The organism is Sulfitobacter sp. KMM 9851 (assembly GCF_057178245.1).
In genome coordinates, this window is the sequence record NZ_CM169991.1 from 736,144 (window position 1) to 793,814 (window position 57,671).

54 protein-coding genes, 2 pseudogenes and 1 other annotated feature (2 of these 57 only partly in view) are annotated in these 57,671 nt (G+C 58.1%); of the genes and pseudogenes, 29 read left to right on the top strand and 27 right to left on the bottom strand.

The annotated features are described in order from the left end of the window. The 6 genes from AC1965_RS03610 to AC1965_RS03635 all read right to left on the bottom strand — a co-directional run. A protein-coding gene (locus AC1965_RS03610) for an ABC transporter ATP-binding protein (RefSeq protein ID WP_483885929.1) crosses the window boundary here: on the bottom strand, positions 1-831 show its start. It extends 1,017 nt beyond the left edge of the window; only the first 831 of its 1,848 coding nucleotides appear in the window; the start codon lies at positions 829-831; the stop codon falls past the left edge of the window. Then, a complete protein-coding gene (locus tag AC1965_RS03615; RefSeq protein WP_483885930.1) occupies positions 750-2,006 on the bottom strand; it encodes a nucleotidyltransferase family protein in 1,257 nt (418 codons plus the stop codon). The genes AC1965_RS03610 and AC1965_RS03615 overlap by 82 nt, the downstream gene beginning before the upstream one ends. Then, entirely contained in the window at positions 1,991-3,100 is a 1,110-nt protein-coding gene (locus AC1965_RS03620; protein ID WP_483885931.1) for a glycosyltransferase family 4 protein, read from the bottom strand. The genes AC1965_RS03615 and AC1965_RS03620 overlap by 16 nt, the downstream gene beginning before the upstream one ends. Before the next feature lies 1 nt (position 3,101). Further along, positions 3,102-3,416: a VanZ family protein gene (locus AC1965_RS03625; RefSeq protein WP_483885932.1), complete on the bottom strand. Its 315-nt coding sequence runs from the start codon at positions 3,414-3,416 to the stop codon at positions 3,102-3,104. A 34-nt stretch (positions 3,417-3,450) separates the two neighbouring features. Beyond that, a complete protein-coding gene (locus tag AC1965_RS03630) occupies positions 3,451-5,757 on the bottom strand; it encodes a GumC family protein (RefSeq protein ID WP_483885933.1) in 2,307 nt (768 codons plus the stop codon). A 117-nt stretch (positions 5,758-5,874) separates the two neighbouring features. Continuing rightward, on the bottom strand, positions 5,875-6,615 hold the full coding sequence (locus AC1965_RS03635; RefSeq protein ID WP_483885934.1) for a metallophosphoesterase family protein: 741 nt from the start codon (positions 6,613-6,615) through the stop codon (positions 5,875-5,877). A 188-nt stretch (positions 6,616-6,803) separates the two neighbouring features. On the opposite strand from AC1965_RS03635, the gene AC1965_RS03640 reads away from it, so the two are divergent. From AC1965_RS03640 to AC1965_RS03650, 3 genes are all read left to right on the top strand, one after another. Beyond that, positions 6,804-7,955, top strand: a complete 1,152-nt coding sequence (locus tag AC1965_RS03640) for a polysaccharide biosynthesis/export family protein (RefSeq protein ID WP_483885935.1) — start codon at positions 6,804-6,806, stop codon at positions 7,953-7,955. 160 nt (positions 7,956-8,115) lie between these two features. After that, the gene (locus AC1965_RS03645) at positions 8,116-8,811 is read left to right on the top strand and encodes a sugar transferase (protein WP_483885936.1); all 696 of its coding nucleotides are present in this window, start codon (positions 8,116-8,118) and stop codon (positions 8,809-8,811) included. Positions 8,812-8,875: 64 nt separating this feature from the next. Beyond that, on the top strand, positions 8,876-9,214 hold the full coding sequence (locus AC1965_RS03650) for a hypothetical protein (protein WP_483885937.1): 339 nt from the start codon (positions 8,876-8,878) through the stop codon (positions 9,212-9,214). 55 nt (positions 9,215-9,269) lie between these two features. Here the strand turns inward: AC1965_RS03650 and AC1965_RS03655 are convergent, their stop codons facing one another. The 13 genes from AC1965_RS03655 to AC1965_RS03715 form a co-directional block, all read right to left on the bottom strand. Next, positions 9,270-9,887, bottom strand: a complete 618-nt coding sequence (locus AC1965_RS03655) for a hypothetical protein (RefSeq protein WP_483885938.1) — start codon at positions 9,885-9,887, stop codon at positions 9,270-9,272. Positions 9,888-9,941: 54 nt separating this feature from the next. Further along, the gene (locus AC1965_RS03660) at positions 9,942-11,279 is read right to left on the bottom strand and encodes an O-antigen ligase family protein (RefSeq protein WP_483885939.1); all 1,338 of its coding nucleotides are present in this window, start codon (positions 11,277-11,279) and stop codon (positions 9,942-9,944) included. A 144-nt stretch (positions 11,280-11,423) separates the two neighbouring features. Continuing rightward, positions 11,424-12,227 (bottom strand): hypothetical protein, encoded by an 804-nt coding sequence (locus tag AC1965_RS03665; RefSeq protein ID WP_483885940.1) that lies wholly within the window; start codon positions 12,225-12,227, stop codon positions 11,424-11,426. Further along, on the bottom strand, positions 12,205-12,885 hold the full coding sequence (locus AC1965_RS03670) for a haloacid dehalogenase-like hydrolase (RefSeq protein WP_483885941.1): 681 nt from the start codon (positions 12,883-12,885) through the stop codon (positions 12,205-12,207). Before AC1965_RS03670 ends, AC1965_RS03665 begins: the two co-directional genes overlap by 23 nt. Further along, entirely contained in the window at positions 12,878-14,140 is a 1,263-nt protein-coding gene (locus AC1965_RS03675; RefSeq protein WP_483885942.1) for a glycosyltransferase, read from the bottom strand. The genes AC1965_RS03670 and AC1965_RS03675 overlap by 8 nt, the downstream gene beginning before the upstream one ends. Before the next feature lie 126 nt (positions 14,141-14,266). Further along, positions 14,267-15,166 carry a sulfotransferase gene (locus AC1965_RS03680; protein WP_483885943.1) on the bottom strand — a complete coding sequence of 300 codons (900 nt, stop codon included), beginning with the start codon at positions 15,164-15,166 and terminating at the stop codon, positions 14,267-14,269. Next, positions 15,163-16,470, bottom strand: a complete 1,308-nt coding sequence (locus AC1965_RS03685; protein ID WP_483885944.1) for an oligosaccharide flippase family protein — start codon at positions 16,468-16,470, stop codon at positions 15,163-15,165. The genes AC1965_RS03680 and AC1965_RS03685 overlap by 4 nt, the downstream gene beginning before the upstream one ends. A gap of 72 nt (positions 16,471-16,542) precedes the next feature. Beyond that, positions 16,543-17,817 (bottom strand): Vi polysaccharide biosynthesis UDP-N-acetylglucosamine C-6 dehydrogenase TviB, encoded by a 1,275-nt coding sequence (gene tviB / locus AC1965_RS03690; protein WP_483885945.1) that lies wholly within the window; start codon positions 17,815-17,817, stop codon positions 16,543-16,545. Between the two features lie 49 nt (positions 17,818-17,866). Next, positions 17,867-18,604 (bottom strand): sulfotransferase family 2 domain-containing protein, encoded by a 738-nt coding sequence (locus AC1965_RS03695; protein WP_483885946.1) that lies wholly within the window; start codon positions 18,602-18,604, stop codon positions 17,867-17,869. A 4-nt stretch (positions 18,605-18,608) separates the two neighbouring features. Further along, the gene (locus AC1965_RS03700) at positions 18,609-19,049 is read right to left on the bottom strand and encodes an acyltransferase (protein WP_483885947.1); all 441 of its coding nucleotides are present in this window, start codon (positions 19,047-19,049) and stop codon (positions 18,609-18,611) included. 152 nt (positions 19,050-19,201) lie between these two features. Next, a complete protein-coding gene (locus AC1965_RS03705) occupies positions 19,202-19,966 on the bottom strand; it encodes an FkbM family methyltransferase (RefSeq protein WP_483885948.1) in 765 nt (254 codons plus the stop codon). After that, on the bottom strand, positions 19,956-20,969 hold the full coding sequence (locus AC1965_RS03710; protein ID WP_483885949.1) for an NAD-dependent epimerase/dehydratase family protein: 1,014 nt from the start codon (positions 20,967-20,969) through the stop codon (positions 19,956-19,958). Before AC1965_RS03710 ends, AC1965_RS03705 begins: the two co-directional genes overlap by 11 nt. Before the next feature lie 120 nt (positions 20,970-21,089). Continuing rightward, complete coding sequence (locus tag AC1965_RS03715; RefSeq protein WP_483885950.1) at positions 21,090-22,136, bottom strand: glycosyltransferase; 1,047 nt, start codon at positions 22,134-22,136, stop codon at positions 21,090-21,092. 368 nt (positions 22,137-22,504) lie between these two features. Here AC1965_RS03715 and AC1965_RS03720 point away from each other — a divergent pair, with 368 nt between their 5' ends. Genes AC1965_RS03720 through AC1965_RS03735 form a run of 4 tightly spaced genes read left to right on the top strand, consistent with a single transcriptional unit; the run spans position 22,505 to position 25,971 of the window. Next, positions 22,505-22,765, top strand: coding sequence for a hypothetical protein (locus AC1965_RS03720; RefSeq protein WP_483885951.1), 261 nt, complete (start codon positions 22,505-22,507; stop codon positions 22,763-22,765). Then, positions 22,755-23,942, top strand: coding sequence for a carboxylate--amine ligase (locus AC1965_RS03725; RefSeq protein ID WP_483885952.1), 1,188 nt, complete (start codon positions 22,755-22,757; stop codon positions 23,940-23,942). Before AC1965_RS03720 ends, AC1965_RS03725 begins: the two co-directional genes overlap by 11 nt. Next, the gene (locus AC1965_RS03730; protein WP_483885953.1) at positions 23,939-24,931 is read left to right on the top strand and encodes a polysaccharide deacetylase family protein; all 993 of its coding nucleotides are present in this window, start codon (positions 23,939-23,941) and stop codon (positions 24,929-24,931) included. The genes AC1965_RS03725 and AC1965_RS03730 overlap by 4 nt, the downstream gene beginning before the upstream one ends. Next, positions 24,916-25,971 carry an EpsG family protein gene (locus AC1965_RS03735; RefSeq protein WP_483885954.1) on the top strand — a complete coding sequence of 352 codons (1,056 nt, stop codon included), beginning with the start codon at positions 24,916-24,918 and terminating at the stop codon, positions 25,969-25,971. The genes AC1965_RS03730 and AC1965_RS03735 overlap by 16 nt, the downstream gene beginning before the upstream one ends. A gap of 48 nt (positions 25,972-26,019) precedes the next feature. Here the strand turns inward: AC1965_RS03735 and AC1965_RS03740 are convergent, their stop codons facing one another. Continuing rightward, a complete protein-coding gene (locus AC1965_RS03740) occupies positions 26,020-27,984 on the bottom strand; it encodes an asparagine synthetase B family protein (protein ID WP_483885955.1) in 1,965 nt (654 codons plus the stop codon). Continuing rightward, positions 27,981-28,892 carry a hypothetical protein gene (locus tag AC1965_RS03745; protein ID WP_483885956.1) on the bottom strand — a complete coding sequence of 304 codons (912 nt, stop codon included), beginning with the start codon at positions 28,890-28,892 and terminating at the stop codon, positions 27,981-27,983. Before AC1965_RS03745 ends, AC1965_RS03740 begins: the two co-directional genes overlap by 4 nt. A gap of 317 nt (positions 28,893-29,209) precedes the next feature. On the opposite strand from AC1965_RS03745, the gene AC1965_RS03750 reads away from it, so the two are divergent. Together AC1965_RS03750 and AC1965_RS03755 are read left to right on the top strand one after the other, a co-directional pair. Next, positions 29,210-29,485: a PqqD family protein gene (locus AC1965_RS03750; protein ID WP_483885957.1), complete on the top strand. Its 276-nt coding sequence runs from the start codon at positions 29,210-29,212 to the stop codon at positions 29,483-29,485. Positions 29,486-29,500: 15 nt separating this feature from the next. Further along, entirely contained in the window at positions 29,501-29,944 is a 444-nt protein-coding gene (locus AC1965_RS03755; RefSeq protein ID WP_483885958.1) for a lasso peptide biosynthesis B2 protein, read from the top strand. A gap of 172 nt (positions 29,945-30,116) precedes the next feature. Here the strand turns inward: AC1965_RS03755 and AC1965_RS03760 are convergent. Next, positions 30,117-31,204 (bottom strand): annotated as a pseudogene (locus tag AC1965_RS03760) (transposase). Continuing rightward, positions 30,860-30,975 (bottom strand) — a sequence feature (AL1L pseudoknot). It overlaps the preceding pseudogene by 116 nt. Positions 31,205-31,337: 133 nt before the next feature. Here AC1965_RS03760 and AC1965_RS03765 point away from each other — a divergent pair. Continuing rightward, positions 31,338-31,835: a hypothetical protein gene (locus AC1965_RS03765; protein WP_483885959.1), complete on the top strand. Its 498-nt coding sequence runs from the start codon at positions 31,338-31,340 to the stop codon at positions 31,833-31,835. A gap of 222 nt (positions 31,836-32,057) precedes the next feature. Here AC1965_RS03765 and AC1965_RS03770 read toward each other — a convergent pair whose 3' ends face one another. Both AC1965_RS03770 and AC1965_RS03775 read right to left on the bottom strand, forming a co-directional pair. Further along, positions 32,058-32,735, bottom strand: coding sequence for a sugar transferase (locus AC1965_RS03770; protein WP_483885960.1), 678 nt, complete (start codon positions 32,733-32,735; stop codon positions 32,058-32,060). Between the two features lie 577 nt (positions 32,736-33,312). Continuing rightward, positions 33,313-33,689 (bottom strand): annotated as a pseudogene (locus tag AC1965_RS03775) (efflux RND transporter permease subunit). 472 nt (positions 33,690-34,161) lie between these two features. Between AC1965_RS03775 and AC1965_RS03780 the strand changes: the two are divergent. From AC1965_RS03780 to AC1965_RS03790, 3 genes are all read left to right on the top strand, one after another. Continuing rightward, a complete protein-coding gene (locus tag AC1965_RS03780; protein WP_483885961.1) occupies positions 34,162-35,499 on the top strand; it encodes an HWE histidine kinase domain-containing protein in 1,338 nt (445 codons plus the stop codon). 315 nt (positions 35,500-35,814) lie between these two features. After that, on the top strand, positions 35,815-35,937 hold the full coding sequence (locus tag AC1965_RS03785; RefSeq protein ID WP_483885962.1) for a hypothetical protein: 123 nt from the start codon (positions 35,815-35,817) through the stop codon (positions 35,935-35,937). A 394-nt stretch (positions 35,938-36,331) separates the two neighbouring features. Continuing rightward, positions 36,332-37,840: a PAS domain S-box protein gene (locus tag AC1965_RS03790; protein WP_483885963.1), complete on the top strand. Its 1,509-nt coding sequence runs from the start codon at positions 36,332-36,334 to the stop codon at positions 37,838-37,840. A 119-nt stretch (positions 37,841-37,959) separates the two neighbouring features. On the opposite strand, the gene AC1965_RS03795 is transcribed toward AC1965_RS03790, so the two are convergent. Then, positions 37,960-38,853 carry a LysR substrate-binding domain-containing protein gene (locus AC1965_RS03795; protein ID WP_483885964.1) on the bottom strand — a complete coding sequence of 298 codons (894 nt, stop codon included), beginning with the start codon at positions 38,851-38,853 and terminating at the stop codon, positions 37,960-37,962. A 99-nt stretch (positions 38,854-38,952) separates the two neighbouring features. On the opposite strand from AC1965_RS03795, the gene AC1965_RS03800 reads away from it, so the two are divergent. Genes AC1965_RS03800 through AC1965_RS03830 form a run of 7 tightly spaced genes read left to right on the top strand, consistent with a single transcriptional unit; the run spans position 38,953 to position 44,939 of the window. Then, a complete protein-coding gene (locus AC1965_RS03800; protein ID WP_483886976.1) occupies positions 38,953-39,423 on the top strand; it encodes a TRAP transporter small permease in 471 nt (156 codons plus the stop codon). Next, positions 39,420-40,718 (top strand): TRAP transporter large permease, encoded by a 1,299-nt coding sequence (locus tag AC1965_RS03805; RefSeq protein WP_483885965.1) that lies wholly within the window; start codon positions 39,420-39,422, stop codon positions 40,716-40,718. The genes AC1965_RS03800 and AC1965_RS03805 overlap by 4 nt, the downstream gene beginning before the upstream one ends. 49 nt (positions 40,719-40,767) lie before the next feature. Then, positions 40,768-41,763, top strand: coding sequence for a TRAP transporter substrate-binding protein DctP (gene dctP / locus AC1965_RS03810; RefSeq protein ID WP_483885966.1), 996 nt, complete (start codon positions 40,768-40,770; stop codon positions 41,761-41,763). 55 nt (positions 41,764-41,818) lie between these two features. Next, a complete protein-coding gene (locus tag AC1965_RS03815; protein WP_483885967.1) occupies positions 41,819-42,910 on the top strand; it encodes an NAD(P)/FAD-dependent oxidoreductase in 1,092 nt (363 codons plus the stop codon). Further along, positions 42,894-43,205 carry a 2Fe-2S iron-sulfur cluster-binding protein gene (locus AC1965_RS03820; RefSeq protein WP_483885968.1) on the top strand — a complete coding sequence of 104 codons (312 nt, stop codon included), beginning with the start codon at positions 42,894-42,896 and terminating at the stop codon, positions 43,203-43,205. Before AC1965_RS03815 ends, AC1965_RS03820 begins: the two co-directional genes overlap by 17 nt. Further along, positions 43,198-44,598 (top strand): FAD-dependent oxidoreductase, encoded by a 1,401-nt coding sequence (locus AC1965_RS03825; RefSeq protein ID WP_483885969.1) that lies wholly within the window; start codon positions 43,198-43,200, stop codon positions 44,596-44,598. The genes AC1965_RS03820 and AC1965_RS03825 overlap by 8 nt, the downstream gene beginning before the upstream one ends. Next, on the top strand, positions 44,595-44,939 hold the full coding sequence (locus AC1965_RS03830; protein WP_483885970.1) for a RidA family protein: 345 nt from the start codon (positions 44,595-44,597) through the stop codon (positions 44,937-44,939). The genes AC1965_RS03825 and AC1965_RS03830 overlap by 4 nt, the downstream gene beginning before the upstream one ends. A 36-nt stretch (positions 44,940-44,975) precedes the next feature. On the opposite strand, the gene AC1965_RS03835 is transcribed toward AC1965_RS03830, so the two are convergent. Next, the gene (locus AC1965_RS03835; protein WP_483885971.1) at positions 44,976-46,310 is read right to left on the bottom strand and encodes an aspartate aminotransferase family protein; all 1,335 of its coding nucleotides are present in this window, start codon (positions 46,308-46,310) and stop codon (positions 44,976-44,978) included. A 180-nt stretch (positions 46,311-46,490) separates the two neighbouring features. On the opposite strand from AC1965_RS03835, the gene AC1965_RS03840 reads away from it, so the two are divergent. From AC1965_RS03840 to eda, 8 genes are all read left to right on the top strand, one after another. Next, positions 46,491-47,498: a BMP family protein gene (locus AC1965_RS03840; RefSeq protein WP_483885972.1), complete on the top strand. Its 1,008-nt coding sequence runs from the start codon at positions 46,491-46,493 to the stop codon at positions 47,496-47,498. Next, positions 47,499-49,049, top strand: a complete 1,551-nt coding sequence (locus AC1965_RS03845) for an ABC transporter ATP-binding protein (RefSeq protein ID WP_483885973.1) — start codon at positions 47,499-47,501, stop codon at positions 49,047-49,049. Then, complete coding sequence (locus AC1965_RS03850) at positions 49,039-50,088, top strand: ABC transporter permease (RefSeq protein ID WP_483885974.1); 1,050 nt, start codon at positions 49,039-49,041, stop codon at positions 50,086-50,088. The genes AC1965_RS03845 and AC1965_RS03850 overlap by 11 nt, the downstream gene beginning before the upstream one ends. After that, the gene (locus tag AC1965_RS03855; protein ID WP_483885975.1) at positions 50,088-51,032 is read left to right on the top strand and encodes an ABC transporter permease; all 945 of its coding nucleotides are present in this window, start codon (positions 50,088-50,090) and stop codon (positions 51,030-51,032) included. Before AC1965_RS03850 ends, AC1965_RS03855 begins: the two co-directional genes overlap by 1 nt. Then, entirely contained in the window at positions 51,032-52,312 is a 1,281-nt protein-coding gene (locus AC1965_RS03860) for an amidohydrolase family protein (RefSeq protein WP_483885976.1), read from the top strand. Before AC1965_RS03855 ends, AC1965_RS03860 begins: the two co-directional genes overlap by 1 nt. A gap of 185 nt (positions 52,313-52,497) precedes the next feature. Then, the gene (gene gap, locus AC1965_RS03865) at positions 52,498-53,505 is read left to right on the top strand and encodes a type I glyceraldehyde-3-phosphate dehydrogenase (protein ID WP_483885977.1); all 1,008 of its coding nucleotides are present in this window, start codon (positions 52,498-52,500) and stop codon (positions 53,503-53,505) included. Between the two features lie 38 nt (positions 53,506-53,543). After that, positions 53,544-55,343, top strand: a complete 1,800-nt coding sequence (edd, locus tag AC1965_RS03870) for a phosphogluconate dehydratase (RefSeq protein WP_483886977.1) — start codon at positions 53,544-53,546, stop codon at positions 55,341-55,343. A 22-nt stretch (positions 55,344-55,365) separates the two neighbouring features. Next, positions 55,366-56,007: a bifunctional 4-hydroxy-2-oxoglutarate aldolase/2-dehydro-3-deoxy-phosphogluconate aldolase gene (gene eda, locus AC1965_RS03875; protein WP_483885978.1), complete on the top strand. Its 642-nt coding sequence runs from the start codon at positions 55,366-55,368 to the stop codon at positions 56,005-56,007. 156 nt (positions 56,008-56,163) lie between these two features. On the opposite strand, the gene AC1965_RS03880 is transcribed toward eda, so the two are convergent. Further along, positions 56,164-56,691, bottom strand: coding sequence for a winged helix DNA-binding protein (locus tag AC1965_RS03880; RefSeq protein WP_483885979.1), 528 nt, complete (start codon positions 56,689-56,691; stop codon positions 56,164-56,166). 168 nt (positions 56,692-56,859) lie between these two features. On the opposite strand from AC1965_RS03880, the gene AC1965_RS03885 reads away from it, so the two are divergent. Further along, positions 56,860-57,671, top strand: partial view of a lipid A-modifier LpxR family protein gene (locus tag AC1965_RS03885; RefSeq protein ID WP_483885980.1) — the 5' portion only. It continues 106 nt past the right edge of the window; only the first 812 of its 918 coding nucleotides appear in the window; it begins with the start codon at positions 56,860-56,862; its stop codon lies off the right edge, out of view.

Below are 57,671 nucleotides of genomic sequence, written 5' to 3' on the forward strand. Positions count from 1 at the left end.
CAGTTCCGCCCAAGCCTTGCGTTTCTCAACCACAAGTTGCTCGGAATTAATGTAATCCCGTGTGTCTCTGTATTGGCCCACCAGTCCGGTGCCCATGTTTCCTAGGCGCAGTTCCTTGGCGTGCCAATCGCTGGTGATTAACTGATCCGTATAGCTTGCCCGTCTTTCCATTTCGGCCCGGCGTGCCTTGAGGTTAAAGAGCACACGCGTGAATTTCAGCCGCACCACTAGAATCGCAGAGACCGACAGCAGCAGCACCGGAATAATCCGCCAATCGATGGAAGCCAGTATGGCCACGGTACCGACCACAAATGCACCACTCTTGAGCAGCAGCAACACGCTGTTAATCATCTGCGTCGGGCGCTGCGATCCCGCTTGGCGGGCGCGCTCCAGCGAGTTGAAGTAGGCCGGACTTTCGTAAAAGCCGTAGTCGATCGCTACAGCTTTCAATTGGATATGCTGATCGACCACCTGGGCCACCCGCAGCCCCTGTTTAATTCGCAGGTAAGTCGCCCAGACGCTGATCAAACCCAACAACGCAATCGCGGTGACGATTAGGAACAATTGCTGGTTGATTGGCCCGGTAAAGCCATCGGCGCTGAGTGTCTGAACCAGTGATTTGATGAACCACAGAACGGACAGCCCGAGCATTGCCTCCGCGAGGGTGAGTATGCTGACGAGGATCGCTAGGGCTTTTCCGGCTTCTGCAACAATCCCCAGAGCGTCGCGCCAGAAGCCAAACTGGCCCTTCAAGAAAGACCCTTCCGCAGCAGCCGGCGTGTTGAACCGGCCAGCCAGTAAATCCACTGCCAGCGGTCGGGCAGCGGCCAAGTATGATAATCGGATATATGTGGTTTCAAACGTCCCCACAGCCGCCGTGCCCTGACTTTCTTGCGCAGCCAAGGGGACAGCATGTCGGGGAAGGGAAGCGCGGTCGACGCCTGATTGTTTGCAAACTGGGCGGCTCTGCGTTCGCCATGCCGAGCGACATCCAGAGCCCGGGCGAGGATGCGAGCGCCGGGCGCATCCGGGGCAGGCTCTGCCAGGCTCGCCGAAAGCGCGACATAACCGAGTGTCTCCTTCATCAAGACGTCCAGCCCCATCTGGGTGGCACGGTTCATCAGTTCTTGATGCTGGATTAAGGGACTGCAGGCCATCGCCGCGAGATCGGCAGACCAGTGCAATTTCGACCAGTTGTGGCGCGCGCAATGATAGGCAACGAAGATGAAATGATCCACTGGACTGAGTGTCAGGAAGCTTCCGGTATCGAATTGGACCGATTGGACCCCGAACAGCAACTGCCGCTCGTCGAATATGCCCTGTTCCTTATCCACTTCGCGGTGCAACTCAATATGCGCACCTTTCGAAGAAATTAGACTGAACACTTGCTGATACCGGAGTGCGGCGCGGATATCTTGTGGGTCCTTGAGTATGTGATCATGGTCCGCGTTGTCGAGAAGCGTATAGTCTAGTGCGAGTGCCCGGTTCACGATGTCCTCAACGGCGTGACGGTGGACAAGGATATCGATGTCACGGGCGAACCGCATCCCGGGTGCGTCATAGAACTGATCCGCCAGCGCAAAGCCCTTCATTAAGGCGTAACCGGAACCGCTGGGCAGAAGACAACGTTCGAGAAAGGTGCGCTGCTCGGCCCTTAGCACCAGCTGGTGGAGCATGAACTGTTTTTCCAGGGGCTTCGTACTAGCGGGATTGAACCAGTCAACCGCCAATTCTTTCAGGTGCTTGGCAACCAGCGGCAGGCTGTACATTCCGGCCGCCAGAGCGAGCAATTCATCACCGTCCGGCAGCCGCGCAATCGCCGAGTGCGCCGCATCGACATTGACCAGATGCTCTCTTGACAACAGCAACGCAGCTCGGGCGGCATCCTCGGAAAACTGGTCTCTTTCAATCATGGTCCATACCAGTACTGCCAAGAACCTCATCGGTTCGACGCATGCTTGTAAAATATTAAACAAATCTTTGAGGCAGTCTAAGCGGGGCGCCATGACTGTTCAATGACTTTAAGGTAGGCGTCTACCACAAGCGTTTTATCGAACTCATCTTCCATCTTCCTGCGGCCCGCTTCGCCCATCCTGCTTTGGGCCTCGGGAGGCAGTCGGGCAAAGTCGGCCATGGCCGCTGCAAGGGCAGGGGCGTCTCTGACCGGCACCAGATACCCATTTTGACCTGGATCGACCACTTCGCGGCAGCCGGGCACGTCCGTCGCGATCAGCGGTCGGCCCATCGCGGCGCCTTCGATCAAAGTTCTCGGGGCGCCTTCGCGGTAAGACGGCAGGACGATGCACGTCGCCGCAGCGATCGCGGGGCGCACGTCATCTGTGACGCCAAGGTGTTCGATGATGCCTTCCCGCACCCAACCATCGACGGTGGCCTGATCTATTGCAGTTCGGTTTTCCGTGTCTGCAGCTCCCAGAAGCTGAAAGCGCAGACTGGTATCCCTAGCCTTCAGGATTTGTGCCGCCTCTTTATACTCCAGAACGCCCTTGTCGCGCAAAATCCGCCCTATCATCAGAAAAGTTGGCGGATCGCCGGGAAGTGCTGCCTTGGCGAAATGGTCCAGATCGATGCCCGATCCTGGGATCACACGCACCTGCGCATGAGTGACAAGGCCACGTTGCGTGAAAAGGGCCGCGTCCTCGCTGTTCTGAAAGAAAACCGTATCTAGCGGCCGGAACGCCTGACGATATAGGCCTTCGGCGACCCGCTGGACGACACTCCCGGACAAGAACGCCGTTCCCAGGCCGGACACGTTCGGAATGAACGGAACACCTGTCGCTCGCGCGGCAAATGCACCAAATACGTTGTTCTTTATGGTGTAGGAGAGAATGCAGTCGGGTGCGAGGCGCATGAAATGGCCGCGGAGCCGCGCGATCAGGGCCAGATCGTGCAAGGGATTGAGGCCCTTTGCGTTCATCTTAAGGTCCACAAACGACACGCCGCGGGCCTCGAGCCCCGGCACAGAGTCGTCCCGCGGCGCCAGGACTGTGATCCGATGGCCTCTTTCGATCAGCGCATCCACGATCGGCATTCTGAAGTTGGCGATGTTCCACGCCGCATTTACGTTCATGAGGACGTGCACGCTACCGCACCTTCTGTGCGGCGATGTAAAGGAGCACGCAGAGAAGCCATCCGGCGCCCCCACTCAGTAAATCTTCCACGCTGGCCTGCCGTCCCGGTATCAGGATCTGGACGGCTTCCAACAAGACGATAAGCGTCAAGACAGCAACGCTGCCCAAGCGCGCACCCAACAGGAGGCAGAACGGGATGGTCAATGTGGCAAAGGCGAGGAAATGCAGGACAAGATCGTTGTTACCGCGGACCAGCGGGTGATCCGGCAGGGCCGCCCCGGTGATTAGGCCGAAATATGCAATCGCCGCGATGCAGAGTGCAATCATGCCGATGGAGATAATGGACCTAAACGGCATCATATCACTCTGTATAGTAGCCGCGATATTGGCCGCGATAGTAATTGTACCCGTCATAGGCATATTTCGATGCGCGTCCCTCGTTTACCATGGTCAACACGGTTCCGATTACCGGCGCACCAATGGCCTGCAACTCCTTGAGCCCCTCGACGACGGCATTGCACGGAGTATCGTCCCAGCGTACCGTATAGACGACGGCATCCGCATGTCGTGAAATCACCCTCGCATCTGTTACGATCAGGACCGGTGGGGTGTCCAGGATGATCAGATCATACCATTCGCCAAGTTCTTTCAGTAGCTCGCTGAACTTGGTAGACGACAGGATATCCGCCGCACTGACTCCATGATGTGAATCCCAATATCCGGAGAGGAGAGCATGCAACCCGGTTTCAGGTTCTTCGTAGATGGCATCCTTGAGCGTCGCCGACCCATTGAGTACGTCCATCAGGTCCGGTTGACCTTCGGGTGGGTCGAACACCGCGGCCAGACTTGGCCGACGCAGGTCGCAATCAATCAGGATGGCGGATTTTCCCATCTGCTTGCTAGTCAGCGCCGTCAGCATCGCGGTCGCGGATTTTGCTTCGTTGGGAACGGAAGAAGTGAACATGACAACTTTAGGTTGGTTGTCAATGTCCGAAAACAGGATGCTGGTGCGCAGATTCCGAATCGCTTCGGATAGGGAGGATGCTGGATGGCCCAGAAAGGCATAGATCAGATCCCGGCGCGTCTTACTTTGGCTGTCGGCGGGAATGACTCCAAGCACGCGCCGCCCCGTTTGCCTTTCAAGCTGATCGGGAGAACGAAACGTATTGTTAAGATATTCCAGTAAGTAAACAAGCCCCGTACCCAGCAGGACGAAAAAGCTCACGACGGCCATCATTGCCCGGCGCCGAGATTGGGTCTCGGGAGCCAACGGCGGTTCGGCGGGCGACAGGATGCGCGCGTCCGCCTCCTGCAAGTCGATCTGTTCTGTGGTTTCCTGCAATCTCCCGAAGAAAGTCTGATAGAGCGCCCGACTGGATTCGACTTCCCTTTCTAGTTGACGCAGCAGGACTTCGCTCTTGGACAGACCCTGCTTGCGTAGCTCCAGTCCGCGCACCTGCGCAATCAGTGATTGTTCCTGTGCGATTGCGGCGTTCAGGTCGATCTCGGCGGCCTGCACGATTCGCGCGGCCTCTTCGCCAACCTCGGTTTCGGCACGTTTAAGCTGCTCGTTCAGACCCAAGCGCGCGGGATGCTGCGCCGGAAGGTTATCCGGCAAGGCGGCAATTTCGCTGCGGATACTGGAAATCTGCGACCGGAGGTTTTGCACCACGGAGGACGTGCGAAATTCGGATATCGCCCCAAGGTCGCTTCCGTTTTCGAGTGCAAGCGCCAGTCGGTCGTAAAGGGACTTGAGACGCGTCACGTCGCTGCGCTGGTTGGCTAGGGTCGCGTTAAGCGCGGAAAGCTGTTGCTGCACGATATCCAGCGACTGGCCCGCTTCTTCAGCGATAGCGGACCGGGCTGATTGAAGAGCCTGCTCATCCGTCTGAAGCTGAACGCGCAGTTCCTCGACGCGCGTGCTCAGCCAGTCCGTGGCCGAGCGGGTCGCCTGTAATTTTGCCTCCAGTTGATCGACAATATACTGTTCCGCGACAGTATTGGCGATGTCCGCCGAAAGATGTGGGTCGACCGACACATAAGAAATCTGGATCACGCGACTTTTCCCGATGGGCGTCAGCCTCAGGCCGGACCGGACCGACTCGACCACGACGAGGCGCAAACGCTGCGCATCTCGAGACGATAATTCCTCAATTTGCTCAACTATCGTCGGCTCGGATACCCCGGAGTATTTTTCCAGTTCTGGTGGCAAAGTGATGAATTCCGAGATACGGTCCCTCCAGGTCCGCTCGGGGGGGCGAAGTGTTGGATTGAACTGGGGGGTCTTGTCAAGTTCGAGATGATCGATGACCCGTGCGATAAGCGATGCGGATGAAAGTATCTGAATCTGATCCTCCAGCCGACCGCTGTCCGCCCCTTGCTCGGTCAGCACGTCGGTCAGGTTGATAACGTTAGCTTGTTGCACCCCGAACATGACCTTTACGGTCGCGACGTAAATCGGCGTCTGCTGGGACACGAGCAGGAGAGCACAGACCACGCCAATAAGAGCGGAAGTCGCCACTATCCATTTTCCCCGCCAGAACGTCGAAAAAATCTTGCGTAGGTCGAAATCGACGTTCTGGCGGTCTTTCTCTGAGGGGTCAATTACGCGCAGGGAGGCCTGCGAGGACCCGGTGCGACTGGAACTGAAACCTGTAAACTCAGTCAATGTAACCTCAAAACGAATTTTCGCCTGTTTGGCAATTGTTAGCAATCGATAACATGCCTGTAACGACAGAGTATGCAGTTTATCACTAGAAGTTCGTAATATTCTGCGTGACTGAGGCTATGGCGTACTTGCGATGATGGTCAACTCCCTGTTCGAGATACTCAAAGCCGACAACGTATTGGAAAAATAAGCCCCGGTGTCAACTCCGATGCGAGAACGTGTAACCTGCACTTCGGGTGTGACATAATGCCCGTGTACAACGCAAACTCCGTCGTCGCACAGATGAGTGCAGAACTCCGGATGGCCCCAGAGCAGCGTGTGTGGCTCCTGCCTGTTGAGCGGCAACCGGGGATTTATGCCCGCGTGACAGAAAAAGAAATTTCCCCATCGCCATGACAGTTCGAGCGTACCTAGAAACACAAGCAGGTCTCCGAGCTGTTCCTTCAGTTTGCTGCGTATGGCGGCAACTTCAGGCGCGGTCGAGCCTGGCCTTATGGGCTGGAGGCCGAAGCTGGCGAGCGTCTGTTGGCCGCCATTCGCCATCCAGAGTTGGCCATCGGTGGTGCCATCGAGGAAAGAGCACAACATCGCCTCATGATTTCCCTTAAGGCATTTGATGCGACTCCCGCCGCTTGCTTTAATCTCGGCCAGAAGTTCCAGCACACGTCGGGAGTCGTCGCCGCGGTCGATGTAGTCCCCCAGAAAGACGATGGCTTCTGGCGTGTCGTCTTCTGTGTTCAGGACGTTGATCTTTGCAAGTAACGTCTCCAGCAGATCCAGACGCCCATGGATATCCCCGACCGCAATGACCACCCGACCGCTACCGCCGACCGCGCTGACATCGGAAAAATCTGGCAATCGAGAATGCATCCTGTTTATGTACCCTGCGGAACTTAGGTGTAGGTATCCTGAACTCGCCCGATTCGGACAACATACCTTAGGTTACCCATCGTTGCGTGATATCCACAATTCAAGGAAAAACACCAGTGCTTGTTGAGGATTCGTGTCGAAGGTGGTTGTGTTCCGAGCAAACAAACAGGTGGCAAATGAAAAACATAACAATCTCGCTCGGAGCGGCAGCAGTTCTCTCCGCTTGTGTGGCAACTGGGCCTCGAACTTCGCAGATCGTGGGAGCCGAAAACGCGCAAGTTGTCACTCGTGAGGCGAGGCTGAATTATGGCGTGGTCTCGATGGATGCCGGTCTGGCTGCACGGGCGACCAAGCTCAAGCGCAGTTCAGAGCGTACAAGTTTCATCCCTAACGCTTCAGCCCCCGGTATTGCACTGGGCGTGGGGGATCAAGTGCAGGTGACGATCGTATCGACGAACGACACCGGATTCCTGGATATTACCAATTCTGCGCTTGCCCCGATTTCCTCCACGACCCTGCCGCCGCAGATGGTCGGGCCGGACGGCATGATAAGCGTGCCGCCGATTGGACGTGTTCGGGCAGCCGGCAATTCCGTTCAGGGCTTTGAGAACCTGCTGACACGCCGTCTCGGTGACGTACTGGTCTCACCCAATGCCATCGTGCAACTTGTGGATCGCAGAAGCGCCCAAATAACGCTTGTGGGCGCCATCGGCGCCCCGGGCACGTATTCCATTAACCAGGATAGCCGTCACTTGGTCGAAGTCATCGCCCAAGCGGGCGGTGCGGCAGGTCCAGCGGAAAACATGCGGGTGGTTATGACCCGCAAGGGCCGTACAGGATCGGCAATTCTCAAAGACATCTATGAGAACCCGAGCCTCAACGTTCACCTGCGTGCCGGTGATGTCATTCGTTTCGAGCCGTTTGCGGGCCAGTTCACGGTGCTTGGCGCCGGGGGAGTGAACGCCAATCTGGGATTTGACGAAGTCCAGACAAACCTGGTGAATGCATTGGGGCAGAGTGGGGGCATCCTGAGAAGCCGAGCAGATCCTCGCGGCGTCTTTATCTATCGGATCATTTCGCGGCATGCGGCCAGCGAGCTTGGTATCGACCTGAGCAAGATTGTGACTGAATCGGTTCCCGTGATATTCCAATTCGACCTGAAAGAGCCCGAATCGCTCTTCATCGCAAAGGAATTTGAGATCGCAGATGGCGATATGCTGTATATTTCGACAAGCGTGATCGCTGAAATAAACGCAGCGATTTCCGCCTTTGCTGTATTTGTTCCATCACCGCGCGAAGTGGTTAGTGCGGTTGCAACCTCTAATTGACGGAATTTGTCCCCTGTTCAGAACAAACAGCATATAACCCTGTAAAAGCACTAAATATTCCTTAATTATGCCTTAATTCTCTCTACGTAGATTGAAAAATCTTAATTTTTTTGCTAATTTTCCATAATCTGAATAGCTGCTTACTTTTGGAAAATTTAAAATGTTCGATTTTGTGCGCGACGGGGAATTCTCCGTTGGGTCTGCTGCTTTGCGGCCCGATAGATATCTTATTGATGTCATAAAGAGCGAAGGTGGCGAAAGATATTGGTCTTTGCGTTTCCGCTTGTTCAAGAAGGTTTTCGACTACGGCTGCGTGCTGCTCGCGCTGCCTCTCATCTTACCTATCTGCATGGCCCTACTGTGTCTCAATCCTTGGTTCAATCCTGGGCCCCTGTTCTTTTCGCAAACGCGCATGGGGCAATTCGGTAAGCCGTTCCGTATGTGGAAATTCCGGTCGATGACCGGCGCCGATCAGGCGAAGCGGTCTGCCGAGGATGCACTCGAGGAGGAGCGTATCACCAAATTTGGACGGTTCTTGCGCAAGTCGCGCATGGATGAACTGCCGAATTTTTTCAATGTTTTGCGCGGGCAGATGAGCGTGGTTGGCCCCCGGCCCGATGCGTATCACCATGCCTCTGAATTCGCCCGTTCTCTTCCCGGCTACAAGGAGCGGCACCGCATGAAGCCCGGAATCACCGGATTGGCGCAGGTCGAAATGGGATACGCGGAAGGTTCGGAGCAGACCGCGGTCAAGGCAATTTATGATAACATGTATGCGGCGCGGTCCTGCGGGCGGCTCGAACTGTATATCATCCGTCGGACCTTTACGGTCGTTTTCACAGGCGCAGGCCGGTAATACTGGCAAAACGCCGTCGTTTGGCATAGAATGCTGACATTAGAGTTGGAATTGGAAAATTATTATGAAAAATTTGGTTCTTTCACTTCTGGCAGCGGTCTTTGTTGTCTCGGCATCGACCGCATCCGCGACCACAAATAAGAATGTCGTCATTCAGATCGAAGCGGCGATTGTCGAACGCATCGACGCATTGAAAGCTCAATTGGACACCGCCAGAATATCCTTTTCCGGCGCGTCAACTCAAGAGCAGATTAGCCTGCGCATGGAAACCCGCTCCACACGTTACCGGATCCAGCAGTTGGAATGCCTAAAGCGGCTAATTCCACGCCTGTCCAAACATCAGTTGGCCCTTCTTGTGCACTATCTGAAATTGAACGTGTCGGTTTCTTCGCCGACCAGCTAAAGCACTTTCGAAAAATTTTGAATCATTCGTTAGGTTTTCCGCGCAGAGCTGTCCTTTATCCATCCAGAAACGAGACGCTCGGAGAAACTTCTGCAATCTCTTTGAGCGTTACGGGATCGAATTTCCTTAACGTGGCCAGATCTTTCGCTATCGCATCCTGATCGATGTCCGTCAGTGTCGCTTCGGCTTCTGGTTCCTCCACCAGTACAGTGGCAAGCAGCGAGATGCGCCTGTCTGCCAATATCCTGTCATGCGGTGCCAATGCCCAAGATCGGCGAAGCGGATCTAGGACATCTTCGGCGATCCCGCCACTCAGTGCGCGGCCCCACGCCAGAGCCATCCAAGCATGTGCGTTGGCCGGTGCCAGCTCCAGACTTTCTTCGAGATAGACAATGCCTTTCTGGACACGCACCTGCGTTTCCTCGAAAGTCGGAATTGGGCCGTCGAGCGGCGCAGCGAGATCGAGAAAAACATCGAGGTCTGGGACAACATAGCCGTAACCAACTTCAAATAGATACTCTGCCTGATCATACATTGCCGATGTGTCCGCAAGTATAGTATCACCGCCAGCAGTCTGAACGCGCAAATCGCCGTTATAGGCCGGCGACCGTGCCATCCAAGTCACTAGAAGCGCGGCGAAGCTGATCAGGAAAAGCAGTGACAAGAATCGCATGTAAGCTCCAAGTCCTAGAAATGTTAAATATTTATATCGGCCGTCCGGCCCAGACTAGCCGATTTGATGCCGCTTAACCTCTACCGCGGAAAATGAATGTGCCCATGACAGGCCGAGGATGATGGCGAGTAGGGCCGCGACAGATGGTATCTGCAAGCTGAAATCGAATGCGGCATGCAGCGCGGCGGTGGCGCTGCAGCCTAGACCGATACATGCAAACACCCGATTTCGGCGCACGATACGAGTGGCGCGAAAGATGCGCCACACGATCAAAGCGAGGCTCAGATAGAACAGGATCGTCAATGGTATACCCATCTCAAACGCGTTCTCAAGATAGGAATTATGCGCTTCGGTCCATTCGGCGCGGGCGGCTTCCAATGGAAGGTATTTCTGGAACGCGTCTGGAAATGAGCCTAGCCCGTGACCGAAAACGGGGCGCTCCAGTATCCCCTCGATCACCGCCGGATAGACCAGAAAACGCCCTTCCTGCCCGTCCAGAACGGAAACCCTCTCGAAAAGATTGGTCGCCGACGAATAGATGACGAAGACGAGCGCAAGCAGGATGATACAGTAGCTGGCATAGCTTAGCCTGCGATCGGGCTTTGACCAGGCCACGATAAAGACAAGCAGTCCGAACACGGCCGCCATCGCTCCTGCGCGGCTTGCGGTCGCCGCGGTCGCGGCCCCACAGATCAGTGCCCCGATAGCGAACACCCAAGCGCCCCCGAAGAAACGCTCGATCAACTCTCGTGTCCGGCGCTTCAATGGCTGACATGCGGCGCGCCCCTGAATCATCGCCAGATAGGCCCCCAGATTGACGATCGTGCCAAAGGCGACATAGGTGGCATAGTGGTTGCGGTTCACGAAACTTGCCTTGAGCACACCGCCAGTATCCAAATCGCCCAGGATCGGATTGTTTCCTGTGACAAGCGCGTAGAACCCAAAGCCCGCTAGGCAGGAGGACCAGATCGCGATGACACGGATCGCGAAGGTGGCCGAACGGACTGAATTGAAAGCTGCCGCCGAGATCAAGAACAGCATTCCGTAGGTGCCGAGCCGCAGAACTGCAGAATAAGTGGCACCGGGATCGGCGACCGATGGACCGGAGTCGAAATAAGAGGGTGCTACCGTATAGGAAGAGGCTAACACCGTACAGAAAAGAAGGGCGAGCGCATAGAGGAGGGAGGGAAAGATCGGTGATATTGTAACAGCCGGCGCGGAGACGAGGAACGAACGGGTTACCTGGAGCGCGAAGATGACCGTCACAACCAACGCCAGAATCGACCAGACGAAAGGTGTCACACCCCCATAAACCAGTGCCGACAGACATACGACAACCAGCGCGACAACGCCTCCACCGCGCTGAATCCAATAGAACCGTTCTGCTGCCACTGACAAACCCTTATCGTTATTTAGTAAATAACTAACGCACCGATATGCAGCGGCGCAAGAATTTGATTGTCTGGCGCGTATTGTCTTTGCGATTGTTGCAGCGAACGACGGCGTCAGTCAATCTTGCGGATTGCACAATGAATGCTATCGGGTCCCCGATTTCCGATTGCGCACTTGGAACCAGCCAAAGACTACGCCCCATAGCGCCAGATAATAGAGCCAGACTGAAAGAAACCCTGAATCGGGTTCGAGAAACGCAACCAGAATGATCAGTGGAGCGGCGCAGAGGCAGTTGCCCAGAGCGAAGTGCGGCAGTTTCCGTTCGGGCAGGCGCAGCCGGTTCTTAGAATCTTGATATGTCAGAAGGCGCGGGAAAGTGAAGAGTAGCAGCGCGACAACGAAAAGTGCTGGCGGAGCATCGCCCTCGCAAGCGATGAAAATCGGCGTACAGAAGCGCAGCAATGACATCTGCAGAAAGCTCATGAGCTTGAACTCTTCCCGGGACAGCAGATTGTGCAGCAGGATCGTACCGACGAGCGCCCCCATTAGCGCCAGAAACCAACCTGAAAGAAGGAATCCGGCCGATCCGGCAATCAACCCGACAACAGCGAGCCTGATCGCACAGAAAATGGCAATGAACCCCGGCCCCATATCGACCGCGATGCGTCGCCTTGGCGTGGAGTCATTGCGCAGACCCCAAGTGTCGTTCATCACATATCCGAGTTCGTAGACGCAGATGAATATGAGATATCCCATTGCATATTTGAGAACGGCGTCTAGATTCCCCGCATTTCCGAGAAGCGACACTGTGATAATTACGCCGGGGAACCAAAGCGTCGCCGCATTGAAGGCAAACCCTCGCACCCCCTTCATGCGCGAGAAAAGCGCGTAGAAGAACGGAATCAGCAAGATGGCGCGCGTCCGCTCAGTGAGAAATGAGTTCGTCATAAAGCCCCTTCATCCATGATTGTTCCGTTTTGGCACAGACCAATACGGTCGTGCTGGCGACTTCCATCAGATCCCGGTCGGACTTGTTGTCGGTGATGACCATGACCTCCGCTCCGGCGATCTCGTCGCCCAGCAGGCGCTTGACGGCGGGCCATTTCCGGCCCTTGATATCCTGCGAGAGGCGACCAACGCAGCGATCGCCCCGCCAGTCCAGCGTCGAAGCGCACCAGCGAAGCCCCCGGCGCTGGGCAATCCCCTTAATCACGACATCCAGGCTATTGGATACCAAGATCAGTTCCCAACCTTCGGCTGCGGCCCTATCCGCCCGGTCATGGACCGGGGCAATCCGGTGTGCCTCGTCGAGATGCGCGGCATAGGCCTCAGCGGCGGCGCGCAGTTCCGGCGCGCTCCACCCGCGCAGTTGGGAAATGTATCCGGTTCGGAAAATGTCGCGTCCGGCGAGCTTGCCAAGGGCGATGACAGCGGTTCTGAAAGCCGGACTGCGCAACACTTCGAGCAATCGGTAGGTGAGCGGGATGCGGGATGCCTTGTGATTCATTAGGAACCGCACGAATCCGGCTGTCGTCGATTCGCTGTAGAGCGTCCCGCAGACGTCCACCAAGCAGTAGCGGCGTGTTACGGTTCCGGGATCACCCATCGTCATGTTGCCCTTTCGTTAAGCTGCGATAAGCCGCATCGTAGCGCCCGATTGCTTCCGCAAGAGAAAAGAAAACACGGCCATGCGCCTTGATCCCGGCACGGTTGCCCTTTTTCGCCAGACCGACAAGCACGCGGGCTACGCGATCCACTTCTGCCGGGCTCTCGTTGGCGAGGACCGCACCGAACTGGCCGTCCTGCACAATCGTCTCGATGTCGCCGACACCGCGATTGGACGCGACAGGCAGTCCACAGGCCATATATTCGCCCACCTTGGTGGCGGACACGCCGAGGCTCGACGGGGTGGAAACCTGAAAGGACAGCCCGATATCGGCGGCGTTGAGCAGTTCCGCAACCTTGGCATGAGGCACTTTGCGGGTGATGACCTCTTCTTCATTCAGAGCCACGCCATCTCTGGCGGCGGCCTTGCAGTGGGTCGCGGCGTCGTGATTACCGATCAGCAGCAGTCTGGCCGTCGGTACCAGCTTGCGGGCGGCGGCATACACACGGTTCGCGATATCCATGCGGTAGACCCCGCTGCTGGACCCCAGGTAGCAGATGACCAGAGTGCCATCCGCGATACCCAGCTCCGAGCGCACCCACGCGCGCGTCTCGGCCGAGACGTCGAACGCCTCCTGATCGACGGAGCAGGGGATCACGTCGATCGGACAGTCCGAATAACCTGTCGCCTTTTTGATGACTGTCTTGGCATCCTGGGTGAGGGTGATGATATGCCGTGCCGTGCCATATGCCCGGGCCTCCAGCCGACGGAAGTGGGCGATTTTAGCCCGGTCGCCGATTCTTACCGGGGACCATGCGCCTCCTTCGATGCGCTGGTCAATCCAGAAACCCCGCACATCGAACATCAGCGCCACGTCCGTCTTTGTGATGGCGGCCAGACTTGGCCCAAGGGGCATGTAACTGCGACAATGGATCAGATCGGGGCGCTGCCGCACGATCTGTTGTCGCAACCGGCGCCGCATTTGCAGGGGAACCAGGAACCGTTGCACACGGCCCGCAACCCCCGGCTTGCGAAAGATTGGTGCGAAGTCCAGCGAACCAGCGCATCCCTGTGCGGCATCGGGAGACAGGCGTTCTGGGGGATTTCTGGCCCAGTTTTCCGGGCTCTCCACCGATATTACAGTGATGTCATGGCCCAGTCGGGTCAGACCTTGAAGGTAGGGCAGAACCTGTGCAATCCCGATGTGATCGGCCAATCCGTTGTTGGTGATGAATATGCTCTTGGCGTGGGTCATGGAGATATCGACCTATTATCATAGGTTGCGGCAGGTCGAGTGCAATCAACCACTACAAGGCCCCAAGTGAGGTCATCGCGGAAAAGGCGACCTTGTAGCAGTATCCGTATGCTGTCTGCCATTTCTTTACATCCTTTTGCCGGTCAGAAGCAGATCGGCATGTCGCGTCAGGTTTTCTTGGTCTTGCGCGTAATGATCTCGAATTTCGCGCGTCAAGTTCGCGTCCATTTCTGCTGTTCCGTAACGCTGTACGGCATTGAGATTCTTAAGCCTTTTCGCAAGCCCCAGCGAACGGAGCCCCGTCAGCCGCTTGAGCGCGCCAGCCCCGCTTCGGACCCAAGGCGGCGGTGACTTCAGGAACCTGGCAAAAGATTTTGATCGCTGGGTCTTGGCGGAATGGACTCGCTCAAACGTGTCTCGACCGTCGTCCGCGACACCGAGCCATTCCAACAGGGCAAGGTAGGTGCCGCGTGGATTGGCACTGAATTCCTCAAGTATCAGGATCCTGATCCGCTCATCAGGGAACACTGCGCGGTAGCGGTTGATCTGCTCTGCAAACATGCCGATGGACTTGTAGTCGAGCAACGACGGTTCGCGTGCAACGGTCCGCAGCTGTCCAGAGGCACGCCACGCCTCCCGCAGATCGACGATATCTTCGTCGAGGTTTGTCAGGGTCTGATTGTGATAGGACCGGATGAACGGCACGACATCACGCAGGCAGATAAGGATGCGGGCTTCGGGCACGTCCGCGGCGATCGCCGCCGCCGCTGCCTTAGAATAGAGGTACTGAACTGATGCCTCGCCCCTAATTTTTGCCGCCTGCGCCTGCTCGTTCGCGAAGAGGGCAAGGTACTCCCGTTTGTCGGGATACCAACGAAACCCGGGCATGTCGGTGTTGTAATGGTGCGGCTCTTTGGATTTCTGCGGAAAATATATCTCTGGATGCGTGCTTAGATAGGAATAAAGGGCGGTCGTGCCACATTTCGGCGCGCCGACAATAAAAAAATTGGGGACATCCATCTTCATGTATCGCCGTTCTCCGAGTTTGGCCCGCCGGATCCACCCCGCGATTTGAGCCCGACAAAGCTGGTGTCGATGCCCATGATGACTCTGGTGGCAACCCATAGGCAAAGGTTCCAGACGATAATCGATAACCCGGTTGCAATTGCTGCACCTTCGATCCCGTATATCGGGATCAGTATCCAGTTCAGCACGACATTGGAAGCTGTCGAGATCACCATACCTCCGAGCGCTACCCTTTCCTGTCCGGCCATTGTTAGCAATGTCCCGACAGATCCAAACAGCGCGCTTACGGTCTGACCCAGGCACAGCAGGATCAGCGCCCAGAAGGCGCCTGCATAGGTATCCCCGAATATTAGAGTCAGAAGCCAGGTTCCACCTAGCCAGAAGAACACTAGGATAGGCAGGGAGGCTACGGTCGAAAGGCGCGATCCCGCGGTCGCGAGCTTTTGCAGTTGGCGGTAGTCGTTGGCCTGCCAGGCACGGGCGAAATAGGGCTGCAAAACTAGGTTGGTTGTAGTGAGCCCAAAAAGCGCGATATTGGCACCAGACAGGGCGACCCGGTAGAGCCCCACGTCCTTGTCTGTCGCCATGATGCCCAGCATCAGGATATCCGTGTTGTGACTGACTATTTGCAGACCGGCGATGGCTGCTAGCGGCAGGATTGCTGCGACCCAGCCCCGCGCGTCGGTGCGCGGCTTCTCTGAGCCGGCATGGCGGGGCTTCACTTGGTACAATATAATGAGCGCCAGCGTCAGGGTGATGGCGGCGACGATGCTGTGAACCACATAGACGCTCGCGGCGTTCACGATCTGCGGCATAAAAAACGCCATGCCGAGAACGCAGACCGACAGCAGCATGGGTCGGAGAACCTTGTCTGTCACACCACCGAGCAACACCCTGCGCAGGCCGCGGATTGCGGCGCTTTTGGCTGCGGCAAAGCCGATCAGGGGAATTAGAGGAAGCGCCCAGACAAGGGCCGAGATGCGCGCGGACTGCTTAGAGTCGTTGAATATCCATAGATACGCCAACGTCGCGGCGATCATGCAGCCGCTTAGCAGCAGCATCGTGCGATCGGACCAGCGCCAGATGCCCGCCATCAGCGCCCCGTCGCCCGCTTGATCAGCGCGCGCTGTTTCGCGCAGGATCAGCGTGGGAAGCCCCACCTTGACCGGCAGCCCCAGGATTGTGATGACCGAAAAGACGAAAGCATAGACGCCGTATGTCTCCGGCCCCAGTATCCGTGCTAGCGTGACCGACGACGCGAGCATCGCGAGGATTGAGGCAGCGCGCAACACCAGACCCGCCATGCCCCCCCGGACAAGCTGTGCGCGCAACCCCCTTTCGCGCGGTCCGCCCTCAGGAGTTTTTCCAGCCATCCGTCAGAGCCTCAGATCGCTCTCTTGTTGCCCGAACAGGTACTTGAGATCGTAGAGTACGTGGTCCTGCTTGCCAAACGCTCGGATACCGACGATGCCTTTCTCGCGGAAGGTATCGTGGGCCACAGCCAGCACGATTGCCTCATAGTTTCCGGCCTCCGGTTCTTGTACCAACTCAATGCCGTATTCGGCGCGCGCCTCATCGGGGTCGACCCAAGGATCGTGCACATCGACACACGCGCCGAACGTGGCTAGTTCTCTGACAACATCGACGACACGCGTGTTGCGCAGGTCGGGGCAATTCTCCTTGAAGGTCAGACCCAGGATCAGCACCCGGGCGCCGTTCACTGGCAAGCGCCGCTTGAGCATGACCTTTACCAATTGTTCGGCGACATAGGCCCCCATGCCGTCGTTGATCCGCCGCCCGGCCAGGATCACTTCCGGATGATAGCCGATAGCCTGGGCCTTGTGCGTCAGGTAATAGGGATCGACGCCGATGCAATGCCCGCCGACCAGCCCTGGGCGAAAGGGCAGGAAATTCCACTTCGTGCCCGCCGCTTCCAGCACGGCTTGGGTATCGAGCCCCATCCGGTTGAAGATCAGAGCCAATTCGTTAACCAGGGCGATGTTCAGATCACGCTGGGTATTTTCGATCACCTTGGCCGCCTCGGCGACCTGAATGCTCTGGGCTTGATAGGTGCCAGCGGTAATGATCTCGTCATAAAGTGCGGTAACGCGCGCCGCGACATCGGGAGTCGAACCCGCGGTGACCTTGCGGATAGTGGGCAGCCGATGTTCCTTGTCGCCGGGGTTGATCCGCTCCGGGCTGTAGCCGCAAAAGAAGTCCGTATTGTAGCGCAGGCCCGACTTGGCTTCGAGCACTGGCACACATTCCTCTTCGGTCGCGCCGGGATAGACCGTGCTTTCGTAGATCACGATATCGCCCTTTTTCAGCGCGGCTCCCACTGTTTCAGAGGCCTTGTGAAGCGGGGTCAGGTCAGGACGCTTGTGCGCGTCGATGGGCGTCGGGACCGTGACGATGAAGACCGTCGCATCGCGCAGATCCGCGGGGTCCGAGGAAAATCGCAGATGGCTGGCCTCGGCAAGTTCAGCGGCGTTCACTTCGAGTGTCACATCGTTGCCGGCTACAAGCTGATCAATACGTCTGGTATTGACATCAAAACCAATGACCTGCCGTCGCTTTCCAAATTCCACAGCAAGCGGCAGGCCGACATAGCCCAAGCCAATCACTGCGATGGGCATATCATTTGAAGACATTGATGCGTTCCTTGAAATTACAGTTGACGGTAAACCTATAGCGGAAAATTCAGGTCGGTCTGTCGTAGCCGAGAATATCGACGTCGGAGCGATACCGGTGCTGAATGACATCTATCATTTCCGACGTAGAGCTTCTATCCTCGTAAGACCTTGGCTTTCGCTCGTGGGGGAGCATGGGTTCGACATTCAACAACGCCGCGAGCCGGGAGAAATCCTCCTCCAGCCTTTCGAACCGCCCGAGAAAATCCACAGCCACGGTGGTGGAACCGGGAAGGCACAACCAGTCGGTTTGTGCGCGAAAGTGGGGCCAGCGACGTATCCTGTACCAGGTCCGGTTGTCCTTCAGCGACAGCACAAAAGCCTCAAAATCCGAGTAATCGGCTAAATTTTGTTCCGCCCATCGAACATCCCGCGACTTGTTCTGCCCTATCGCGGCCTTAAGGTAATTAAATGCGGAAAACAGTCTGTCCCACGGGTCTCTGACGAAAGCAAAGCTAAAACTGCTGGCGAAACGTGCCTCGTCGCGGGCGATATATCGGGACACCGGAACATGGCCGAACGGCAAGTTGAGCGCCTTGGCCAGCGACGTTCCACCGGTCTTCGGTACGTGCACGAAAAGTACTTGGCGGTCGCCGACCGTCTTGTACCGGAGATCGGTGGATGCGTCTTTCAGCACAAGGTTTACCAGAAACTTGCGAGCCAGCGTCGGCATCCTGTAGTTCTCAAGCATGCGCAGCCGGAACCAGACCTCCTCGCGCGATGTGATCTGTTTGTCCGGCGAGATCATGACCCTACGCGCTCCCAACCGGATTCGGGCGCGGCGAACGTGCTCCCAAGGGTATGGCGGGAACGCCAGCCGCACGAATGCCTGCGGCTATGTCTCGCGTCACCACAGCCCCGGCGCCAATCACGGCGCCGTCCCCGATTGTCACGCCTTTCGTCACGATCGCCCCCGCGCCGATCCACACATTTGCGCCGATGCGGACCGGTGCCGTATCGAACCCGCTCTCCGCAATCGGAACACCCGGCAGCACCCGATGATCCTGATCGCGTATCGTGACGTGTTCGGCGATTTGGCAGTTGGGTCCGATAGTAATCTCCTCACGCGCAACGATAACGCATCCCTTGCCTACGTGACAATCCGAACCTAACCGCAGAATGCCACCGTTGACATAGAGATCAACCCAACGGTCGAGGCTGACGCGGTCCCCAAGTTCGATCCGGCCGCGCATCACCGCACGAAGCCGGAGGCCATAGCCCGCGCGGCAACCGCTACCCCTGGATACCCCCTGCGCCATCTTCAATACGATGCTCCCCAGGATGCTTTCCCGAACGCGAATGCCACGACCCCATATGCGCCGCAGGTGTCCCACTTGCATCACCACTAGAGCGGACCAACGGAGAGCAGCGCCGTAACCCGCTCCACTGGGCAATGGATGACATTGCGGTCATGGTGTGCCCATTTACACAGGATAATCGGGCGGGACCTCTCCAACGTCTCGCGCGCGCCCGGCAGAACTTGGCCTTCGACGCTCACTACATCGATTTTCACGAGTTCGGGCTTCAGGCCATGTTCGGCGCAATGACTATCAATCGTCGTGACCGGGACAATCGTGGCTTCCGTTTCTTCAAGCAGAAAATTATTGTCCAGTGACGCACTGTACACATTCGACACACTCGGATCGTATATCGGCAATTCCCCGATTTGGTCTGCGACATCGGCCTCAAAAATCGAGACATCACGTCCAGAGATATCGCGGTTTTCTCTGACCTTCTGCGCGATGCGTGCGAGAGCCTCGAAGGCGTTGACCTTTGCATAAGCATTAAGTGCCTTGGCGATAAAGGCAAAACTTCCGGTATTGGCCCCCACACCCAACACGACTTGCGCGTTCAGCGCCAACCGGGTCCACCACGGCATGGTAGCGGGTTCATGACTTTTCCAGCCTCGCCAGACTAGCTCATTCTCCACACGATTACCCCAGGACATCAGTCGCAACTTGCCTCTGCCATCAGGCAGACGGATCTCGAAAGGTCCGCGCAAGAGGAGGTGTTTGAAAGCACCTTCGGACGGTGCCACGCCGAAGGTGCGCAAAGCTGGTGCCGGATAACGAACCAAAGTTCTTGCAAGCTCCTTAACGTTATTTCCCATGATACTCCCTGAACCACGTCACGAACCGTTCGATTCCGTCGCGGAAGTCCGTTTGCGGTTTGTACCCTGTCAGCCTCTGCAAAAGGTCCGCGTTCGCCCATGTGGCGGGCACATCGCCCGTCTGCATCTCCATGTAATTGCGTTTCGACTTCTTGCCGAGACTGTCCTCGATCGCATCTATGAAATCGAGCAGCCTGACCTTGTCAGAATTGCCGATGTTGACAATGCGGAATGGCGCCACCGGGCTCAGGCTGTCGCCTTCCGGGATATCGTCGGGCGTATCCGGACGTTCCGGCACGGCGTCAATCAGCAAGGCGATGCCGCGCACCAGATCGTCCACATAGGTGAAATCGCGATACATGTCGCCGTGGTTATAGATGTCGATGGGCCGATCATCCAAGATCGCGTCTACAAACTTGTACAGCGCCAGATCAGGCCGACCCCAAGTGCCGTAGACGGTGAAAAATCGGAACATCGTAGTGGGCAGGTTCCACAGATGGGCATATGCGTGGCCCATGCTTTCGTTCGCCTTCTTGGTCGCAGCATAGATCGTCAGTTGGGTATCGGCCTTCTCATTTTCGTCAAAGGGCATGTCTGTATTTGCCCCATAGACCGACGATGTCGAGGCCATCAGCAGATGCTGGACCTTCAACCTACGGGCGGCCTCCATCACGTTGAACGTGCCGATCACGTTAGAATCCAGATAAGCGCGGGGGTTTTCAAGACTGTAGCGGACACCTGCCTGTGCTGCGAGGTGCACGATCACATCCGGCACGAACTCGTCCGCAACGGAGTCAAAAGTCTCCTGATCCTCGAGCCTGCCAATGGTACAAGAGAAATGCTCGTTCTGGAGCAGCATCGCATGTCGCTTTTCCTTGAGCGTCACATCGTAATAGTCGGTCATGCCGTCAAAACCGTGTACTTGCCAACCGTCCTTCAGCAGCTGTCTGGAAAGGTGATAACCGATGAAGCCGGCGGTGCCTGTGATCAAAATCTTTCGCATTCAATAGACCTATCTAATCGCCAACGGAACATTCCGTCAACTTTGAGTTTCTAGGGTGTAACCCCGCCCGGATCCGCGGAACCGCAACCGCCCGTTAAACATAAAGTCTTTTACGCGAATTTAGGCCCGTTCGGGAAGCAGCAGACGCAGATAGCGATCGACTGCAAGATCGGGCCTAAAGTCGGCGGCTCGGGCCTTCTGCCGGTCTCCATCCACCGGACTTTGGAGTGTTTCTGATATCGCCGCCGCCATCCGCTCGACATCGCCGGGAGGCGTCAGAGCGCCAAAGCGCCCGTCGTCCAGAATTTCCCCGGGACCAGTCGGGCAATCAGTGGAGACCACAGGCAAACCGTAGGCCATCGCCTCGACGATCACATTGCCGAACCCCTCGCTCCAAGATGAAAGCGCAAAAAGGTCCGCTGTCGCGTAGAACGGGCCGGGATCGGGCTGAAACCCGGCAAAGATCACTTGGTTGGCGACCCCTTTCTCCCGGGCGTGACGCTCCAGACTGTCGCGCCTGTCGCCGTCGCCTACAATCATCAGCCTCGCTTCCGTGTCGTCTAGCCGATGCAGGGCGTCGATTAGTAGCTCCTGGTTCTTGACCGCCTTCATCTTGCCGACCGTGATGACGCGTTTACCCCGCGGTGCGTTCCACAGCTTGTCGGCCGCAGTCCGGTCCTGAGCACTGTGCACTTTCGGAGCCGGAATGGGGTTGTGGATCACCGAGAATTTTCCTGAGGGCTGACCGGTCAACAATGCGAGATCAGCCGCGACACCCCGCGAAACACCCGTAACGGCATCGGCCCTTTGCGCCGCGTATCTGAGCGATGCCCGCAAGAACAGGCCGTGCCATATGCCCCATGATGCATACTGCCTCGAAAGGACGCCATGCTCTGCAAGAACAGTCGTGCAGTGATGCCCTGCAACGGCGCGTGCCCGGACCGCTACCGCCGTCAGGGGCCACATGGATGCCAGAACCGCATCCGGCTGGCATTCCCTGAGGTAGGCGGTCAGGGGTTTTAACGCGGCCCTGACCCGTTCGGCCTTCAGGTCGACGACACGGCCGACTTGCCGGGCTTCCTCCAGCAATTCCCCGCGTTCCCTGCGAAGGACAAATTCGACGTCGATACCGCGTTCGCTGAACCCTTTCGCGAGGTCCAGGTTCACGCGCTCCGCGCCACCTCCGCGAAGGTCAGGTAAAACAATGGAAATTCGGCTTCGCGAAGTCACTGGGTATGCTCATAAATTGAATGGCAGACAATTAGCCGAATATGCGCGATGGCGCCACCCTATTATAAACAGGCAGGTTTCGCGGCGTCCCCCTTTCTTATTACGGGGAGATGCGCGCTTATTAAGGGGAGAAGCGCGCGCCTGTGACGGCTTCGCCCGCGCCCATCGACGATGTGCAGGGCGCAGTGCGCACAAGTGGTGAATACACATGACGATGTCACGCGACCCTACTCGCTCTTTCCAAGCGTGCTCCGATGCGTGTAGAGTTGATTTATAATCCCGTAACCTAGCAACTTGTGCCAATAATGGGTAAGGAGACGCCGACCCCGCAGATTTTTAGCATCTCTATTCTGGATGGTAGTTTGAAAACCCTTTTCCCGACAAAATTTTCCGAGACGGGTGCTTCAAGCGGTAATCCCGCATACGGAGATGGCTGGGCAAACGCGCTGTGCGCCCCGGCCGTGTCGCCGCACAAACGTCGGCACATGTCCTATCAAATGCGCGAAAAGGTCGAGCGGGCGCGGAAGATTATTCGCGCAACAATGGTGACGCGCGATGAAGACTGATGCCGGATTGCCGATAGCGGTCGTCATGGGCCTGTCGCCGACGGGCCTGCACGTTGCCCGCACCATCGACAGATTGGGCGCGCGCGTCATCGGGGTCGGACGAACCGGCGAGGTCGGTCTCGCGTCGAGTGCGCTGTCGCAGAGAATCGTGGATGATGGGTCGTTCGACGTGCTCGACCGTGTTCAAGCGGCGCTCGATGGGCAGAAGGCGATCCTGCTGCCCACTTCAGACGAATACGTAGAACTGATTTCGCAAAACCCCCGTCCGACATTGCAGTGTCAGCAAAGCTATCGGTCCGGAGCCGCGGACCTGCTGCTGACCAAAGCGGACTTCTATCGGAGATGCGCCGATCTGGGAATGCGCTATCCTCGTTCGGTAGCGCTGAAGGGCGATAAATCCCGCAACCAGCTCCACTCTCTTGATCTGCCCGCCATACTTAAGCCGTCGCGGATGCATGACCACAAGGCGATGATGCGTGGGAAAAAGGGCTGGGTAGTCGGCGACGCCGCGGAGCTGGACGATCAATGGCTCCAGATCGCAGATTTCCCGGGTGAGATCGTCGCACAGGAGTTTATTCCGGGGCCGGAAAGCGAAATCAGGCTGGTGTGCGGCACCATGCGGGCAGGGGGGGAGGTCAGCTCCCTCTTCACCGCGCGAAAGCTGCGGCAGTATCCGCGGGGCATCGGTTCAGCTTCGGTAGTGCAAAGCTCCGATGAACCGCAGGCAGCCGAGATGGCGGTCAAGTTCCTGCGGGCAATTGGATACGAGGGAATTTTCGGTGCTGAGATGAAAAGACACGCCAAATCGGGCGAGCTTTACTTTATCGAAATCAACCCACGCACTTCGCTCTGGTTCTCCGTTTCCGAAGCGGCAGGATGTCTTGTTGTCCAACAGGCGTATCTTGACCTTGCGCAACCCGACAGTCCGCCGAAGATTGCCAGGCAAGTCCAGGGCGTTCGCTGGCGTTACTGGCTCAAAGACACTGCCACGCAACTGGGTTATGCGCTGCGGCCAAGGCAAGTGTTTCCTGCTCCGACGATGTCGGATGCCGGGCCTGTGACGCGTAAGGTTTGGGCTGTATTCGAACCTGGCGATGCACGCCCTGCCATTACCGAACCCTTCAACCTTGCCCGGAAACTTTTCCGCCGCGTTCTGGGGAGGTCGGGTGCAAAGTGACGCCTAGCTTCACCATTTCGTTGGATTTCGAACTGCGCTGGGGTGTCCGGGACAATGCTGATGCCGACAGCTACGAAGACGTGATCATGGGAGGCCGACGGGCAATCCCGGGGCTTCTGGATTTGTTTCGGCAATATGGGGTGGCGGCCACATGGGCGACGGTCGGTTTTCTATTTGCCAAGAACCGCGATGATCTGATCGGCCATCTGCCCGCGCTGAAACCTGTGTATGCAAACCCCCGATTCTCGCCTTTCGAGGATATCCATAATAGGGTCGGCAAGGATGAGGCTGACGACCCGATGCACTTCGGCATGTCGCTCATTCGGCGCATTCAGGACACGCCGCTACAAGAAATCGGCTCGCACAGTTTCTCACATTTCTATTGCTTGGAACACGGCGGCAGCGCGGAGGCATTTGGGGCCGACATTGTTGCGGCGCAATCCATTGCCCGGGCCAGAGGCATCACGGTCAGGAGCCTGGTTCTGCCCCGCAACCAACTGAGTGGGCCTCACCTGAAAGCGGCGCAGGCCGCCGGTATTACGGTTTTCCGCGGCAATCCAAAGGGGCACTTCTATCAAGCCCGCGCTCGGGAGGACGAAAGGTTGGTGCTGCGGGCCCTCAGGTTTGTCGACAGCGCCGTGCCGCTGACCGACACCCTCGCCCTGCCGCGCAGGGATTTGGGGGGCAGTCTCATCGACACACCCGCGTCGCGGTTCCTGCGGCCCGTCCAATCTGTGTCGTCCTATCTTGCAAAGGCCCAGCGTCGGCGTATCATGTCAGAGATGACCCGGGCCGCAAGGTACGGAAAGAACTATCACCTGTGGTGGCACCCGCATAACTTCGGGCGCGCAACCGATGCCAATCTTGAGCATCTTCGGCATCTGCTGAAACATTTCGCAACACTGCGCGACAGCTACGGCATGCAGGCCCTGTCCATGCTGGAATTCGCGCGGTCCGCCGCAGAGGCAGATGAGTGGCCGTCTATCTAGTACTATACGCAAGCCTCTGCCTTCTGGCGCTCGTCGTCCGGCGAGAGGCCGAGATGCTGATCCTAGTGGCGGCCCTGCTGGTATTGCTGATCTTCATGGGTACGCGCTATGAAACTGGTTGCGATTTCGGCGGTTATCTCAATCGGTTCGAGAACTTGCCGCCCGGTGTTCCGCTGAGCGATGCCGTTGGACGGGACGAGTTTGGGTTTCAACTGATATTGACCTTCGTTCGGTCCATTGATGCCAGCTACATGTGGGTCAACGTGATCTCCACTGCGATCCTGCTGACCAACCTGTTTCTGTTTCTGAGGAACCGGCATCAGCCGATGATGATCCTCGCCGTGCTTTTTCCCATCATGCTAATCCAACTCGGCATGTCCGGATTACGGCAGGGCATCGCCGTGACATTCCTGCTGCTCGCCTGTGATGCCTTCGTAAAGAGAAAGCGGGTCAAGACAATGGCGCTGATGCTTGCGGGGTCGATCTTCCATACATCCGTGCTGATCTTCATCCCGATCGTTGCCTTCGTGGGGCGGAGGGTATCTGGGCCGCGGCTTATCGGTGCGATCGTGGTGCTAGCACCATTGGCGATGCTACTGCTGGGTGATCGTCTGGATGTCTACCGCGCCCGTTATGTCGATCAGATATACGGCCAGATGTCATCAGGCGCGGCCTTCATCAGATATGGGCTGACGCTAGCTCCCTACATCGTGTTCTTCTTTTACCGTAAGGTTATCGAGGTCAACTTTCCGCGCGAATACAATCTGATCTTGTTGTTCGGCATTATCACGGTGGCCACGCTGCCCATGGGCCTTGTCAATACGGTCGCGCTCCACCGGTTGACCTATTATCTCATGCCGATGAGCATCGTGATGTTCGTCTATCTCAGCTATTGTCTGGCGGTACTAAGCGGCAACAAACTCCTGCGCTTGGCTCCGGCATTAGTTTACGGGGCCTATTCGCTATCGTGGTTCACTTTGTCAAAACATGCGTCGAACTGTTATACGCCTTATCAATCTTATCTTTTCAATGCGTACTGAACGGCAACCCTAACCTTTATCGTCAGCGCGCCCACTCAGGCGGCCGCCTCAATGCGAGTTCGTGCCTTTCTCCCTCTGGACGAAACGCGCAATCTGCATGGCCATGGGCAAGGTTAGCTGGAGTTGGTGAAACCGGTCATCCTTCCGGTCCGTTAAACTTTTTTCTGGCCAATCGTCGATCAGGCTGCGCAGGCGTTCAATGTTCAGCATGTGCGCAACTTCTTCGTCCTGCGCCCATTGGTCCAGTTCCCGCCGGATCGTCGGCAGGTCGCGCGACAGGCGCAGGTGCCAATCCGCCGTCTGCTGGCCGAACTTCTTGTTGTTTACGACACTTGACGGCAGCTTGTCTGCCATCATGCGCCGGATTAGCCAGCGGTTCACCCCATTACGGTGGAACTGGGTTTCGGGCACGCCGAAGGACCATTCGATCACGCGCCTGTCCGCGAAGGAATCCCTGATTTCGATACCATACATCGCCCGCAGCCCCTGCATGATATCGCCAGTATCCGTGATCCAGGTTTCCATCATTGCGAGCCATTGGGGTCGAGAATAGCCGGGTTTGTCACCTTGCCGAGCGTAACCAGCCGTGTCGACGCGGGTCGGCATGTCCATGTCCTCGGCAAACCCGGGTCCGATAGCGGCGAACTTTTCCCAGTTACGCCCGTTTGTCTTGCGGCCCCGCATCTGTTCCTTGGCGTCCCAAACCCAGTCGGGAGACAGCGGATAGACCAAGTGTCTAAGTAATCGGCTGATGAAATGCCGGGGCGAATTGCTGATCTCTGCCAGTTCCCTGTAGAGCCGCAAGAACGATCCGCGTTTGAGTAATTCGGCGAATACGCCGTCGCCGAGGTGGGTCAGGGTGGCATTGCCCAACGTGCCCTGCAACATGACGCCCACACCGCGTGCCTGCGCCTTTTCCAAGATTGCGTGAGTCCATTGAAGGTTCAGAGCATTGCGAACCGGCGTTTCCAGATGTAACAGAAGCTCTTCCTGCCTGTGGTAATGTCCCATCCCGGCACCGTCGACGAGGTTGATCTCAATCGCGGGGATCATCGCGCCGATTTCCCTGACATAGGGAGATTCATCTCCAAACATCCCATTAGCGTCCCGCCCGTCCCAGCCGATTTCGGGGACAGACGTATATGTAATCAGCTTTTTGTCCCGAGCGGCGAGATGTTCTGCGGCAAGCGCGGACATTGACGAGGAATCGAGCCCGCCACTCATGAACGCGCCCACTGGGTGTGCACTGCGCAACAGCGCGCGTACGCTCTGATCCAGCACCTCCAGCCCCGCCTCGACGTAATCAGAGTCCTTCTTGTAGTGAACCGGCTTCACGTTTTCGCGCAGGCGATAGTAGCGTCCAACCTTTTCACCCACTTGCGTCGCGCTGATCATGCCAGCCGGGGGGATGCGTTGAATTCCCTTAAAGAAGGTCCGCTCTCCGTCATGGTAAAGCTGGCACAGCGCGTCCGCGACCTTCTGATGGTCGATTTCGCGGGGCATGTCGCCAAGCGCGTGAATTCCCTTGGGTGCCGATGCGATGACGAACCGGTCCGAATTTGTCGCATAGTGCAGCGTTCTGGCACCAAAATGATCGCGCAGTGCGGTAAGCACCCCTTCGTTCTTGTCCCAGACGATGATGGCGAATTCACCGACCCAACGCGACATTGATTGCGTGTTCCAGCGTTCCCAGCACGCCATTGCCAGTGCGGCATCGGAACTCAGCACAAGCCGCTGCTGGTCCAAGCCGAGATCGGACGCGATTGCATCGCGATTGTCAAACCGGCCATCGAACACCATCGTGTATCGACCTTCACCGCCGGTGATCGGCTGGATCGCGCCTCGGGCTTCGGGGGTGTTGGTGAAATGCGTGTAGATGAAGCCGACAGGACCGACAGTCTTGACTACCTGCCTTTCGGGTCCATACGGGCGCAGTGTCCGGGCAATTCGTTCCAGGTCCGACTGTTCCGGCGTGCGACCGTCGCGGTACAATATTGCGGCAATCCCGCTCATGACGGCACCTTGTGCAGTCCCCCGATATGGTCGGCCAGAAACGCTGAGCTTTCTGTGATGCGGCCAAGGGCACGCGGCCGTGTGAATCGGTAGACCGGAACTCGCGCCGCAATGACACCGGCCTGAGCAAAGGCCTGATCGGAAACTTTCATAAGATCGAGCCATTCGACCTTGTAGATGTTGCGGTAGATCGACTTGAGGGCCTCTACCCCTGTGAGGCGCGCGACCTCCGGGCCCTTCAAATCATCGGAGAATCGTATGTCATATATCGCCCGAAGTTCAAGCAGCGCATTCTCAGGTCCCAGCGGAGTTTCGATGTAGTGCTTCTCGCGGCCGCCCTCAGAAACGGCAAGCTCGCCACTTTGCATGCCAAGTGCCTCGCTCGCCTCCTGCCACAGTTTTAGACCTTTCGGCATTGCATGTACCGTTATACCTTGCGGGTCGGCGGTCTGCGCGATCGCTACGTCGTCGCAGACATAGCGCAGATCGAGCGAACATAGGCTGGCCGCAAGTGTGGATTTCCCGCCACCGCTGTCAGCGACGAAGGCGTAGGCGCTGCTGTTTCGGGATACCGCGCTACAGTGCAGGGGGAACATGCCCCTTTGGTGGCATAGGACGCCCCACGCGGACCCCAGTAGGAACAGCCTTATCTCTGCATCGGTAATTCGGTGATTCTTAAATATCGCAATCCGGTTTCCACCAGAGATTGTAAAAAGCAGCCCTTCGACTGTGGAAAAGGAAAAACTATTTTCGGAAACGGTCTTATTCGGTGCATCCGAATGGGTGATATCGAAGGTCTTAATTGTAACTTCTGATTGAATTCCTGCTACTTTTACCGGCTCCAGAAAACCCTCAAGATTGAGGTCGGACTCTACGCAAATACCCGAAATTAAATACTTATAGATCATTTTTCGTTTTGCTCCACGGCGTCAAGAAAACACAGCATCGCAGGTTTCGCGCTTTTGTCCCATTCAAATCGCGCTTTGTAACTTCCTTTTTTGTGACTTGCGTTGCCTCATGAGGAAATGATATGAATACCTACCACCAATACAGAAATAATATAGCGGCTTGCCGCCAATATGAGGTGCTTACATGTATTACTCAAAACCAGAATTGAAAGTCGAACGGATTGCAGCTGCGCTGAGGAGTTCTGCCGGAGGCCCACTTGGCGATAGTCAGGCAGGTCCGGGTGCGCCGCTGGCCAACGCGACGAACAGCTAAGCAGATGAGTTTATACCGGCGGGTCACCGCCATGCCGTCAGAGACGGTGGGCGGTGACCTCCTTGTCGTTGATGCGGAGCGGGATTTGTTTTTTAGCGCAAATCCTGTCGGCGCTTTCATTTGGTCCCGGCTCGCTACTCCTGCAAGTCTGGATGAATTGATTGACGCCGTTGTCGATGAGTTTGAAGGCGCGTCCCGCGATACCGTCAATGCTGATGTGCGGGAATTTGTCGACTCTCTCGAAGCGCAGTCTATCGTCCAACTTGTGAAAGATGTGTAATCTCAGGGATAGCATGTGGCAATCGCTCACTGGAGAATTCTTGGCGCGCGGGATCTGTCTATCCCGCAATGGCGCGCCATCTTTCGTGCGCGAAGTCTGCTGATAGAGATCGACCGAAGCCTGCGCGACGATGGACTTGCAGAAACTAGGCAAAGTCTTCTCAAATCCGACGGTTCTCGTCTCGGTATCTTCGCGGAGCAGGGGCCTAAGGACATTGTGCGTGCCATAAGGCGCGCCTCACGGCTCTCTATCGGTCATCGTGACAATTGTTTGCGCAGGTCCCTCCTGTTGTGGTGGATACTCAAGTATCAAGGCATCGAAGCTGTTCTGCGGACCGGCGTCATATCATGCGGCGGCACTTTGAACGGACATGCTTGGGTTGAACTGAATGGAAAGCCGATCAATGACGGTATTAACGTCCGGAACGTCTACACTGTGATCGAAACCGAAATCATGTAAAGATCGGTTTCTTGCCCTGAACTTATGGTTCAACGCAAACCAATTCGGCAATCCCCATCGACTTGCATTCTATGGCTTCGAGCGGAATTCGATAGCTAGGCCAAGCGACTTGGAAGTCGTGGTGGTGCAAGAGCGAACCGCCCCGGTTTTGCCGGAGACTGTTTTTTTCTTCTCAAGCAAATTTATCGACCTCAATCATGTTTGCATAGAATGCCTTCTCGGCTTCTGCTGGCGTGAAGTATCCTATGGGTTTAAGGAGGCGGCGATTGTTGACCCAATCGAGCTATTTCGAGGTTTCCCACTCAACAGCATCAGCGGATTTCCATGGCCCTAATCTGTGAGTAACTTCTGCTTTGAACAGGCCAATCATGATCTCTGCGAGCACGTTGACATACGAGTCGCCACAATTCCCCACACCTGATCACAGCCCAGCATCGGCCAACCTTTCAGTGTATTTTATCGAAACATACTGGCTGCTCCGGTCGCTGTGATGGATTAGGCTATCGGCAGGCCGGCACTCATAAACCGCCTGTTCCAGAGCATCCAAGACAAACTCTTGCCAGGTCGAGACATAGGTCAAGTCTAATACCCAGCGTTGGTTTGGCACCGTTGCATGGAACTGTCTGTTCACCCGATCCAATGGGCATGGCGGTGCTTTGTCTGACCAAGTTGGGTTGATCTTCTTGCCGCGACGGACCCTTCGATATCGATGTCAAGCATGAGCCGTTCAACCGTGCGGCGTGCCAGATCAAAGCCTTCCCGTCTCATGGCATGCCACAGTTCCCGCGCACCATGGACCGATCTGTTATCCTCCCAGACACGCTTCAGTTCGGAAGGTAATTGCGCGTCCCGCTTGGCGCGATCCGACGCTGTGTCGGGATCACGCTTGACGGCCAGATGTACATAGAACGTCACCGTGGCCAGCTACAGAACGCGGCAGATCGGCTCGACCCCACAGATTGCGCGATGCGCTTGATGAAGGTAATCATCTCCGAAATGGGCGGTCGAGCTCCGCTTGGGCAAAATACGCTGAAGCTTTCTTCAGTATCTCATTCGCTTGCAGACGCTGGCGGTTCTCACCTTCCAAGGTTTTGATCCGATCCCGTTCAGCAGTCGTCACTCCATCACGTTGACCGGTGGCGGTCCCAGCGCGCCTAATCCAAGTCCCGAAGCGTATCTGCCCCACAGCCAATCTTCGGCGCAATCGACGTGATCGCCGCGGATCGGCTGTCAAACATCGCCCCGATGTTCAAAAACCATCCGTACAGCACGCTCGCGCACTTCAGGTAAATAACTGTTTCCGCATTTGTTCTTTTCCAAAACCCAGTATCCTTACTTCCGGGTATTCGGCAAACAAAGGGCGGTTCACCACTCTGGCGCGGGGAAATCCACCATGGCTGGCTTACTAAAAAAAGAGACCGGCTGGCCGTTGATTTCAGATGATCTGGCGGTGCTGGACCCTGCTAAGACACAACTGCAGTTGAATGGCGGTGTCATAAGGCTGAAGCTTTGGAAAGACGCGGTACGGTTGCTTGGCAGCGAGACCGAAGATCTGTCACAAGACTTTGCCCGGATTGACAAATACCACCTTCATGCACCCCGAATGTTCACCGATGAAATGCACGAACTTAGTCATTTAATAATGCTGCAACCCTCCGAGGATATGAGAATGGAGAGGATAGAGCACGGCAGGGCATTTGAACTGATGATGACTGCGATCTATCGACCCGAACTTGTCAGGTACTTTAACGATCCAGCTGCCGTGTTTAGTAAGTGCGCCGATGCGGCCAGACAAATAGAGGTGTCCATATTTCATCGGGTGTGGTCACAGGTCGGATTGATTGATTCAGTCAACTTCCTTGCTGAGTATTTCGACACCTCAAAGAAGTAGTGCGGACGCAAACGCCGGCACTCCAGCCAGCTAACCCCGGAATGAGATCGCGGGTCAGATAAAGACCAAATCGGGTATAAAGCTGACATAAAAAGGAGACTGCTGAAAAGTGCAGCCTGTCTTCGATACTCAAAACATATCCGCGCAGTACAAAAAGATTTAGCTGGTGGGACCTTCCAATATCTCTATCGAAAGGTCCGTTCCAGATCGAAATATCGCGCTCTACTTTGCGCCAAAACCAGTAAATATGACCGCGAAAGTAAGTCTGATCACGTAAAGATCCATTCGAATACCTTGGCTCTTCACGTAAAAGTGGTCATATCGGGCTTTACGCTCCACAGATCGGACGTTTTCGGCATATCCACCACGAACTTGGGCAAGGCCGGTAATGCCAGGGCGTACCTGAAAGCGTTGCGCATAATCCTTGATGTTTCGGGAATACCGTACCGCGTGATCCCAAGCATCCGGCCGAGGCCCGACTACACTCATCTGACCCAGCAATACGTTAATAAAATTGGGTAACTCATCAATTCTGAACTTCCGCAGGTAGAATGCAAAAGGTGTAATCCGGTGCGATTCCAGCGGGTCGTCGTGGCCGCGTACATCATACGGTGCGTATGACATCGTTCTGAACTTATAGAGTTTGAAACGCTCGCCGTTCAGACCCATCCGATGTTGAGCAAAGAACAGGCGGCCAGGGTTGTAGAACGGGTTCAGCACTAATAGTGCAACTGCAACCACAGCGATAATTGGAAGACTAATTGTTGCAAGTATCAAATCACAAAATACTTTAAAGATATTGTAAGCAGACAGCTGAATGTTGCCGCTTCTTGAAATTCCATGTCCAAGTTCCGAATGGGCATGACTATAGGTTGCCGCAATATGGGCTTTCTGTGTCACAATAACACCTCACAATAATGGTGGGCAGGCAGCCCCAAATAAAAATCAGCGCAGTCTTTGAGCAGTCAAAGTGTGCTGAACAGGAAACATCATGGTAAGGATTTGGCGTTTAGGCAAGAATTTGGTGAGAAAGCGTTTAAATTTAGTCATAATTCGGCACAATAAGGGCTAGATATTGCCATTATATCTACCCTAACGGGTATTTGTAGTTCGATTGCTATAATTTGGATATTCAATTCATCCAAAATTTCCGAATCGGCATTCAATTACCTAGTAAAACTTCCCGAAATTTCAGTCTATTGGTGTATTTATTCGACAATATCTACTTTAGGTGGTATTTAAACTAATGGATTTCTATTGGTCTGCCCTTCAATAGCAGCGGCACTGCTGAAGTGGTCCAGCAACTGAAGGTTTTACATTTTGATTTCAGAATGCCAGGAGATGCCTGCAACGCGCGACAAACTCTGAGTAGCAAACTCAAAGTGATCGTGCCGTGTCTGCGCCAACCCGAGGGCGTCAAACAAAATTTACTGACATGGCCAGCGTAGTACCGACCTTCTCACCGACAGCAATGGCATCAGGGCACCATCCCAGCCGTCATGGCAATCGTGGTCATAAGGATGGGGCGGGCATGTTTATGACACGCGTTAAGCATCGCGGACGCCTTGTCGACGCCCTCGACATCGCTTCCAAAGCGAATTCAACCAGCATGATGGCGTTTTTGGTGACAATGCCCATCAGCATCAAGAAACCGATGATCACCGACAGACCGATACCCGAACCGTAAACATACAGCGCAAAGATCGCGCCACCGATGGCAAGTGGCAGAGACAGCAAAATCGTGATTGGCGTAATGAAGCTGGAGAACACCAACACCAGCACAACGTAGACCAGCAAGATGCCAGCGCCCATGGCGAGACCGAACTGCGTAATGATATCACCCAGTACGCTCATCGCGATGTCGCGCGAACCGCTGTCGTTCAAAAGGGTCAGGCGCGCGTCGTTGCCATCTCGACACTCTTGGCCGAACCCGCCGCGCCGTTAGTGAACGCGATGCAACGCGGCGCCTCGCAATCCTATCCACGCAGTGACGGGAACGCTGGGGTTCGTGCCAACCCGCTCAGAAATCGCCCCGACGTTCTGGCCGCCTAGCGTCGCTTTGCAGCGGCCGTGGCCGGGGTCAGCGGAATGAGAGGCGAAGGTTTACGTATGATTGCGCGCCCAACAACAGGCAGGGTAGACCAGAGCAGAACCAGCCGCAGGAGATACTAGGTTTGAATTCGGACTATTTGATCGTCCTTTTAGAGAAACTTGTCACTACCATAGGTTTCGTGCCAAACTTTGCGGGTGCAGCACCAAGGGGGCACTGGCGGACAGTGCAAATCACTTGTTTGAACATTTAAGCGTCGCTGCATTCATTGATGCAATGGTTGACGAGGTCGTAGTGCTCGACCGGGATGGCGTTATTGTGGCCGCGAATGCCGCATGGGACGAATTCTGCATAGATAACGGCGGAGACGCGTCTCAGTGTTACCGTGGCACCAACTATCTTGATATATGTCGGCAGGCCGTCGGCGGGTCCAGTGCAGAAGCTTCGATCATCCCCGATGGCTTTGCCGAGACACTGCGCACGGGTAGCCCGTTCAAATGCGAATACCCCTGTGACAGCCCGACTGTAAAAAGATGGTTCGAACTGACGGCGAGCAGACTGGTTTATGGCGATGAGGCATTCCTGATTGTCGTGCATCAAAATATCAGCATCCGCCGCGTGGAGCATGAGGCAGTCGAGCGCGCACATGTAACATTAAATGCGATGGCTGCTTTGATCGCGACAACCTCGGACGCCGTGCTCAGCTATGATCTGGACGGAAACATCATTACCTGGAACCGTGCGGCCGAAGCCCTTTATGGCTATACAGAAGCAGAGATACTTGGCCGCCCGCTTGAAATCCTGTACCCGCCTGACTGGCCGACGCGCATTACCTACTACCGTGATGAAATCCTCGCGGGCCGCCTTAGTCGTTTCGAAGCGACGCGGATGGACAAAGACGGCGCGAACCACGACGTCTGGATCAGTTGCGCGCCGATCCGTGGCGCGGGTGGCGACGTGGTGGCAATCTCGAACATCCACCGCGATGTGACGGAGATACGCAAAGCCGAAAGAGCCCGTGACCTAATTGCACATGAAGTCATTCACCGTGCCAAAAACATGCTCACGATCGTCAATGCGATCCAGAGGCAGACAGCGCGTATCGAAACCACGTTGGAAGGGTTTATGCGCAGCTTCGAAGCGCGCCTCAGATCGTTGTCGCAATCGACGGACCTGCTGGTGAAAAGTGAATGGACTTCAATAGGCCTTAGCGATTTGATTTCGCAGCACTTGGAACCGTTTGTCATGCCCAACGACAAGCGGCTGTTGCTAAGCGGCCCTGCGGTCAGTCTACAGCCGCAATGCGTACAGACCATAGGCATGGCCGTTCACGAATTGGCCACCAACTCTGCGAAATATGGCGCCCTGACGCAGGACCATGGCGCGATCGAAATTGTCTGGTCAGTTGAAACCCCCGTCGACCGACCGGCACTGTTGCTCTCGTGGCGCGAAGCATCGGACACGATTCAAAGCGCGCCCAAGCGTAAGGGCTTTGGAAACACCGTCTTGACCCAACTTGCACCATCTTTGCTGAATGCACAGACGAACTTTGAGATCACACAAGGCATGGTGGCGTGGAATATCACCGTATCGGACCAACATTTCACCCACTAGACGCCAGATGAGCCGCTGAAACTGATCCAGACGGCCGTGGTTCAATGGCCGGTTTTGACATGAGAATGCGATGGGTCTGACCATCGTTTCGCCATTCTGCGCCGTCAATGCGGTGTCGCGCGCAGTCAGTTATATTAAAGTTTTTCTACGATGTGGATTTGAAACAGAGGTCCGGCGATATTTGCCCATCCTCGTCTTTATTAGGGGCAAGTCGGCACAAGGCGATCATTCCGCTCATGCGTCATAACGACCTGTTGTGCCTGGCCGACAATAGGCGCAGCCTGAACTTACCCACGGCGGGTATAGGAACAGCACATGAAAAAGATTGATGTCGAAACCGATCTAAAGCGGTCCAAATTTCTAATCATAGCCATGGCGGTTCAGGTCGTTGTTATTCTGGTCGTCATGTTCGGCTATTGGATTTACCTCCGGCATTAGAACATTTGCCAATATGCCTCTTGTTGTTGGCCCGCGCTGACCGCAGGAGGGCACACGTAGCTTTTCGTTCTGCTGAGCGGCGGTTCACCATGACGCGTGGCAAACTATTGGCCACCCCCAGACGGGCCTTGCTGCTGTTGCTTATCGCCCGTGCCGCACTTCGCCGGTCGCGACGCTTGTCAGGTCGACGTTGGCACCGCGCCGGGACACGCTGACCGGCGGAAACGGGCCTTATTGGCATACCACCGCGAATTTCTGTTTCACTGTCCTCACAGGTGGTGATACCCGAGCAAAAATTGCTGACAGACATGCGCCTTTCATCACTCGTTTCTCGACACCGCGCTACGGCGAAGGTAGAAATTATCAAGGTTCTCGGAGAAGCGCTGTGAAGCATTTGCAAACACTTTTTGAACGCGCACTTGATGCCGTGGTGGCCATGGATGCGGCCGGCCTCGTCATTGCGTGGAACAGCGCGGCAGAAGAGATGTTTGGCTGGTCACGTTCCGAGGCGCTGGGCGCGTCGATGGGCGACCTGATCGTGCCGCCGCAGCACCGTGAAAGCCATACAAAAGGTCTGGAACACTACAACCGCACGGGCGAAGGCCCGGTTCTGGAAAAGCGCGTCAAAATTACGGCCATGCACCGCGATGGCACCGAATTCCCGGTTGAGCTTTCGATCTTTCCGCTGCCGATCGACGGTGGCGCGCAGAGCTTTTATGCCTTTATCCGAAGCCTGGCGGCCGAGCAGGCGGCACGTGCCGAGCAAGAGTTGCGCGCCCGAGAAGGTGAGGCGCTGCTGGCTGTCGCACAAAAGCTGTTGGAAGATGTTTCTTTCGAAGAGTTTACCGCTTTCTGCCTTGATACTGTCTGTGCGGTTTCAGCGCTGGAAGCCGGACATTTCCATGTCGTACGGGGCCGCGGATCAAATGCCCGACTTTCTCCCACCGGGATCTGGCATCTGGCGAGCGACGCATTTCGACCCGTCGTCGAGGCAACAAGCATGCTGCATTTTGCGATGGGCGAAGGGCTGCCGGGGCTGGCGTGGCAATCTGGACGATTGGAAGCGCTGGACATCACGCGCAAGCCTGATCAATTCATGCGCAGGGAGGTATTCGAGGCGGTTGGGCTGACGCGCGCGGTGGCATTGCCGGTGTGGAAAGACGGAAATGTGCAGGGCGTGCTTGAGTTTTTCGGCACCGCCTCTGCGCGGTTGGACAAAGATGTCCTTAGGTTGCTGCAAACAATCGGGAGCCAGATCGGCGTTGCAATCAGCCGCAAGGAAAGCGCCGAATACCGCGAAGCACTGCGCCGCGAGATGAGCCACAGGGTCGGCAATAGCCTCACGGTGCTGTCCTCGATCTATCGCAGCTGCTCGAAGGCGGCTGCGAGCAAGGAAGAGCTTGATAATGCCTTCTTGCAACGCCTTCAGGCCGTGGGACGTGCAAATCGCATTGCGGTCGAAGACGCTGAACAGGGTGTGGCGATGCCCGTGCTGATCAAGGACGCGGTAGGAATTCTTCCAGAGGGTGACGATATCTCGATCCAAGCGCCTGACGTGATGGTCGACAGCGATTGCGTGATGCCGCTGGCGCTGATCCTGAATGAACTGGCGACCAATGCCCTCAAGCACGGCGCCTCCGACGCGGACTGCCACCGCGATATCAACATCACTGTCGACGAGTCAGACGAAAAATTCGCGCTGAAATGGAGCGAGATACCCGAAGTCCCACTTTCGACACCCCCGGCAGAGCCTGAGCGGGTGGGATTTGGGACCAAGCTCATGCGAATTATGGTGGAGGGCCGGTTGGGGGGTGCGATTGAGCGGCGCCATGATGAAACCGGGTTTCACGTGGTCTTGCATCTGCCGCGCGCCCGGCTTGAGGCCGCGGCGAAGGTCGATTAGGGGCAGCGCCTCAACGGTCCTAGCGTAGGGTTCGTCCATCTGAACTGCTTTTCTTACACGCGTTCCTGCGCGCGTTTTCCCTCTCACGGCCAGCCGATCGTACGTCAGGCAAGCTGTTATTATATCTGGTTTAGCTGTTCACGCAGGTGATCCCGAAAGGCATGGGTCAAAACGGACGCGGGCCGGTGCGCCGGGATCAAGATCGCCACGCTGCTGGTGATCGCGGGTTCAAACTCTCGAAACACGACGCCGGCAACCGGGCTTGTCGCCGCGGTGATGCGGTCGATCACGGCGGCGCACAGATTGGCCCCGACCAGTTCAAGCGCAGGCAGGAATGTTCGCAGCACGAACCGTCTGTTCAATGGGGTGTTTGACTGGGCAAATGCATTTTCGGTGGCGATCGTAACCGGATGTTCCTCGAACAGGATTGCCATCGGGAAATCGCGCAGATCATCAGGAGTCAGTACATCCCGCGCTGCCAAAGGGTCTGCTTCGGGGATGGCAATGACGCATTTGGGATCGAAGGATTCAATTTCGATTGACCCGCGGGCAGGGGGCGTTTCCGCCAGACCAATGTCGAATTGCTGCGAGGCGATCAGATCCTCCACGACATGCGACGCCCGCATCATCAGGTCCGCTTTGACCTCGGGTCTGGTTTTCAGAAAGGCAGCAAGCGTTCTGGGCATGAAAAAACCCGATGCGGCGGGATGGCAGGCAATCCGCAGATGGCCGCGGTCACGCGTGCCGAACTCTGCCATGGTGCGCACCGTGCGCCCCATCCGTTCAAGCACCTCCTCGGTTTCTTCGAGCAGGTAATACGCTTCGGGCGCGGGGGTGAGGCGTCCGCGTTCGCGCTGAAACAAGCTGAAACCAAGCTCTTTTTCGATATTCGCGATCATCGTGCTGACCGCCGGCTGTGTCCGCAGCAGCGTCCGGCTTGCTGCCGAAATGGACCCGCTGCGCATGACCTCACGAAAGGTTTCAAGTTGCCGAAGGGTCAAGTTGGGGAGCATGCCATAAATCCTCTTTATGGATTCAGTGATATTTTCGATTTGAATTTATGGCAAGGGATGGATGATGTGGCCCCACTAGGAATTCATGTGGGGGGCACCGTGGATCGTTTCGCAGCTATATTGCTAACATCGCTGATCTGTTTCGTGGCGCTGGGCCAGTTCTTTCAGGTGATCACGCGCTACGTGCTTCAGATCCCGGTGATGGGGCTTGAGGAAACCATGCTCTACCCGACGATCTGGCTGTACATATTCGGGGCGATCAACGCGTCCCGCGAAAATTCCCACATCCGCGCCAATGTCCTTGAGATTTTCATCTCGTCCGAGCGGGCGCATATCATCCTGGCCATTGTCGGCGAGGTGATCAGCCTGATCGTGGGTCTGTGGATCCTGAGCTGGGCGTGGGACTACACCCGGTACGCCTGGCGGGTCTGGCGCGAAAGCCCGACGCTCTACATCCCAACATTCTATTCCGACGTGGCGTTGGTCGTGGGGGTCACATTGATGATGGTCTACACCGCCTGGCACCTGACCAAACACATCCTCAGCTTGAAGAACGGACACGTCGCATGATCGAGATTGCACTCCTCGCCATTGCCCTGCTGGTGATCACGCTGACGCTCGGGGTGCCGCTGCCCTACTGCTTTGGTGCGGCGCTGATGGTGATGTATTTCATCGGCGACGTGACGATGAAAGGCATGGTTCTTTGGGGCGTTCAGCAATTGGGCAATCCAATCCTGCTGGCCATCCCGCTGTTTGTTCTGGCCGGCACGATCATGGCCGAAAGCGGGATCGCCGCTTCGCTGTTGCGGTTTGTGAATGCCTTTGTCGGTCATATTCGCGGCGGCCTTGGCGTGGTTGCGGCGGTCAGCTGTGCGGTCATCGGCGCGATTTCAGGCTCCGGCCTGACGGGCATTGCCGCCATTGGCCCGATCCTGATCCCCGAAATGGAAAAACGCGGCTATCCGCGTGAGTATGCAACGGCGCTGATCGCAAACTCGTCGATCTTGGGTCTGCTGATCCCGCCGTCTGTCACGATGATCGTCTATGGCTGGGTCACAGACACGTCGATCCTTGCGTGCTTTCTGGCGACGCTGGGGCCGGGCCTGCTGATCATGTTCAGCTTTTCGGTGATGAACCTGTGGATGAGCCGCAAGTTCGATCTGATCCTTGATGACAAGCCGACCTTCAGCCAACTGTCGACCGAAGTGGCCAAGCGCGGTATCCACGCCTTTCCGGCGCTGCTGATGCCGGTGATTATCCTCGGCGGTATCTACGGCGGTATCATGACGCCGACTGAAGCGGCGGCAGTTGCCGTGGTATATTCGGTGCCGGTCGGCTTTCTGATCTACAAGGGGCTGCGTCTGTCGAACTTTCTCGACGCAGGTAAAGAAGCCGCGACCGCCGTTGGCGCGATCATGTTCATGATCCTCTTTTCCATGATCCTCAGCCAGATGTTCGTCTACGAGAGCATTCCGCAACAGATCGTATCAAGCATCTTTGCCATCACCGAAAACAAGGTCGTTCTGCTGATCTTCATCAACATTCTGCTGTTTCTGGTCGGCATGGTGGTCAACGATATTACGGCGATCATCCTGATTGCGCCGCTGCTGTTGCCGCTGATGAACGCTATGGGTGTCAGCCCCGTCCAGTTCGCCGCGATCATGGGGGTCAATACCGCGATGGGTGGCGTGACGCCGCCCTATGCCTCGATCCTCTATCTCGGCGCGCGGATCGGTAAGGTCAAAGTCACCAAAGTCATCCCGCCTGCGATGTTCCTGATCGTGACCGGCTATGTGCCCGTCGTCTTCCTGACATCGTTCTGGCCTGACCTGTCTCTCTTTCTGCCCCGCCTGTTTGGCTATTAACGCGGGCCTGAACCACACGACCCAATGAAAATATAAGGAGGAAACACCCATGAAAACGAAACTTCTCGCGACAGCTCTGGCGACCCTGATGGCGGTATCACCGGCCATTGCCGAAACGCTCAAGATGAGCCACGTGCGGCCGCAGGACGCCACCATCGACGTCGAACTGCGCAGCTTTGCCGCCTCCGTCGCCGAGGCAACAGGCGGCGAGGTCGAAATCCAGCTTTTCCCGGCGTCTGCACTGGGTGACTATACCGCCGTGCAGGAACGTATCAGCGTCGGCGCGTTGGACATGGCGACCCAGCCTGCCGCCGCCGCTGTTGATCGGCGCATGCAGATTTCATCCTTTCCCTATCTCGCAGAGACTTGGGCCCAGGCACAGAAAATCTACGGACCGGGCGGTGCGGTGCGCGAGGTGATGAATGGCCTTTATGCCGAGCAGGAAATCACTGTACTTGCAGCATACCCGGTCTACTTTGGCGGCATCGCGCTTAACGTTGAAAACGCCAACCCTGCCAGCACGGAGCCGAACGGCATCAAAGTGCGTGTGCCCGGCGTGAAATCCTTCCAGTTGGAAGGTGAAGCTCTGGGCTATATTCCGTCGCCCATCCCGTTCTCCGAAGCCTTCACTGCCGTGCAGACCGGCGTTGTTGACGGGGTGATTGGCTCGGGCGCCGAAGGGTATTACGCGTCGTTCCGCGATGTGACCAAAACCTACATCCCGGCCAACACCCACTTCGAAGTCTGGTATATGATCATCTCAAACGAGAGCCTTGCAGCGCTTTCCGAAGAAGATCAGACCGCGCTGAAAGAGCAGGCAGCGGCATTTGAGGCAACCCGCTGGACCGTGGCCGAGGCCGATCAGACGCGCAATGAACAACGCCTTGTTGACGATCTGGGCGCAACCGTCGCCACGCTGACCGAAGCGGATCTTGCCGCGATGTCAGCCAAGGTGCGCGCTGAGGTATGGCCAAAGGTACTGGAAGACGTCGGTGTCGAATGGGGTCAGGCGATCCTGGATCAAGTTGCCGCTGCGGCAGAGTAAACTTCATCATCGGGGCGGCGCAATCCGCTGCCCCGACACGCCCGAGAGATTTTACATGACAACGGACTATGCCATCATCGGCGGCGGGATCGTCGGCCTGTCTACGGCCTGGGGCCTGCTGAAACGCGGCCTGCGGGTGACCGTGCTGGACGGCGACGACGGCTCATTCCGCGCCAGCCGCGGCAATTTTGGACTGGTCTGGGTGCAGGGCAAAGGGCTGCGAGCACCCGATTATGCCAGTTGGTCGCAAAGGTCAGCCGCCGCATGGTCCGGCTTTGCGGCAGAGCTGTCAGACGCAACCGGCTTTGACCTGGGGCTTGATCAATCCGGCGGCTATGATCTTCACTTCTCAGAAGAAAGCCTGGAAGCGACGGTCGCCGACTACGAAAAGCTAAAGGCAAAACTTGGCGGTAATTATCCCTACGAGGTGCTGGGTCACAATGCGCTGCGCCGCGAAGAACCCGCCATCGGCTCCAAAGTGGCAGGCGCGATCCTGCACCATCAGGACGGCCATGCCAATCCACTCAAACTGTTGCGCGCGCTTGCCGATGATGTGCGCCGTCTCGGTGGGGTCATCCTTAATGGCAAACAGGTGACCGATGTCGCCAAGACTGATCTTTTCTGCATCACCTGCGCCGACGGAACACAGGTGCGTGCGCAGAAAACGGTCCTGTCCGCCGGTCTGGGGGCCATGACGCTGGGGCCAAAGCTGGGGTTCAAGGCACCGATCAGACCGCAGCGCGGGCAGGTGCTGATCACCGAAAAGCTGCCGAAACTCATCAACCGTCCCTCGTTGATCGCACGTCAGGTCGACGAAGGCGGCATTCAGATTGGGGCCACCAACGAAGAGGTCGGGCTGGATGACCGTGTAACCCAGCCGGGCCTGTCCGGTCTCGCCGCCGAGGCAATTGCGGCCTTTCCGGTTTTGGCCAAGGCGCAGCTTGTGCGCAGCTGGGGGGCGTTGCGAATTTTGTCACCCGATGGCCTGCCGATCTATCAGCAAAGCACCGAAATGCCCGGTGCCTACCTCGTGACCTGTCACAGCGGGATCACCCTTGCCGCGGCTCACGCCCGGTTCTTGCCGCACTGGTTAGAGGCCGCGGGTGATGCCCCGAATTTGGAGATGTTCAGTGAAGCTCGGTTCTAATTTCCGCGACCTGACCCCCGCGTCTGATCAGGAACTGGTCGACGTCCGCTTTGGCGCGCAGGTGCTGCGCCTGCCTTTGGGGGGGAATCTGGCGGCATCGCTTCTTGTGGCGGGCGTTATGCCGTTTCGCCTGACACCCGTTTCGGGCGCGCCTCGGGGGCCGTTTTGCATGATGGGGGCCTGTTACGACTGTTTGGTCGAGATCGACGGGATAACCCGACAGGCCTGTATGCTGGAGGTCGTGAAAGACATGGAAATCGACATGCCAGCCGCCAAAGGGGGGTGCGATGCGTGACGTCGATCTGATCGTTATCGGGGCAGGCCCCGCCGGGATGTCTGCCGCCCGCCGCGCGGCAGACTGCGGATTGTCGGTGCTGGTGCTGGACGAACAGCCGTCACCGGGCGGGCAGATTTACCGCGACGTGGACCGCGCCAGTGCCCTGCGCGGCGATATTCTGGGCAAGGATTTCACTGCAGGCAAACTGCTGACCCGGCAGCTGTGTCATGAGAATATCACCCACCTTAAGGGCGCTGTGGTCTGGCAGATCGAAGATGGATCGCGGGTGGCCTATACCCACGCAGGGGCGGGTGGCGTGGCCACGGCCCGGCGCATCCTGCTGGCAACCGGTGCCTTGGAACGCCCGATGCCCGTGCCAGGGTGGACTCTGCCCGGCGTGATGACAGCGGGGGCGGCGCAGATCCTTCTCAAACAATCGGGCGTGGTCTGCGAAGGTGCCGTGCTGATCGGGTCCGGGCCATTGCTGTACCTCATCGCTGCCCAGATGGTGCGGGCGGGCGTGCCGCCGCTTGCGCTGATTGAAACCCAGACGCATCGGGATTTTGCCAGATCGCTGCGGCATCTTGGGGGGGCGTTGCGGGGCTGGCGCTATCTGGTCAAGGGGCTGGGCATGTTGTGGCGCCTGCACCGCGCCCGCGTCCCGCGCTACACTGGTGCGACTGACATCGCGATCGAGGGCGACCGGGCTGCACAGGCGGTGACATTCCGCAGCGGCGGCACATCGCAACGCATCGCCTGCGACACCGTGCTGCTGCACCACGGCGTCGTGCCGAATACACAGACCGCCCGATCCATCGGCATCCCCCACCATTGGGATGATCGGCAAGCCTGCTTTGTGCCGGACTGTGATGCCTGGGGGCGTGCCGCCGTCGTGCAATCGGTGTTCATCGCAGGCGACGGGGCCGGTATCGGCGGCGCCAAGGCCGCGGCAACCGCAGGTGAGATTGCCGCGCTGGAAATCGCCCGTGATCTCAACCAACTGACGCCTGAAAACCGCGATGCCGCCGCCCGGCCGCTAAAGGCACGCTTGTCCAAAGAACGCGCCGCCCGCCCGTTTATCGACACCGCATATCCCGCTTATCGGGCGGCGCTTAGCCCACAGGACGCCACCATCATCTGCCGCTGCGAGGAGGTGACGGCAGGCGACATCAGGCGTATGGCAAAGCTGGGCTGTCTGGGGCCGAACCAGACCAAGGCCTTTGGCCGCGCCGGGATGGGCCCGTGTCAGGGCCGCTATTGTGGGCTTACCGTGACCCGCCTATTGTCCGAGGCCAACGGCCTGTCGCCCGAGGCAACCGGCCACTACCGTATCCGCCCGCCGATAAAACCCGTCACCCTGGGCGAGATCGCGGCGATGACAACATATGAACCAAGTGAGCAAAGCAAATGATTGAACGTATCGAAACCGGCCAGCGCATGAGCAAAATCGTTAAACACAACGGCGTCGCCTATCTGTGCGGGCAGGTCGGTGACGGGGCGACCGTTGCGGAACAGACCAAAGATTGCCTATCGCGTGTGGACGCGTTGCTGGCCAAGGCGGGTTCATCCCCGGATCGCATCCTACAGGCCATTATCTGGCTATCCGACATGGCCGATTTCGATGAAATGAATGCGGTCTGGGACGCATGGGTACCGACAGGCAATGCACCTGCGCGCGCCTGCGGCGAAGCCCGGCTTGCGCGCAGCGCCCTGAAGGTCGAAATCATCATCACGGCTGCTTGCGACGGCTGATCTGCGCAGGGGGCTTTGATAGCCCCCCGCGTTCGCTCAAAGGCGCGCGGTGCAACTGTCCACAGCATCGCCCAGCGTCTGCACGATCAGGTCGATCTCCTCGGTTGGCGAGGTGAAACACGGTGCTAGCAGCACGTGGTCCCCCGCCGTTCCATCGGCGCAGCCTTGCGACGGATAGCAGATCATCCCGGCCTGCATCGCGGACTTCTGGATATTTCCGGCAAGGTTCTTGCCGACTTCAAAGGGTGTCTTGCTATCGCGGTCGCGCACCAGTTCTACCGTCCAGAACAGTCCGCGCCCCCGGATATCGCCGACATGGGCGTGTTGGCCCAAGCGGTCGCGCAGCCCGGTTTCCAACTGCGCCCCACGCGCGCGGACCTGCGCCAGCAAATCGCGGCTTTCGACCTCGCGCAGCACCGCCAGGGCGCCCGCCGTGGCCGCCGCATGTGACATGTAGGTATGACCGTTCCACAGTGTGCCACTGCCCGCAACAATCGCGTCGATCACAGTTTCCCGCGCCATCACCGCCGCGATTGGCTGGTATCCCGCGCCCAGCCCTTTGGCCATCGTGGTGATGTCGGCGCAGATGCCCTCTTGCTCCAGCGCGAACAGGCTGCCGGTGCGACCCATGCCGCACATGACCTCATCCGCGATCAAGAGCACGCCGTGGCGGTCGCAAATCTCGCGGATATGTTTGAAATAGCCCTTGGGGGCGGGTTGCGAGCCGAGGGACGCACCGACAACGGGTTCAGCCACAAAGCATGACACACTCTCTGGCCCCAGTGCGATGATGCGCTCTTCTAGCTGGCCCGCGAGACGTTGTGCGAAATTCACTTCGCTTTCGCCCTCCTGTTGCAGGCGGTAGGCATAGGCGGCGTCTATATGCTCGACCTCCATCAGCATCGGGGCAAACGGCGCGCGCAGGCCGGCGTGACCCCCCACGGCCAGAGCGCCCAGCGTATTGCCGTGATAGCTGGGCTTGCGCGCAATAATGCGGCTGCGCAGGGTGTCGCCACGTTCCAGATGATACTGCCGCGCCAGTTTCAGCGCCGCTTCCATCGCCTCTGACCCGCTGCCCAAATACATCACGCGGCCTTCGCCTGTGCCGTTTGGCGCGCGCGCAATCAGGTGGTCGGCAAGGTCTTCGGCGGGCTTGTTGGTGAACAGCCCGGTATGGGCAAAGGCAAGTTGTTCCATCTGCGCCGTGATCGCCGCGCGCACGGCGGCGTTATCGTGGCCAAGGCTGGACACCGCCGCACCGCCACAGGCATCCAGATAGCGTTTGCCAGTGGCGTCGATCAGATAACTGCCTTCACCTTTGACGATGACGGGTTGGTCTGCCTTGAGGCTGCGGCGCAGGACGTGGCTCATGTTCTATCCGTTCGTTAATTGCCGGGCGATCCTACCGCCGCTGGGCGGCAACTGCTAATTCTTTCATCAACGGCGCGAAAACGCTCTGGCCTTGGGTGACCCCGCGTCACATGATAGCTTGACTTAAGGAAAACTTTATCAAACGGTAAAATATAACCAAAAACAACTGGGGGACGACACATGACACAACGCATCTTTACACGCCGCTTTCTGCTGGGCACGGCGGCCACGTTGGCCGGGGCCGCGCTGCTGCCGCAGGCCGCCTTTGCTGCTGATCCGATCAAGGTTGCGGGTGTCTATACCGTGCCGGTGGAACAGCAATGGGTCAGCCGCATCCACAAGGCCGCCGAAGCGGCGCAGACGCGCGGTGATATTGAATACAGCTTTACCGAAAATGTCTCGAACACCGATTACGCCCGCGTCTTGCGCGAATATGCCGAAGCCGGGAACACGCTGATCGTGGGCGAGGTATTTGGTGCCGAAGCCGAGGCGCGTGAAGTGGCGGCGGATTACCCTCAGGTCGCGTTCCTCATGGGCTCCAGCTTTAAACAGGACGACGCGCTGGCGAATTTTGCAGTCTTTGACAACTATATCCAAGACGCCGCCTATCTGTCGGGCATTATCGCGGGTGCGATGACCGAAAGTGGCAACATCGGCATGGTTGGTGGTTTCCCGATCCCCGAGGTCAACCGCCTGATGCATGCCTTCATGGCCGGGGCGCAGGAAATGAACCCTGACATCAAGTTCCAGGTCAGCTTTATCGGCTCTTGGTTTGATCCGCCCAAGGCCAAGGAAACCGCATTTGCCATGGTCGAGCAGGGGGCAGACGTGCTTTATGCCGAACGCTTTGGCGTGTCGGATGCGGCGCAGGAAAAGGGCGTTCTGGCCATCGGCAACGTGATCAACACACAGGCCGAATACCCAGAAACCGTCGTCGCCTCGGCGCTGTGGCATTTTGAACCGACGCTCGACGCCGCCATTGCCGCCGTCAAAGCGGGCGCGTTCAAGGCCGACGATTATGGCCGCTATTCCTTCATGTCCGAGGGCGGCTCCACGCTCGCTCCGCTTGGCACGTTTGAGGGCAAAGTCCCGCAAGAGGCGCTTGATATGGTCAAGGAACGTGAACAGGCGATCAAGGACGGCTCCTTCACCGTCGACATCAACGACGAAGAACCGAAGTCCTCCTAAATGACCGATCCCAAGACCGAGGCGCAGGTTGTCCTGCGCCTCGACAACATTACCAAGCGATTTGGCAATCTTACCGCCAATGACGCGATCAGCTTTGATCTGCGGCAGGGCGAAGTGATCGCACTGCTGGGCGAAAACGGCGCTGGTAAAACCACGCTGATGAATATTCTGTTTGGCCATTACACGCCGGACGAAGGCCATGTTGAGGTCTTTGGCACGCGCCTGCCTGCGGGCAATCCGCGTGCAGCACTGGCGGCGGGCGTGGGCATGGTGCACCAGCACTTCACGCTGGCCGACAACATGACCGTGTTGGACAATATCGTGCTGGGCACCCGGCCGCTCTGGCATCCGGGCTTTGGCCGCGTGGCGGTGCGCCAGCGTATCGAGACGCTGATGGACGACTACGGGCTGCGGGTGGACCCTGATGCGCAGGTGGGCAGCCTGAGCGTGGGCGAACGCCAGCGGGTCGAGATACTCAAGGCGCTCTACCGCGATGCGCGTATCTTGATCTTGGACGAACCCACGGCGGTGCTGACGCCGCAGGAAACCGATGATCTGTTCGCCACCATGCGCAAGGCCGTGGCGCTTGGCCTCTCGGTCATCTTTATCTCGCACAAGCTGCATGAGGTCATGGCAATCTCTTCGCGCGTCGTCGTGCTGCGCCACGGCAAACTGGTGGCCGAAGCCAAAACCGCCGAGACCGACCGCGCCGCCATGGCGCAGATGATGGTGGGCGCCGAAGTGGCCGCACCGGTCGTACGCCGGGCCGATCCCGGTGCCGCTCTTGTCACGCTCGAAGGCGTCAGCACACCCGACATCGGTTCTGCGCCGGGTCTGAAGAACGTCGATCTAAACCTCCGCGCAGGCCAGATCACCGGGCTGGCGGGGGTTTCCGGCAACGGGCAAACCGCGCTGGCCGATCTGATCGGCGGGCTGCTCCGCCCCGCGGCAGGCACGTTTCAGGTGAAAGGTGACGCGCCCCGCGGCTGGTCGCCCCATGCCGCGATCAGTGCCGGGATCGCCCGTATCCCCGAAGACCGCCACAAGACCGGCACCATCGCCGATTTCGACCTCACCGAAAACGCGGTGCTCGAACTCTATTCGCGCCCCGGTTTTTCCCGCTACGGCTGGATGAACTGGCGCGCCGCCCGCGATTTCGCAGCGAAGATCATCAAGGGCTACGACGTGCGTTGCCCTGGCCCCGAAACCCGCATCCGCCTGCTGTCGGGCGGGAACATGCAAAAGCTGATCTTGGGCCGCGTGCTGGAGACCACCCCCGCCGTGGTGCTGGCCAATCAGCCGGTTCGCGGGCTGGACATCGGGGCGCTCACCTACGTCCACGAACAACTGCTCGCCGCCCGTGACCGGGGCGCTGCGGTGCTGCTGATTTCAGAAGACCTCGACGAGGTTACGGCACTGTCCGACGTGATCCATGTGATATCCGAAGGCCGCCTGTCGCCCGGATTTGCACGTGGCGCGCTGACCCCTGCCGAACTGGGTGTCTGGATGGCGGGCGACGGTTTTGACAAAGGAACACCTCATGCGGCTTGAACCTGTTGCCAACCCGACATGGGCGCGGTCGCTCGGGCTGCCTGCGCTGGCGCTGGTGGTGACGGTTGTCGTCGCCTCGCTGCTGGCGATGGTGGCGGGGGCGCAGCCGTTTTCGGTGCTGGGGCTGATCATCAAGGGTGCGTTTGGGTCCAAATTCGCCACGCTGGAAACGCTGAACCGCGCGACGCCGCTGATTTTTACCGGGCTGGCCGTTGCCGTGGCGTTCCGCGCCAAGCTGTGGAATATCGGGGCCGAGGCGCAGCTATATATGGGCGCGGTTGTCACCGTTGTCCTGGGCACCGGGGCGCTGGCCTGGCCCGCGTTTGCTTTGCTGCCTGTCATCGCCGTTTCGGCGATGCTGGCCGGGGCCGTGGTGCTGCTGGTGCCGACATTTCTGAAAACCCGCTTTGGCGTGGACGAGGTGGTGACGACGCTGCTGCTTAATTTTGTGGTGCTGCTTTGGGTGTCGATGCTGCTCGAAGGATCGTTGAAAGATCCGATGGGCCTTGGTTGGCCTAAATCCGCCCGACTGATCGAAGAAGCCCGTTTGCCGCGCATGATGGAGGGGCTGCGGCTGCATTGGGGCTTTGGGCTTGCGCTGATTTCGGCCTTGGTGGTCTGGGTCATTCAGCGGCGCACGACGCTGGGGTACGAGATGCGCGCGGTGGGGCTGAACCCGCAGGCGGCGCGGTTTGCGGGTATCCCGGTCAACGCGGTGTTGATCAAGACCGCGCTGCTGTCCGGTGGTCTGGCTGCACTCGCAGGGTTTTCCGAGGTGGCGGGCCTTAAGGGCAACCTGACCTTGGATATTTCGCCCGGCTTTGGATACACGGGCATCATCGTGGCGATGCTGGCACTGCTGAACCCGCTGGGGGTGGTGGTGGCGGCGCTGTTCGTCGCTGGCATTTTTGTCGGCGCGGATAGCATGAGCCGCGCCGCAGGCGTGCCGACCTATCTGGCGGATATCATGCTGGCACTGGCACTGCTGCTGATGGTGCTGGCGATTATGCTGACGAAATTCCGGGTGAGGCGCGATTGATGGACCTGTTCGATATCCTCATCTCTGCCAGTTTTTGGACCGCCGCAATCCGCATCGCGTCACCGCTGATCTTTGCCGCTTTGGGCGAATTGATCTGCGAACGCGCAGGTGTGCTGAACCTTGGCATCGAGGGGATCATGGTCGTGGGCGCCTTTGCCGGCTGGCTGACGGTTTATCTGGGCGGGGGGCTGTGGTTTGGCGTGGCCGTCGCCATGCTGTCGGGTATGGCGTTCGGGCTGGTGCACGGCGTGCTGACGGTGCCCTTTGGGCTAAGCCAGCATGTGGTGGGCCTGGGCATCACGCTGCTGGCGACCTCGCTGACCTATTACTGCTACCGGCTGGCCCTGCCAGAGGTCACCAGCCCGCCGAAAATCACGGCGTTTCAACCGTTTGAGATACCTTTGCTGTCGGATATCCCGGTGATCGGCCCTGCGTTGTTTAACCAGACCCCGCTGACCTATCTGGCCTTGGTGCTCGTGTTGGTGGTGTCTGTGATCTTGTATCGTACTCCCCTAGGGCTGGCCCTGCGCGCGGCGGGCGAAAACCCCGCAGCGGTCGAGGCGCAGGGGTTGAGCGTGACGGGTATCCGCATCGGGGCCGTCATGTTCGGCAGTGGATTGATGGCTGTCGGCGGCGCATTTCTGACGATGAGCGCGTTCAACTCCTTTTTCTTCGAGATGGTGAATGGGCGCGGCTGGATTTGTATCGCTCTGGTGGTGTTCGGCTCTTGGAAGCCTGGCAAGACATTGTTGGGCGCGGTGCTGTTTGCTGCTTTCGATGCGCTGCAAATCCGCTTACAGCAGACACCGCTGGGGGCGGATATCCCCTATCAGATATTCCTGATGGCGCCTTATATCCTGTCGATTCTGGCACTGGTGATCATGTCACGCCGGGCGCAGGTGCCTGCGGCGCTGATGGTGCCGTTCAACAAAGGAGAACGCTGATGTTCGATCTTATCGTAAAGGGCGGCACGCTGCCTGATGGCCGCACCACCGACATCGGCATTACAGGGCGCAGGATCACCGCCGTCGAAGACCTCTCTGCCGCCGAGGCGGGCGAAGTCATAGACGCCACCGGCGATCTGGTTAGCCCGCCCTTTGTCGATCCGCATTTTCACATGGACGCCACCCTCAGCTACGGCACCCCGCGCATCAATGCCTCGGGCACGCTGCTCGAAGGTATCGGCCTGTGGAGTGAGTTGAAGGACGTGATGGCCGCTGATGAGGTCAAGGCGCGGGCGCTGGAATATTGCGACTGGGCGGCATCGCTGGGGCTGCTGTCCATCCGCAGCCATGTCGATACCTGCGACGACCGCCTGCTGGGTGTCGAGGCGCTGCTGGATGTGCGCGAGACGGTCAAAGATTACATCGACCTGCAACTGGTCGCTTTCCCCCAAGATGGGCTGTTCCGCGATCCGACAGCGTATGACAACACGATCCGGGCGCTGGATATGGGTGTGGATGTCGTGGGTGGCATTCCGCATTTTGAACGCACGATGGCCGATGGGGCGCGGTCGGTCACCGCGCTGTGCGAACTCGCCGCTGAACGGGGGCTGATGGTCGATCTGCACTGCGACGAAACCGACGATCCCCATTCGCGGCACATCGAAACACTGGCGTTTGAGACGCAACGCCTCGGACTACAGGGCAGGGTGGCTGGCTCGCATCTGACCTCGATGCATTCGATGGACAACTACTATGTCTCTAAACTGCTGCCCCTGATGGCCGAGGCACAGGTGGCCGCCATTCCGAACCCGCTGATCAATATCACCCTGCAAGGTCGCCACGATACCTATCCCAAGCGGCGCGGGCTGACGCGGGTCAAGGAGATGCAGGCGATGGGCATTGACGTCGGTTGGGGGCAGGACTGCGTAATGGACCCGTGGTATTCGATGGGCACAGGCGACATGCTGGACGTGGCCTTTATGGGGCTGCACGTGGCGCAAATGACCTCGCCCGAGGAAATGCGACGCTGTTTTGATATGGTCACGAATGTGAACGCGCGGATCTTGGGCTTGGTGGACTACGGCCTGCATGTCGGCGCGCAGGCATCGCTGCTGGTGCTGGACGCGGGCAATGCGATCGAGGCGCTGCGCCTGCGGCCGGATCGGCTGTGCGTGATCGCCAAGGGCCGGGTGATCTCGCGGCAGGCACGCAATGATGCGCGGCTGGATCTGCCGGGGCGGCCTGGATCGGTACGGCGGCGGCACAGCGCACATTCTTAGGATACACTTCGCCAGCTAAGTCGCACGGTATGCACATTCGAAGAATGTGCAGCACCCGGAGCCAGGCCGCCGGCAGGCGATGGCCGTCCCCATCATATCGCGATTGAACTCCCTCCGTCGCTCTGATATGTTAGCGCTAACAAGATTGGCACTTGCCCGGACGCGGGCCACCGGAGGACAAAACCATGACCACGAAAATCGCAATCAACGGCTTTGGCCGCATTGGCCGCTGCGTGCTCCGCGCGCTTGTCGAAAACGGTTTTGATAGCATCGAAGTGGTTGCAATCAATGACCTCGCGCCGCCCGAAACCCTGCTGCACCTGCTGAAATACGACAGCGTGCATGGCCGCCTGAAAACCAAGGCCGAACTTAAGGGCAGCGAACTGCATCTGGCTGGGCAGGTGATTCGCATGACCGCCGAACGCGACCCGGCAAAGCTGCCTTGGGGTGACGTAGATGTGGTTTATGAATGTACAGGCTTCTTCACCTCACACGATGACGCGTCCAAACACCTCAAGAACGGTGCCAAACGCGTGCTGATCTCGGCCCCGGGCAAGGGCGTCGACCGCACCGTGGTCTACGGCGTCAACCATGCTGATCTGACGGTCGACGACGTCATCGTCTCCAACGCCTCCTGTACCACAAATTGTCTCGCCCCTGTGGCCAAGGTACTGGACGATACGTTCGGGATCGAGACGGGCTACATGACCACGATCCACGCCTTTACGGGCGACCAGCCAACCCACGACAGCCCGCACCGCGATCTGTACCGGGGCCGGGCGGCGTCGGTTTCGATGGTGCCGACCTCCACGGGCGCTGCGGCGGCGATTTCTCAGGTTATCCCGCACCTTAAGGGCCGCCTCGAAGGTTCTGCCGTTCGTGTGCCCACGGTCAATGTATCGCTGATTGATCTGGCTTTCATACCGTCCAAACCTGCCACGGTCGCGGCTGTGAATGCCGCGATCAAGGCTGCGTCAGACGGCCCAATGGCAGGCGTGCTGGGCTATGAGGAAGCCCCGCTGGTCTCGGTCGACTTTAATCATGATCCGCATTCATCGACCTTCGCCCCCGCACAAACCAGCGTGACAGACGGGGGCATGGTCCGTGTGATAAGCTGGTATGACAATGAATGGGGTTTTTCCAATCGGATGAACGACACCGCACGCGTGATCGGTGGCCTGCTGAACGCCTGACGCGGCCCCGACATGTGACCAAGTTGATCGGAGACACCATGCTGAATGACATCGTTGCCAAGGTCACCGACCGCATCATCACGCGCAGCGCTGCCAGCCGTGATCCCTATCTCGCCCGTATGCGCCGCGCCGCCGAAGACGGTCCGGCGCGCGCGCATCTGTCCTGTTCCGGTCAGGCCCATGCCTATGCCGCCGCCGGGCCGGATCAGGCAGCACTTGCGACCAGATCGGCGGGTAATCTGGGCATTATCACGACCTACAACGACATGCTGTCCGCCCACCAACCGTTCGAGCGGTTTCCCGAACTGATCCGCGACGCGGCCCGCGCCGTGGGCGGCACCGCGCAGGTGGCAGGCGGCGTGCCCGCGATGTGCGACGGCGTGACCCAGGGCACGCCTGGCATGGAATTGTCGCTGTTTTCCCGCGACGTGATCGCGCTGGCAGCGGGGGTCGGGCTTAGCCACAATACCTTCGACGCTGCCGTTTTCCTTGGCGTCTGTGACAAGATCGTGCCCGGGCTGGTGATCGCGGCGCAGACCTTTGGCCACCTGCCTGCGGTCTTTCTGCCCGCCGGGCCGATGACGTCCGGCATCTCCAACGATGAAAAGGCGATTGTACGCCAGAAATTCGCCTCTGGCGACGTGGACCGCGCGGAACTGATGGCGTCCGAGATGGCGGCCTACCACGGGCCGGGGACCTGCACCTTTTACGGCACCGCCAATACCAACCAAATGCTGATGGAATTCATGGGCCTGCACCTGCCGGGCGCGTCTTTTGTGAATCCCAACACACCACTGCGCGATGCGCTGACGGTTACAGGGGCGCAGCGCGCGTTGGCGATCAGCCATCTGGGCAACGAATACACCCCGGTCTGCGATGTGCTGGACGCGCGCGCCTTTGTGAACGGCATCGTCGGTCTGCACGCCACGGGTGGCTCTACCAATCTGCTGATTCATCTGGTGGCAATGGCACGCGCCGGGGGGATCGTGCTGGACTGGCACGATTTTTCCGATCTGGCCGAGGTGACCCCCCTGCTGGCGCGGGTCTATCCCAATGGCCTCGCAGACGTGAACCACTTTCACGCGGCCGGGGGGCTCGGTTACATGATCGCCCAATTGCTCGACGCGGGGCTGCTGCACGAAGACGTCAAGACCGCCGCCGGGCCGGGGCTTGCACGCTATACCCAAGACCCCAAACTCACCGGCGAAAGCGTGGCATGGGTCGCGGGGCCGAAACACACCCTGAACGACAAGATTTTGCGCCCGGTCTGCGATCCCTTCCAACCAACAGGCGGGCTGAAACGGCTTGATGGCGCGCTCGGCGCGGCAGTGACCAAGATTTCCGCCGTGAAACCGGAACATCACATCGTCGAAGCACCCGTGCGCGTGTTCCACGATCAGGACAGTGTGAAAGCGGCCTATCAGGCGGGCGCGTTTACCGATGACGTCATTGTGGTGGTTCGGTTTCAAGGGCCCAAGGCCAATGGGATGCCGGAACTGCACAGTCTTACACCTGTGCTCGCCAATTTACAGGCGCGGGGGCTCAAGGTGGCGCTGGTCACCGATGGGCGCATGTCGGGGGCGTCGGGCAAGGTGCTGTCGGCGATCCATGTCTGCCCCGAAGCGGTGGATGGCGGGGCGATTGCCAAACTCAAAGACGGCGATGTACTGCGCGTTGATGCCCATGACGGGCGGCTCGACATCATCACCCGCGGCGTGCTTGACCGCCCCGCCGTCACCATCGACCTCAGCATCAATGACCACGGTCAGGGTCGTGACCTCTTTACCAACTTTCGCAAATTGGTAGGGTCCGCCGACACCGGCGCAAGCTGTCTGTGACCCCGCAAAAAGGATGCCCGCCATGCTGCCTAAAGACGCAAGCGCCGCCGCGCGCGATATCTGCGCCCGTGCGCCTGTTATCCCGGTTCTGGTGGTGCATGACATCGCCCACGCCCGCCCACTGGCCGAGGCGCTGGTCGCCGGGGGGCTGCCTGCGCTTGAGGTAACTTTGCGCACCAGCGTGGCGCTGGACGTGATCGCGGAGATGGCCAAGGTCGAGGGCGGGATCGTTGGGGCAGGGACCTTGCTCACCCCCGAAGACGTGCGCCGCGCCAAGTCCGCAGGTGCGTTGTTTGGCGTCTCGCCCGGCGCCACCGACAGGCTGCTGCAAGCTGCGGAAGATGCTGATCTGCCGTTGCTGCCCGGCGCTGCCACCGCTTCCGAGGCGATGCGCCTGCTGGAACGCGGCTATAACATGCTCAAATTCTTCCCCGCCGAAGCCTCCGGCGGCGCGCCTGCGCTGAAGTCACTTGCATCGCCGCTGCCGCAGATCACCTTTTGCCCCACCGGCGGGGTGAGCATGGCCAATGTCGACAGCTATCTATCATTGCCCAATGTCATCTGCGCGGGCGGGTCGTGGGTGGCGCCGGACGCGCTGGTGCAGGCGGGGGACTGGGCTGCCATCACCGAGCTGGCCCGCGCCGCCAGTCAGTTGACGCGCTAGACCTATGCGCACGCCGCGCCCCCTCTCTTTTTGGTTGAATATTCCTGGGGGTTTGGGGGCAAAGCCCCCAATAAATCGGCTTGGTTTGGGGGCAAAGCCCCAAATAACTTAACCTGATTTGGGGGGCGTAGCCCCCCAATGCGCCGAACGTACTCGCTACAGCGATGCGGCCGCCCGGCTTGCCTGATCATACTGCCCCGACATCGCGCGCAACTGCGCCGCGATCCGGCGTAGTTCCTCGCCGCTGATGTCAGTACGAGGCAATCCGTCCAGAAAACATGCCTGCCGGATGGCGCGATAGGCGTCGCACAGCGCGGCACCTGCTTCTGAGGTACGGTAAAACACTTCTTTGCCCCGCTTTTCCGCACTCAGCAATTCCGCCTTTACCAGCTTGCGCAGCGCATAGTTGACCGTATGCGTGTCCTCGATGTTCAGCAGAAAACAGATGTCCGTCAGCCGCTTTTCCCGACCCCGGTGATTGGTGTTATGCAGCACCAAAATTTCCAACGGGGTCAGATCGCCATTGCCGGCCGCTGCCATGCAGCGCGACATCCAGCGGGTAAAGGCGTTGTAGGCGATGATCATCCCGTATTCGAGTTCTGACGCTTCCCAGCCTTCGCCCTCGGCCAGATGGCGGGAGGACACGATGCGGCGGGCGTCGCTGGGGGGGGCAGGCTGTGACATGGGGCACCTTTGGTGGGAATGATATCAATACGTTATCAATTTGCCTGTGTTTTACAAGCGAACCGCGGGTCGCCGCAATTTCATGCATGTTGCAGACCTGCACTAGTCAATTGGCGCAAATCCGCCTATTGTTGTCTGGCCGGGGGGGCGCAATTCAGGTGCTTTGCCATGTTTCGACTGATCTCCGCTGCGCTTCTCGCGCCGCTTGTTGCATTGTCACCCGCACATGCCGGTGATCGCCAGCGGCTGGGCTATGGCCACCTGATAACAAACGACTTTTTGGGCGACGGTCAGGACCGGTGGCGCAGTGGCTCTGTTTCGTCGTCACGCATCTGGGGTCCGACTTGGAACGGCACTACCCCCGCAGGCTTTGGTGAACTGGTTGAACTGCGGCTGGGCATGGCGGTGCTGGCCCCGGATAACCTGCGCATGCCAGCGGCGGGTGACCGACCTTATGCCGGCACGCTGTCTGCCGGACTGCACACGCATTTCTCGCGGCAGGGTTATGATATCTCTCTGGGCGGAGATCTCGTCTTTACCGGCCCCAGCACCGGGCTGGGCAGTCTGCAACGGGCATTTCATGATCTGCTGGACACCACCGGCCCGTCTTCGACAATGCTCGACAACCAGATCGGCAATGGCGTGCACCCCACCTTTGTGGGTGAGGTCGGGCGCAGCTTTGATCTGGGCCATAACATGCGCTTGCGCCCTTTTGTCGAGGCACGTGCCGGGGCCGAAACCCTGTTGCGTGTTGGCGCGGACCTGACCATTGGCACCATTGGGCAGGGCGAATTGCTGATCCGTGACATCACCACCGGTCAGCGCTACCGCAGCATCCAGAATCCTGATCTCGGTGGGTATAGCTTTGTGCTGGGCGCGGACATTGCCCATGTCGCAGACAGCATCTACCTGCCCGAGAATCGCGGCTTTGTGCTGACCGATCGGCGCGACCGTCTGCGCGCCGGGGTGCATTGGCAGGG

Excerpts from the sequence above, each read along its gene's own strand:
- AC1965_RS03615 (WP_483885930.1), bottom strand. The coding sequence starts at position 2,006 with ATGGCGCCCCGCTTAGACTGCCTCAAAGATTTGTTTAATATTTTACAA.
- AC1965_RS03625 (WP_483885932.1), bottom strand. The coding sequence starts at position 3,416 with ATGATTGCACTCTGCATCGCGGCGATTGCATATTTCGGCCTAATCACC.
- AC1965_RS03640 (WP_483885935.1), top strand. The coding sequence starts at position 6,804 with ATGAAAAACATAACAATCTCGCTCGGAGCGGCAGCAGTTCTCTCCGCT.
- AC1965_RS03645 (WP_483885936.1), top strand. The coding sequence starts at position 8,116 with ATGTTCGATTTTGTGCGCGACGGGGAATTCTCCGTTGGGTCTGCTGCT.
- AC1965_RS03650 (WP_483885937.1), top strand. The coding sequence starts at position 8,876 with ATGAAAAATTTGGTTCTTTCACTTCTGGCAGCGGTCTTTGTTGTCTCG.
- AC1965_RS03655 (WP_483885938.1), bottom strand. The coding sequence starts at position 9,887 with ATGCGATTCTTGTCACTGCTTTTCCTGATCAGCTTCGCCGCGCTTCTA.
- AC1965_RS03665 (WP_483885940.1), bottom strand. The coding sequence starts at position 12,227 with ATGACGAACTCATTTCTCACTGAGCGGACGCGCGCCATCTTGCTGATT.
- AC1965_RS03670 (WP_483885941.1), bottom strand. The coding sequence starts at position 12,885 with ATGGGTGATCCCGGAACCGTAACACGCCGCTACTGCTTGGTGGACGTC.
- AC1965_RS03675 (WP_483885942.1), bottom strand. The coding sequence starts at position 14,140 with ATGACCCACGCCAAGAGCATATTCATCACCAACAACGGATTGGCCGAT.
- AC1965_RS03680 (WP_483885943.1), bottom strand. The coding sequence starts at position 15,166 with ATGAAGATGGATGTCCCCAATTTTTTTATTGTCGGCGCGCCGAAATGT.
- AC1965_RS03685 (WP_483885944.1), bottom strand. The coding sequence starts at position 16,470 with ATGGCGGGTCTGGTGTTGCGCGCTGCCTCAATCCTCGCGATGCTCGCG.
- tviB (WP_483885945.1), bottom strand. The coding sequence starts at position 17,817 with ATGTCTTCAAATGATATGCCCATCGCAGTGATTGGCTTGGGCTATGTC.
- AC1965_RS03695 (WP_483885946.1), bottom strand. The coding sequence starts at position 18,604 with ATGATCTCGCCGGACAAACAGATCACATCGCGCGAGGAGGTCTGGTTC.
- AC1965_RS03700 (WP_483885947.1), bottom strand. The coding sequence starts at position 19,049 with ATGCGCGGCCGGATCGAACTTGGGGACCGCGTCAGCCTCGACCGTTGG.
- AC1965_RS03705 (WP_483885948.1), bottom strand. The coding sequence starts at position 19,966 with ATGGGAAATAACGTTAAGGAGCTTGCAAGAACTTTGGTTCGTTATCCG.
- AC1965_RS03710 (WP_483885949.1), bottom strand. The coding sequence starts at position 20,969 with ATGCGAAAGATTTTGATCACAGGCACCGCCGGCTTCATCGGTTATCAC.
- AC1965_RS03720 (WP_483885951.1), top strand. The coding sequence starts at position 22,505 with ATGGGTAAGGAGACGCCGACCCCGCAGATTTTTAGCATCTCTATTCTG.
- AC1965_RS03725 (WP_483885952.1), top strand. The coding sequence starts at position 22,755 with ATGAAGACTGATGCCGGATTGCCGATAGCGGTCGTCATGGGCCTGTCG.
- AC1965_RS03740 (WP_483885955.1), bottom strand. The coding sequence starts at position 27,984 with ATGAGCGGGATTGCCGCAATATTGTACCGCGACGGTCGCACGCCGGAA.
- AC1965_RS03745 (WP_483885956.1), bottom strand. The coding sequence starts at position 28,892 with ATGATCTATAAGTATTTAATTTCGGGTATTTGCGTAGAGTCCGACCTC.
- AC1965_RS03750 (WP_483885957.1), top strand. The coding sequence starts at position 29,210 with ATGAGTTTATACCGGCGGGTCACCGCCATGCCGTCAGAGACGGTGGGC.
- AC1965_RS03765 (WP_483885959.1), top strand. The coding sequence starts at position 31,338 with ATGGCTGGCTTACTAAAAAAAGAGACCGGCTGGCCGTTGATTTCAGAT.
- AC1965_RS03780 (WP_483885961.1), top strand. The coding sequence starts at position 34,162 with ATGGTTGACGAGGTCGTAGTGCTCGACCGGGATGGCGTTATTGTGGCC.
- AC1965_RS03785 (WP_483885962.1), top strand. The coding sequence starts at position 35,815 with ATGAAAAAGATTGATGTCGAAACCGATCTAAAGCGGTCCAAATTTCTA.
- AC1965_RS03795 (WP_483885964.1), bottom strand. The coding sequence starts at position 38,853 with ATGCTCCCCAACTTGACCCTTCGGCAACTTGAAACCTTTCGTGAGGTC.
- AC1965_RS03805 (WP_483885965.1), top strand. The coding sequence starts at position 39,420 with ATGATCGAGATTGCACTCCTCGCCATTGCCCTGCTGGTGATCACGCTG.
- dctP (WP_483885966.1), top strand. The coding sequence starts at position 40,768 with ATGAAAACGAAACTTCTCGCGACAGCTCTGGCGACCCTGATGGCGGTA.
- AC1965_RS03815 (WP_483885967.1), top strand. The coding sequence starts at position 41,819 with ATGACAACGGACTATGCCATCATCGGCGGCGGGATCGTCGGCCTGTCT.
- AC1965_RS03825 (WP_483885969.1), top strand. The coding sequence starts at position 43,198 with ATGCGTGACGTCGATCTGATCGTTATCGGGGCAGGCCCCGCCGGGATG.
- AC1965_RS03830 (WP_483885970.1), top strand. The coding sequence starts at position 44,595 with ATGATTGAACGTATCGAAACCGGCCAGCGCATGAGCAAAATCGTTAAA.
- AC1965_RS03835 (WP_483885971.1), bottom strand. The coding sequence starts at position 46,310 with ATGAGCCACGTCCTGCGCCGCAGCCTCAAGGCAGACCAACCCGTCATC.
- AC1965_RS03840 (WP_483885972.1), top strand. The coding sequence starts at position 46,491 with ATGACACAACGCATCTTTACACGCCGCTTTCTGCTGGGCACGGCGGCC.
- AC1965_RS03845 (WP_483885973.1), top strand. The coding sequence starts at position 47,499 with ATGACCGATCCCAAGACCGAGGCGCAGGTTGTCCTGCGCCTCGACAAC.
- AC1965_RS03850 (WP_483885974.1), top strand. The coding sequence starts at position 49,039 with ATGCGGCTTGAACCTGTTGCCAACCCGACATGGGCGCGGTCGCTCGGG.
- AC1965_RS03855 (WP_483885975.1), top strand. The coding sequence starts at position 50,088 with ATGGACCTGTTCGATATCCTCATCTCTGCCAGTTTTTGGACCGCCGCA.
- AC1965_RS03860 (WP_483885976.1), top strand. The coding sequence starts at position 51,032 with ATGTTCGATCTTATCGTAAAGGGCGGCACGCTGCCTGATGGCCGCACC.
- gap (WP_483885977.1), top strand. The coding sequence starts at position 52,498 with ATGACCACGAAAATCGCAATCAACGGCTTTGGCCGCATTGGCCGCTGC.
- edd (WP_483886977.1), top strand. The coding sequence starts at position 53,544 with ATGCTGAATGACATCGTTGCCAAGGTCACCGACCGCATCATCACGCGC.
- eda (WP_483885978.1), top strand. The coding sequence starts at position 55,366 with ATGCTGCCTAAAGACGCAAGCGCCGCCGCGCGCGATATCTGCGCCCGT.
- AC1965_RS03880 (WP_483885979.1), bottom strand. The coding sequence starts at position 56,691 with ATGTCACAGCCTGCCCCCCCCAGCGACGCCCGCCGCATCGTGTCCTCC.